The sequence below is a fragment of the uncultured Gulosibacter sp. genome (genome assembly GCF_963509965.1).
Taxonomy (GTDB): domain Bacteria; phylum Actinomycetota; class Actinomycetes; order Actinomycetales; family Microbacteriaceae; genus Gulosibacter.
Window position 1 is genome coordinate 57,672 of the sequence record NZ_CAUPDE010000001.1, and the last position, 57,671, is coordinate 115,342.

The 57,671-nt window shown below is 61.1% G+C and carries 49 protein-coding genes and 1 tRNA gene (2 of these 50 cut by a window edge); 39 read left to right on the top strand and 11 right to left on the bottom strand.

Annotation, left to right across the window (positions count from 1 at the left end):
• The 19 genes from RQ865_RS00285 to RQ865_RS00375 all read left to right on the top strand — a co-directional run.
• Positions 1–1,400 carry the 3' portion of a primosomal protein N' gene (locus RQ865_RS00285; protein WP_311476478.1) on the top strand. The gene continues 607 nt to the left of window position 1, outside the view, so only the last 1,400 of its 2,007 coding nucleotides appear in the window; its start codon lies beyond the left edge, outside the window; it ends in the stop codon at positions 1,398–1,400.
• 117 nt (positions 1,401–1,517) lie between these two features.
• Positions 1,518–2,435, top strand: coding sequence for a methionyl-tRNA formyltransferase (fmt, locus tag RQ865_RS00290; protein ID WP_311476479.1), 918 nt, complete (start codon positions 1,518–1,520; stop codon positions 2,433–2,435).
• Positions 2,432–3,955 carry a transcription antitermination factor NusB gene (locus RQ865_RS00295; protein ID WP_311476480.1) on the top strand — a complete coding sequence of 508 codons (1,524 nt, stop codon included), beginning with the start codon at positions 2,432–2,434 and terminating at the stop codon, positions 3,953–3,955. Before fmt ends, RQ865_RS00295 begins: the two co-directional genes overlap by 4 nt.
• Before the next feature lie 36 nt (positions 3,956–3,991).
• Positions 3,992–4,675 (top strand): ribulose-phosphate 3-epimerase, encoded by a 684-nt coding sequence (gene rpe / locus RQ865_RS00300; RefSeq protein WP_311476482.1) that lies wholly within the window; start codon positions 3,992–3,994, stop codon positions 4,673–4,675.
• Between the two features lie 57 nt (positions 4,676–4,732).
• Positions 4,733–4,996: a phosphoribosyl-ATP diphosphatase gene (locus RQ865_RS00305; RefSeq protein ID WP_311476484.1), complete on the top strand. Its 264-nt coding sequence runs from the start codon at positions 4,733–4,735 to the stop codon at positions 4,994–4,996.
• A 77-nt stretch (positions 4,997–5,073) separates the two neighbouring features.
• Complete coding sequence (gene hisG / locus RQ865_RS00310; RefSeq protein WP_311476490.1) at positions 5,074–5,910, top strand: ATP phosphoribosyltransferase; 837 nt, start codon at positions 5,074–5,076, stop codon at positions 5,908–5,910.
• A gap of 5 nt (positions 5,911–5,915) precedes the next feature.
• Positions 5,916–6,779, top strand: coding sequence for an imidazole glycerol phosphate synthase subunit HisF (gene hisF / locus RQ865_RS00315; protein ID WP_311476492.1), 864 nt, complete (start codon positions 5,916–5,918; stop codon positions 6,777–6,779).
• The gene (gene hisI, locus RQ865_RS00320) at positions 6,766–7,155 is read left to right on the top strand and encodes a phosphoribosyl-AMP cyclohydrolase (RefSeq protein WP_311476493.1); all 390 of its coding nucleotides are present in this window, start codon (positions 6,766–6,768) and stop codon (positions 7,153–7,155) included. Before hisF ends, hisI begins: the two co-directional genes overlap by 14 nt.
• 59 nt (positions 7,156–7,214) lie before the next feature.
• Complete coding sequence (locus RQ865_RS00325; protein ID WP_311476495.1) at positions 7,215–7,808, top strand: Trp biosynthesis-associated membrane protein; 594 nt, start codon at positions 7,215–7,217, stop codon at positions 7,806–7,808.
• 37 nt (positions 7,809–7,845) lie between these two features.
• Positions 7,846–8,067, top strand: coding sequence for an HGxxPAAW family protein (locus RQ865_RS00330; RefSeq protein WP_311476497.1), 222 nt, complete (start codon positions 7,846–7,848; stop codon positions 8,065–8,067).
• 2 nt (positions 8,068–8,069) lie between these two features.
• Entirely contained in the window at positions 8,070–8,843 is a 774-nt protein-coding gene (trpC, locus tag RQ865_RS00335; protein WP_311477026.1) for an indole-3-glycerol phosphate synthase TrpC, read from the top strand.
• A complete protein-coding gene (gene trpB / locus RQ865_RS00340) occupies positions 8,840–10,072 on the top strand; it encodes a tryptophan synthase subunit beta (protein WP_311476498.1) in 1,233 nt (410 codons plus the stop codon). The genes trpC and trpB overlap by 4 nt, the downstream gene beginning before the upstream one ends.
• A complete protein-coding gene (trpA, locus tag RQ865_RS00345) occupies positions 10,069–10,851 on the top strand; it encodes a tryptophan synthase subunit alpha (protein WP_311476499.1) in 783 nt (260 codons plus the stop codon). Before trpB ends, trpA begins: the two co-directional genes overlap by 4 nt.
• Positions 10,851–11,888 (top strand): prolipoprotein diacylglyceryl transferase, encoded by a 1,038-nt coding sequence (gene lgt / locus RQ865_RS00350; RefSeq protein WP_311476501.1) that lies wholly within the window; start codon positions 10,851–10,853, stop codon positions 11,886–11,888. The genes trpA and lgt overlap by 1 nt, the downstream gene beginning before the upstream one ends.
• A gap of 38 nt (positions 11,889–11,926) precedes the next feature.
• Positions 11,927–13,390, top strand: coding sequence for a pyruvate kinase (gene pyk / locus RQ865_RS00355; protein ID WP_311476503.1), 1,464 nt, complete (start codon positions 11,927–11,929; stop codon positions 13,388–13,390).
• 176 nt (positions 13,391–13,566) lie between these two features.
• Positions 13,567–14,529, top strand: coding sequence for an ABC transporter substrate-binding protein (locus RQ865_RS00360; protein WP_311476505.1), 963 nt, complete (start codon positions 13,567–13,569; stop codon positions 14,527–14,529).
• Positions 14,522–15,505: an iron chelate uptake ABC transporter family permease subunit gene (locus tag RQ865_RS00365; protein WP_311476508.1), complete on the top strand. Its 984-nt coding sequence runs from the start codon at positions 14,522–14,524 to the stop codon at positions 15,503–15,505. The genes RQ865_RS00360 and RQ865_RS00365 overlap by 8 nt, the downstream gene beginning before the upstream one ends.
• Positions 15,506–15,530: 25 nt before the next feature.
• A complete protein-coding gene (locus tag RQ865_RS00370; RefSeq protein ID WP_311476509.1) occupies positions 15,531–16,523 on the top strand; it encodes an iron chelate uptake ABC transporter family permease subunit in 993 nt (330 codons plus the stop codon).
• Positions 16,520–17,326, top strand: coding sequence for an ABC transporter ATP-binding protein (locus RQ865_RS00375; RefSeq protein ID WP_311476511.1), 807 nt, complete (start codon positions 16,520–16,522; stop codon positions 17,324–17,326). Before RQ865_RS00370 ends, RQ865_RS00375 begins: the two co-directional genes overlap by 4 nt.
• Before the next feature lie 12 nt (positions 17,327–17,338).
• On the opposite strand, the gene RQ865_RS00380 is transcribed toward RQ865_RS00375, so the two are convergent.
• Positions 17,339–17,421, bottom strand: a tRNA-Leu gene (locus tag RQ865_RS00380).
• Between the two features lie 67 nt (positions 17,422–17,488).
• On the opposite strand from RQ865_RS00380, the gene RQ865_RS00385 reads away from it, so the two are divergent.
• Positions 17,489–18,097 carry a response regulator gene (locus RQ865_RS00385; protein ID WP_311476513.1) on the top strand — a complete coding sequence of 203 codons (609 nt, stop codon included), beginning with the start codon at positions 17,489–17,491 and terminating at the stop codon, positions 18,095–18,097.
• Positions 18,098–18,189: 92 nt separating this feature from the next.
• On the opposite strand, the gene RQ865_RS00390 is transcribed toward RQ865_RS00385, so the two are convergent.
• Positions 18,190–18,672 carry a hotdog fold thioesterase gene (locus RQ865_RS00390; protein ID WP_311476515.1) on the bottom strand — a complete coding sequence of 161 codons (483 nt, stop codon included), beginning with the start codon at positions 18,670–18,672 and terminating at the stop codon, positions 18,190–18,192.
• A gap of 132 nt (positions 18,673–18,804) precedes the next feature.
• Here RQ865_RS00390 and polA point away from each other — a divergent pair, with 132 nt between their 5' ends.
• From polA to coaE, 4 genes are all read left to right on the top strand, one after another.
• On the top strand, positions 18,805–21,459 hold the full coding sequence (polA, locus tag RQ865_RS00395) for a DNA polymerase I (RefSeq protein WP_311477027.1): 2,655 nt from the start codon (positions 18,805–18,807) through the stop codon (positions 21,457–21,459).
• Entirely contained in the window at positions 21,459–23,168 is a 1,710-nt protein-coding gene (locus tag RQ865_RS00400; protein ID WP_311476517.1) for a DUF885 domain-containing protein, read from the top strand. The genes polA and RQ865_RS00400 overlap by 1 nt, the downstream gene beginning before the upstream one ends.
• Before the next feature lie 159 nt (positions 23,169–23,327).
• A complete protein-coding gene (gene rpsA / locus RQ865_RS00405) occupies positions 23,328–24,776 on the top strand; it encodes a 30S ribosomal protein S1 (protein WP_201516949.1) in 1,449 nt (482 codons plus the stop codon).
• A 186-nt stretch (positions 24,777–24,962) separates the two neighbouring features.
• Positions 24,963–25,640 (top strand): dephospho-CoA kinase, encoded by a 678-nt coding sequence (coaE, locus tag RQ865_RS00410; protein ID WP_311476519.1) that lies wholly within the window; start codon positions 24,963–24,965, stop codon positions 25,638–25,640.
• Here the strand turns inward: coaE and RQ865_RS00415 are convergent.
• Complete coding sequence (locus RQ865_RS00415) at positions 25,637–26,347, bottom strand: YigZ family protein (RefSeq protein ID WP_311476521.1); 711 nt, start codon at positions 26,345–26,347, stop codon at positions 25,637–25,639. The genes coaE and RQ865_RS00415 overlap by 4 nt on opposite strands.
• A 76-nt stretch (positions 26,348–26,423) precedes the next feature.
• Here RQ865_RS00415 and uvrB point away from each other — a divergent pair, with 76 nt between their 5' ends.
• The 10 genes from uvrB (at position 26,424) to secG (ending at position 40,364) form a co-directional block, all read left to right on the top strand.
• Entirely contained in the window at positions 26,424–28,490 is a 2,067-nt protein-coding gene (gene uvrB, locus RQ865_RS00420) for an excinuclease ABC subunit UvrB (protein ID WP_311476523.1), read from the top strand.
• 49 nt (positions 28,491–28,539) lie between these two features.
• The gene (gene rlmN / locus RQ865_RS00425) at positions 28,540–29,775 is read left to right on the top strand and encodes a 23S rRNA (adenine(2503)-C(2))-methyltransferase RlmN (protein ID WP_311476525.1); all 1,236 of its coding nucleotides are present in this window, start codon (positions 28,540–28,542) and stop codon (positions 29,773–29,775) included.
• Positions 29,776–29,918: 143 nt separating this feature from the next.
• A complete protein-coding gene (gene uvrA, locus RQ865_RS00430; RefSeq protein ID WP_311476528.1) occupies positions 29,919–32,816 on the top strand; it encodes an excinuclease ABC subunit UvrA in 2,898 nt (965 codons plus the stop codon).
• A 13-nt stretch (positions 32,817–32,829) separates the two neighbouring features.
• On the top strand, positions 32,830–34,728 hold the full coding sequence (gene uvrC, locus RQ865_RS00435; protein ID WP_311476530.1) for an excinuclease ABC subunit UvrC: 1,899 nt from the start codon (positions 32,830–32,832) through the stop codon (positions 34,726–34,728).
• A gap of 93 nt (positions 34,729–34,821) precedes the next feature.
• Entirely contained in the window at positions 34,822–35,715 is an 894-nt protein-coding gene (gene rapZ, locus RQ865_RS00440) for an RNase adapter RapZ (protein WP_311476532.1), read from the top strand.
• 123 nt (positions 35,716–35,838) lie between these two features.
• Positions 35,839–36,807 carry a DNA-binding protein WhiA gene (gene whiA, locus RQ865_RS00445; protein ID WP_311477028.1) on the top strand — a complete coding sequence of 323 codons (969 nt, stop codon included), beginning with the start codon at positions 35,839–35,841 and terminating at the stop codon, positions 36,805–36,807.
• Between the two features lie 162 nt (positions 36,808–36,969).
• On the top strand, positions 36,970–37,977 hold the full coding sequence (gene gap / locus RQ865_RS00450) for a type I glyceraldehyde-3-phosphate dehydrogenase (RefSeq protein WP_311476534.1): 1,008 nt from the start codon (positions 36,970–36,972) through the stop codon (positions 37,975–37,977).
• A 33-nt stretch (positions 37,978–38,010) separates the two neighbouring features.
• Positions 38,011–39,222 (top strand): phosphoglycerate kinase, encoded by a 1,212-nt coding sequence (locus RQ865_RS00455; RefSeq protein WP_311476536.1) that lies wholly within the window; start codon positions 38,011–38,013, stop codon positions 39,220–39,222.
• The gene (gene tpiA / locus RQ865_RS00460; RefSeq protein WP_311476538.1) at positions 39,216–40,007 is read left to right on the top strand and encodes a triose-phosphate isomerase; all 792 of its coding nucleotides are present in this window, start codon (positions 39,216–39,218) and stop codon (positions 40,005–40,007) included. The genes RQ865_RS00455 and tpiA overlap by 7 nt, the downstream gene beginning before the upstream one ends.
• 99 nt (positions 40,008–40,106) lie before the next feature.
• Positions 40,107–40,364: a preprotein translocase subunit SecG gene (secG, locus tag RQ865_RS00465; RefSeq protein ID WP_311476540.1), complete on the top strand. Its 258-nt coding sequence runs from the start codon at positions 40,107–40,109 to the stop codon at positions 40,362–40,364.
• Positions 40,365–40,514: 150 nt separating this feature from the next.
• Here the strand turns inward: secG and pgl are convergent, their stop codons facing one another.
• The 6 genes from pgl to tkt form a co-directional block, all read right to left on the bottom strand.
• Positions 40,515–41,255, bottom strand: a complete 741-nt coding sequence (pgl, locus tag RQ865_RS00470; protein WP_311476542.1) for a 6-phosphogluconolactonase — start codon at positions 41,253–41,255, stop codon at positions 40,515–40,517.
• A gap of 55 nt (positions 41,256–41,310) precedes the next feature.
• A complete protein-coding gene (locus tag RQ865_RS00475) occupies positions 41,311–42,291 on the bottom strand; it encodes a glucose-6-phosphate dehydrogenase assembly protein OpcA (protein WP_311476544.1) in 981 nt (326 codons plus the stop codon).
• A complete protein-coding gene (gene zwf, locus RQ865_RS00480) occupies positions 42,288–43,829 on the bottom strand; it encodes a glucose-6-phosphate dehydrogenase (RefSeq protein WP_311476545.1) in 1,542 nt (513 codons plus the stop codon). Before zwf ends, RQ865_RS00475 begins: the two co-directional genes overlap by 4 nt.
• 13 nt (positions 43,830–43,842) lie before the next feature.
• Entirely contained in the window at positions 43,843–45,444 is a 1,602-nt protein-coding gene (locus RQ865_RS00485; protein WP_311476547.1) for a glucose-6-phosphate isomerase, read from the bottom strand.
• Positions 45,445–45,518: 74 nt separating this feature from the next.
• The gene (gene tal, locus RQ865_RS00490) at positions 45,519–46,613 is read right to left on the bottom strand and encodes a transaldolase (protein ID WP_311476549.1); all 1,095 of its coding nucleotides are present in this window, start codon (positions 46,611–46,613) and stop codon (positions 45,519–45,521) included.
• 59 nt (positions 46,614–46,672) lie between these two features.
• Entirely contained in the window at positions 46,673–48,772 is a 2,100-nt protein-coding gene (gene tkt / locus RQ865_RS00495; RefSeq protein ID WP_311476551.1) for a transketolase, read from the bottom strand.
• Positions 48,773–48,979: 207 nt separating this feature from the next.
• Between tkt and RQ865_RS00500 the strand changes: the two genes are divergently transcribed.
• Both RQ865_RS00500 and RQ865_RS00505 read left to right on the top strand, forming a co-directional pair.
• Positions 48,980–49,969 carry a heme o synthase gene (locus RQ865_RS00500; protein WP_399521784.1) on the top strand — a complete coding sequence of 330 codons (990 nt, stop codon included), beginning with the start codon at positions 48,980–48,982 and terminating at the stop codon, positions 49,967–49,969.
• A 5-nt stretch (positions 49,970–49,974) separates the two neighbouring features.
• Complete coding sequence (locus RQ865_RS00505) at positions 49,975–51,801, top strand: glycoside hydrolase family 20 protein (protein WP_311476555.1); 1,827 nt, start codon at positions 49,975–49,977, stop codon at positions 51,799–51,801.
• Here the strand turns inward: RQ865_RS00505 and RQ865_RS00510 are convergent.
• Positions 51,798–53,606, bottom strand: a complete 1,809-nt coding sequence (locus RQ865_RS00510; RefSeq protein WP_311476557.1) for a pyruvate kinase — start codon at positions 53,604–53,606, stop codon at positions 51,798–51,800. The genes RQ865_RS00505 and RQ865_RS00510 overlap by 4 nt on opposite strands.
• Positions 53,607–53,740: 134 nt before the next feature.
• Positions 53,741–54,688, bottom strand: coding sequence for a COX15/CtaA family protein (locus tag RQ865_RS00515; RefSeq protein WP_311476558.1), 948 nt, complete (start codon positions 54,686–54,688; stop codon positions 53,741–53,743).
• 239 nt (positions 54,689–54,927) lie between these two features.
• On the opposite strand from RQ865_RS00515, the gene sufB reads away from it, so the two are divergent.
• The 3 genes in view from sufB to RQ865_RS00530 are tightly spaced (at most 5 nt apart) and all read left to right on the top strand, a layout consistent with a single transcriptional unit that may run on beyond the window.
• Positions 54,928–56,346, top strand: coding sequence for a Fe-S cluster assembly protein SufB (gene sufB, locus RQ865_RS00520; RefSeq protein ID WP_311476559.1), 1,419 nt, complete (start codon positions 54,928–54,930; stop codon positions 56,344–56,346).
• A gap of 5 nt (positions 56,347–56,351) precedes the next feature.
• Positions 56,352–57,563, top strand: coding sequence for a Fe-S cluster assembly protein SufD (gene sufD / locus RQ865_RS00525; protein WP_311476561.1), 1,212 nt, complete (start codon positions 56,352–56,354; stop codon positions 57,561–57,563).
• Positions 57,563–57,671 carry the 5' portion of a non-heme iron oxygenase ferredoxin subunit gene (locus RQ865_RS00530; protein WP_311476563.1) on the top strand. Its footprint extends 224 nt past the window's final position, so the window shows 109 of its 333 coding nt (coding positions 1–109); its start codon is at positions 57,563–57,565; its stop codon lies beyond the right edge, outside the window. The genes sufD and RQ865_RS00530 overlap by 1 nt, the downstream gene beginning before the upstream one ends.

Here is a 57,671-nt window from a genome sequence, read left to right on the forward strand (position 1 = left end):
AGTCGGCGATTGTGCTCGTACCTGATTTTCGTGATGTTGAACTGATATTCGCAGCACTCGAACGGCGCGTCCCTGCCGAACTGCTGCGGCGGTTCGATTCGCAACTGAAACCGATGCCGCGCTACGAACAGTTTTTGCGTGCGCTCGAGCCGATCCCGCAGGTGATTGTGGGCACTCGCGCGGCAGTATGGGCACCGGCCCACTCGCTGGGACTGATTGCAATGTGGGACGACGGTGATGAAAGCTACCGCGAACCGCATGCACCCTATCCACACACTCGCGAAGTGGCCCTGATGCGCGCGACGATGCAGGGCTGTGCCGTGGTGCTTGCGGCGCACACGCCTTCACTCGAAGCCCGGCGGCTGGTTGCATCGGGTTGGCTCACCGAATTGACCGCACCGGGGCCGGCCCAGCCGCGGGTTATCCCGGCCGCCGCAACGATAGGAGATGATGCCGCAGCGCGCGCGGCCCGCATCCCCGAATTCGCGTGGCAGACTGCCAGTCGTGCCCTGCGCGATGGACCCGTTCTGGTGCAGGTGGGGCGCGCGGGCTATCGTCCCAGGCTGCGCTGCGCGGACTGTCGCGAGATTGCCCGCTGCAAAAGTTGCGCGGGCGAACTCATCCAGAGCTCTGACTCGGCGCCCGTTTCGTGCCGTGTGTGTGGTGCGATTCAGCCGGATTGGCACTGTGGCGAGTGCGGCGGCAACGAATTACGTGCCGGATTGGTGGGGCATGAGCGCACCGCCGAAGAACTTGGCCGTGCCTTTCCCGGCGTGCCCGTGGTGGTTGCGGATGCGCAACAGCGGCAGGTGACGATCGGTGCCACACCGGCGCTGGTGGTGGCAACGCACGGCGCTGAACCGATTGCCGAAGACGGCTACCGGGCGGTGCTGTTACTGGATGCCGAGTTCGCCCTGGCACGCGAGGCGCTCGACACCGTGGTTGATGCACTGCGCGTGTGGTCGAACGCGGCAGCGCTATCAGCGGATGGTGCGATTGTCGCGATCACAGGTGCGGTTTCGCCGCCGGTAGAGGCATTGCAGCACTGGCAGCAGGCGCCCATAGTGGATGCTGAACTCGAACAGCGGCGCGAGCTCGAGTTCCCACCGTCCGTGCGTGTGGCAACCGTTCGCGGTACTCAACGAGAAGTGGATGCGGCGCTGCGACGCATCCGAGATCTGCAGCTTCGCGAGGTATCGATACTCGGCCCCCTCCCAGATGAAGAAGATCCCAAACTGCATCGGGCGACGCTGCGTTTTGGGTACCGTGTCGGCTCGGCTGTGGCGGCCGCAATAAAGACCGAGCTGGTGGTGCAGGCGACCGCCCGACGCGGGGTCGGCGGCCGCGGCGCCGCATCGACGTTGCGGGTGCACTTCGACGATTACGAAGTTTTCGCGTAGCCAGCGGGCAGCTCCCGATCAATATGTTCGCCGCATCTGGGGCTCACCCCACGAACGTCTCGCCCGATCACGACCCGTAGCCAGGTCGGCGCGAACAGCGGAGTACCCTAGAACACTATGCGACTTGTTGTAGCCGGCACACCCGAAGCCGCGGTGCCCACTCTCGAAACCCTCGCCGCATCCGAACACGAAATTGTCGCGGTGATCAGCCGCGAAGACGCCCCGCGCGGACGCAAACGCGTGCGCACGCCCTCACCGGTTTCGGCGCTCGCGCTCGATCTTGAGCTACCGCTGATTCGCACGAACCGACTCGACGATCAGGTCACGGCGCAGCTGACCGAACTACAACCCGACCTGGGGGTGATCGTCGCCTACGGCGGTATTGTGCGCGAACCGCTGCTCTCGACGCCGCGGCTGGGGTGGATCAACCTGCATTTTTCGCAGCTACCAAAATGGCGCGGCGCAGCCCCCGTACAGCGGGCAGTGCTGGCGGGAGAGCGGGAAAGCGGCATTGCCGTGTTCCAGCTTGGGGCAGGGCTAGACACGGGCCCGACTTTCGTGAACCGTCCCGAACCCATCGGCGCTGACGAAACCGCCGGCGAATTACTTACCCGGCTGGCGCAGCTTGGCGCTCAAGACGTGCTCGCAACTGTCGACGCGCTTTCCCGTGGTGAAGCGGTGGCAACCCCCCAGCAGGGGTCACCGACACATGCGGCCAAGCTGAGCGTTGCCGATGGCGAAATCGATTGGCGGCTCGATGCCGAGCGGGTGTATGCGACCATTCGCGGTGCCACCCCAGAACCCGGGGCGAGCACCGAGCTCGACGGAGCGCGATTCAAAATACACGAGGCGCGGCGTGCCCAAACGCAAGCGACACTGCAACCGGCACAGGTGTGCCTAGACGCAGACCGAGTACTCGTCGGCACCGGTAACGGGGCACTTGAACTCGTGCGCGTGCAGCCTGCCGGTAAAACCGCCATGAATGCCGCAGACTGGTTCCGCGGCCGCCGCACCGAGTCGGTGATGCTTGGATGAGCGGGTTGCAGTGGTCGCCACGAGGGCCCCACAGCGGGCGCAATCACGGTACTTCGCCCGCTCATCCCACGGGCAACAAGCGCAACCGCGACCAGCGCCGCGGTGGGCAGCGTCGCCGTGCGCAGGTTGCCGAATCAAACCCGCGACTGGTGGCGCTCGATGTGCTGGTCGCTGTTGAACGCGACGACGCCTATGCGAACCTGCTGTTGCGTCCGCGGCTTGACGCCGCCGGCGTCACGGGCGTCGACGCGGCGCTGGCGACCGAGCTCACCTACGGCACACTGCGGCTGATCGGCTACTACGATGCCGTCATCGCGCTCGCCGCGCATCGCGCCGTCACCGAAATCGACACGCTCGCGAAGAACGCGCTGCGTCTTGGTGCACATCAGCTATTGGGAATGCGCACCAAGACCCATGCCGCAGTGAATGAGACCGTGACCGTAGCGTCAGCGCGCGGTTCGCGAGGTGCGGTCGGCTTTATCAACGCCATCCTGCGGCGCATCGCTGAACGCACCCCCGAACAGTGGCATACCGAGGTGCTGGCCGCGCACCCCGACCCGGTTGATCGAATGGCTGTCGAGCATTCCCATCCCGAGTGGATTGTGCGAGCGTTTCGCGACGCGCTCGATATTGAAGGCCGAACGACTGAGCTCGCAGCCCTCTTGGCCGCCGACAATGACAACCCGGCCGTGCAACTTGTAGCCCTTCCGGGCCTTGCCGAGCGTGACAATCTGCTGGCCGCGCATCCCGAGACGCTGACTGCTGAGGTCGCAAGCCCCACGGCACTGCGACTCAGCCACGGAGACCCGCTTGATTTCCCGCCGGTGCGAGAAGGCACGGTGCGGGTACAGGATGCTGGCTCGCAACTGGTGGCGCTCGCCCTGGCACACATCACACCGATTGCGGCGGGGGAGCGGATTCTTGATCTGTGCGCCGGCCCTGGCGGCAAAACAGCCCTGCTCGCAGCCGAAGCGCTGTGCCACGGTGCTGATTTTCAAGCCAACGAGATAACGCCCGCTCGAGCCAAACTCGTGCGCGACGCGTTGCGCCCGCTCTATCCCGAGACCGAGCTGCCGCCGGTTACCGAACGTGACGGCCGCGAGTATGCCCAGCAACCCGATAGCTTCGACCGAGTGCTGGTGGATGTGCCATGCTTCGGCCTTGGCGCGCTGCGTCGTCGTCCCGAGGCGCGCTGGCGCAAACGCCCCGAAGACATCGCCGAACTCACGCAGCTGCAAGAGGAGCTGCTGGCCGCCGCGATCACCGCAACAAAACCGGGCGGGGTGATTGCCTACGTCACCTGCTCGCCGCACCTTGCTGAAACCGCGGCCGTGGTGCGGCGCGTGCTGCGTACCCATCCGGCAACTGTGTTGGATGCGGTTGAAACCTGCCTTGCCCTCGCTCCAGAACTCGATCTTGTGCCGCGGCAAATGGGTGAGGGCACGGCGGTGCAGCTGTGGCCGCACCGGCACGGCACCGATGCGATGTTCCTGGCCTTGCTGCGCAAACCGGGCGCATAGCCGCGGATGGTGAGCCGGCCGAGTAGGCTCAACCCCATGACCGATGTGCGTATTCAGCCCTCTATTCTTGCCGCCGACTTCGCGAACTTTGCACACGAGTTTGATCGCATCGCCACCGCCGATGCCGCGCATGTGGACGTGATGGACAACCATTTCGTACCGAACCTCACAATGGGTCAACCGATGGTGGAGCGACTGCAATCACTGAACAAGCTGCCGCTTGATTTGCATCTGATGATCGCCGACCCCGACCGCTGGGCACCGCAGTTTGCCGAGATGGGCGTGTTTTCGGTCACCTTTCACCTGGAAGCAGCTACGGCTCCGGCGACCATCGCCCGCAATATTCGCGCCCAGGGTGCTCGGGCGGGAGTGGCGCTTCGTCCCGGCACCCCCTTTGCTCAGATTGAAGAGCTGCTCGAACATTTCGACCAGCTGCTCATTATGACCGTAGAGCCAGGTTTTGGCGGACAGAAGTTTATGCCCGAGACCATGCCCAAGCTTCGTCAGGCACGCGAGTGGGCACGGCGCCACGGCAGTGAAATTTGGCTGCAGGTCGACGGGGGCATCTCGGACGACACAATTGCGATCGCAGCCGAAGCTGGGGCCGACACCTTCGTGGCCGGTTCGGCGGTTTTTCGCGGCGAGCCCGAGGTAGAGATTGCCCGCCTGCGGCAGTTGGCGACCGCACACCGTCACTCCGATCACCGGGTGAACTCCTAAGCTGGCGGTGCACGTGCGTAGCCGCCAGCACCGCCGCCCCGACTAGACTGGGTAACCGTGAAAACCTTTGAATCTCTTTTTGCCGAGCTGCAAGAAAAAGCCGCAACCCGTCCGGAAAGTTCGGGAACGGTCGCCGAACTTGACCGCGGCGTGCATTTCATCGGTAAGAAGCTGGTCGAAGAAGCGGCCGAAACCTGGATGGCCGCCGAGTATGAAAGCGATGCTGAGTGCCAAGAAGAGATGGCGCAGCTGCTTTATCACCTGCAGGTGATGATGATCGCCAAAGGCTACGAGCTGAGCGACGTCTATCGCTATCTCTGACCCGGCTAACTGAGCTGCTGAAATCTATCTTCGCTATCTGACGGCTGCGCTGACAGCCAACTCGAAAGGAATCAACGATGCTGCGCATCGCAGTGCCCAATAAAGGCATGCTGGCTGAAACCGCCAACGAGATGCTCGTAGAAGCGGGATATCGGGGACGCCGAAGCCGGGAGCTTACCGCTATTGACCCGGCAAACGACGTCGAGTTTTTCTACATCCGGCCCCGTGATATTGCCACCTACGTGGGTGAGGGGGTGCTGGATATTGGTATCACCGGTCGCGACCTGCTGCTCGACAGTGAATCAAGCGCACAGGAGGTGCGCGAATTGCACTTCGGTGATTCGACATTCCGCTTCGCTTCGCGTCCGGGCGAGTTCAGTGATGTGAGCGAACTGGCGGGTAAGCGGGTCGCCACGAGCTATGTGGGGCTATTGAGCCGCTACTTCGCCGAGCGCGGCATCGACGCCGAGCTTGTGAAACTTGACGGGGCGGTTGAATCATCGATTCAGCTCGGGGTTGCGGATGCGATTGCCGATGTGGTTTCGACGGGCAACACGCTGCGCGGTGCTGGTCTCGAGATTTTCGGCCCGGTGATTTTGAAGTCGACCGCCGTGCTCATCTCTACCCCCGACAAGGTGGAATCGGCTTCGACGCTGATTAAGCGGCTTGAGGGCGTGATGGTGGCGCGCGAATACAGCATGATGGACTACGACATTCCGGCCGATCGGTTGCAGGCCGCACTCGAGGTGACCCCCGGTTTCCAATCACCGACCGTGTCTGACCTAGTTGACCCGAACTGGAAGGCGGTGCGTTCGCTGGTGCCGCTGGGTGAACTGAACCAGGTGATGGACCGGCTCAGCGAGATCGGTGCGCGGGCGATCCTTGTGACCGCACTGCAGGCAGCGAGGATGTGATCGCGATGACCACTGCAGAAACTGCTGTCGCGAGCCCCATGAACCCCCTGGCAGTGCGCGTTATTCCCTGCCTCGATGTGGCTGCTGGGCGCGTGGTGAAGGGGGTCAATTTTCTGAATCTGCGGGATGCGGGTGACCCGGTTGAGTTGGCGGCTAAGTATGCCGCTGAGGGGGCCGACGAGATCACATTCTTAGATGTAACCGCCACCAGCGACGCTCGCGACACCACCTACGACTTGGTCACGCGCACCGCCGAGCAGGTGTTTGTGCCACTGACGGTCGGCGGCGGCGTGCGCACTGTCGCGGATGTGACACGACTGCTCGCCTCGGGTGCCGACAAAGTCGGGGTGAACTCGGCAGCGATCGCGCGTCCCGAGCTGATCGACGAGATTGCGACGCGTTTCGGCGCCCAGGTGTTGGTGCTGTCCCTCGACATTCGCCGCAGCGACGAAACCGAATCTGGTTTTGAAGTCACCACTCATGGTGGTCGCAAAGGGACGGGAATCGATGCGATTGCCTGGGCCCGTGAAGCGGCCGATCGGGGCGCCGGTGAGTTGCTCGTGAACTCGATGGATGCCGACGGCACCAAAGCGGGCTTCGATCTTGAATTGACGCGGCTTGTGCGCGAGGTGGCGAGTGTGCCGGTCATCGCATCCGGTGGCGCCGGCGCGCTCGAACATTTCGCTCCGGCGATTGGCGCGGGTGCCGATGCGGTACTGGCTGCGAGCGTGTTCCACTACGGTGAACTCACGATTTGCGAGGTGAAACGAGCCATCGCCGAGGCCGGCTACCAGGTGCGGCAACCGGTAACCGGCTGCGTCGAGCGAAATGCTGGTGCTACCGAGGCGGTCGCTGATGCGGAGCATTGAGCGGCTCAGCGAAACCGAGATCCTAGCGATCATCGATTCGGTGCGCTTTAACTCGGACGGGCTCGTGCCCGCCATCGCGCAACAGTACGACACCGGTGAGGTGCTCATGATGGCGTGGATGAACGTCGAATCGCTCGCCGAAACGCTGCGGCACCGGCGGGTGGTGTATTGGTCACGTTCACGTCGCGAACTCTGGCGAAAAGGTGACACCTCCGGTCACAGCCAACAGCTCGTGACGCTAGCGCTCGACTGTGACCGCGACACGGTATTGCTCGGCGTTAACCAGGTGGGTGCCGCGTGCCACCGCAATACGCGCAGCTGCTGGGACACCGACGAGCTGGCGGTAAAGTTCACGCAGCCGATTGGAGAGCTGTGACCACGGGCGAAACAACCTGGCTGAACACGACTCGGGGAAGTGCTTATCAGCGGACGTCAGTGTTGTTCGTGTTTGCCGGGGCGCTTGTCGGGCTGGTGACCACGCTGTTGCCGTGGGTGACCGCTGAGACTCGCAGCGGCCAGCAGCTGAGCGTCACCGCAGATGCTGCCAATCCCGCAACCCTGGCGCTTTCGCTGACGAGCTTGGCGGGTGCGGCGGCACTGTGGCTTGTGGGCCGTTGGCCACGTGTAGTGCTTGGGGCACTGCTGGTGTTGATCGGGGGTGTCGCGGTGGTGACCGTGGCACTGATGGCTGATGGCGAGGTGGTGCGTCGCGCGTTCGAACAGCAGTTGCAGCTCGACCCGTCTGGGGCACTGCTCAGCGGTGATGAACTCGTTCCCGCGCGCACGTTGGCTCCGTGGCTGGCGATGCTGGGCGGGGTGCTCGTCGCCATTGGCGGCGCACTGGCGGCTGCAACGGCCCAGCTGTGGCCGGCTGCTGGGCGACGCTTCGCGGTATCCGGTGGTGCAGCTGTCGCTTCCGCTGCGCACTCGAGCGCTGATGTGCGGGTAAACCAGTGGGATGCCCTCAGCGCCGGTGAAGATCCGACGCTCGGCGATGAGGATGCTTCGGGCGGCGAGAATTCACAGTAGACTAGCCAGAGTTTCAGACCTCTTGAAGGAGTTTTGCATGTCGAACCAGCAGGCAGCTATCGATCACTACGAAGACGAGGGTCACTCGGTCGCCGGATGGATCGGTGTAACGGTAATTATGCTCGGTTTCGTGCTGGGCGCTATCGGTCTGTTCATCGAGTCTGAGGTGCTGTTCTGGGTGGGTGTGGCCTGTGTGCCCGCCGGTGCAATCCTCTGGCCGGTTCTGAAGGCTCTGGGGCTCGGGCCGAAGGAAGCGTAGTGATTCTCGACGACCTGTTTGCCGGGTCGCTCGAAGACGCTGCCCGCCGTCGGGAACAGCTACCGACGGCCGAACTCGAACGTATTGCGCTCGCGCAGGCACCCGCTCTCGACGCTGCTGCGGCCCTGCACCGCAATGATCGGGTGCACATCATTGCCGAGGTGAAGCGCGCATCGCCCTCACGCGGACGGTTGGCTGGCATCCCCGATCCGGCCGAGCTTGCCCGGCAATACGAGCAGGGTGGTGCTTCGGCGATCAGTGTTTTGACCGAGGAACGCAAGTTCTTGGGTTCGCTTGACGATCTGCGTGCCGTTCGTGCAGCCGTCGAAGTGCCGGTGCTGCGCAAAGAGTTCATCGGCGAGGAATACCAGATTCTTGAAGCTCGTGCCGCGGGCGCCGACCTGGTGCTGCTCATCGTGGCGAGTCTTACCCAGCCACAGCTGGAACGTCTCAAACACTTCACCGAGCAGCTCGGTATGACCGCCCTCATTGAGGCCCACACGCGTGACGAGTTCGCGCGCGCACTCGATGTGGACGCTCGCGTGCTCGGTGTGAACGCGCGCGACCTCAAAACGTTTGAACTGCATCCAGAACTTTTTGCCGAACTCGCTCCGGAATATCCCGCGGGTGTGGTGCGGGTTGCTGAATCTGCGGTGCTTCGTCCCAGAGATGTGCGCGCCTATCGCGATGCTGGCGCCGATGCGGTCTTAATCGGTGAGGCGCTCGTGACCGGTTCTGATCCGGCCGCCACAATTAAGGAGTTCAGAAACGTATGAGCGAACAGCAGCTTCGCCACACCGAGGGGCCGTACTTTGGCGAGTTTGGGGGCAGATTTGTTCCCGAAAGCCTGATTGCGGCGCTCGAGGAGCTCACTCACGAGTGGGACTCGGCAAAACACGATCCCGAGTTTTTAGCGCAGCTGCGTCAGCTTGGACGCGAATATAGCGGCCGCCCGTCGCTACTCACCGAGGCACCGCGGTTTGCACAGCACTGCGGGGGAGGGCGGGTGTTTCTCAAACGTGAAGACCTCAACCACACCGGCTCGCACAAGATCAACAATGTGCTCGGCCAAGCGTTACTGACCAAACGCATCGGTAAAACACGCATTATTGCCGAAACGGGTGCCGGTCAGCACGGCGTGGCGACGGCAACCGCGGCAGCACTGTTTGGTCTTGACTGCACTATCTACATGGGTGCGGTCGATATCGCGCGACAGAGCCTGAACGTGGCGCGGATGCGGCTGCTTGGCGCCGAGGTGATTTCGGTAGCATCGGGCTCACAGACGCTGAAAGACGCGATCAACGAGGCGTTTCGCGACTGGGTGGCGAATGTCGAAACCACCAACTATCTCTTTGGTACGGCAGCCGGTCCGCATCCATTCCCGGCGCTTGTGCGTGACCTGCAGCAGGTCATCAGCGAAGAAGCCCGCGAACAGATTCTTGAGCGTACCGGCAAGCTTCCCGACGCTGTGTTCGCCTGTGTTGGTGGGGGTTCTAACGCTATCGGCATGTTTGAGGCTTTCCTCGATGATCCAGAAGTGCGGTTGTATGGCGTGGAGGCCGCGGGCGAGGGCTTGAACTCGGGTCGCACTGCCGCCACTATTGAAGTTGGCCGCGCCGGGGTGCTGCACGGGGCTCGAACCATGCTCATGCAGGACGCTGACGGTCAAACTATCGAATCGCATTCGATCTCGGCGGGTCTCGATTACCCGGGCGTCGGCCCCGAGCACTCGTGGCTGCACGCGATTGGTCGAGCCGAATATATCGGCGCCACCGACTCAGAGGCGATGACCGCGATGCGGCTGCTCTCGCAGAGCGAGGGGATTATCCCGGCAATTGAGTCGGCTCACGCGTTGGCGGGCGCGATGCGCGTTGGGAAGCAACTCGGTAACGACGCGATTATCGTGGTGTCGCTGTCGGGCCGCGGCGATAAAGATATGGAGACCGCGATGAACTGGTTTGAGCTTGGAGAAGCGAACCGTGTCATCGGGGAGGGGCAGCTGTGAGCGAACTCGTCTCGGTGATTGATCGGGCCCGCGCACATCGTCGCGGACCGTTGATCGGTTATCTACCCGCCGGCTTTCCCGATTTTCACACTTCTGTTGATGCCGCGGTTGCGCTTGCGGAAGCCGGTGTGGATGCGCTCGAGTTTGGGGTGCCGTACTCCGATCCGGTTATGGACGGGCCGGTGATTCAAGCGGCCTGCCAGCGAGCACTGCAGGCAGGATTTCACGTCGACCAGCTCTTCCGGGCCATTGAACAGGTGTGTTCACGGGTTGATATGCCAATCGTGGTGATGGGGTATTACAACCTGATGCATGCTCGCGGTGTCGATAACTTCGCGCGCGACCTGAAAAATGCCGGTGGTGCGGGTATGGTGACCCCCGACCTCATTCCCGAGGAGGCCGGTGAATGGCTGAGCGCAGCCGATAAGTACGATCTTGACCGCATCTTTCTGGCAGCCCCAACTTCGAGTGATGACCGGCTGCGGATGATCATCAAAGCCTCGCGCGGTTTTGTTTACACGGTCTCGACCATGGGAATTACTGGTGCCCGAGCCGATGTTGACCGTGCGGCTCGCGTCCTAGCCGACCGCCTGCACGAGCTTGGCTGTGAACGCGCCTGCGTGGGTATTGGAATTTCCACCGCCGACCAGGTGCGCGATGTGCTCGGGTACGCCGAGGGCGCGATCGTTGGTTCGGCGCTGGTACGTTCACTTGCTGAGGGCGGCGTTGCCGCGCTGTCTGCCACTGCCACCGAACTTGTTCGAGGAACGGAACGTTAATGCCACCGGTACTCACTGCCATCCCGTCACCACCACCCGAGTGGCGCGCATTCGCACTGGGCCCGCTAACCATCCACACCTACGCCCTGATTATCGTGGCCGGAATTATCGTGGCGGTGCTGTGGACGAATCGGCGGATGACCAAGCGCGGCGGTGAGCCGTGGGTGATCATTGATATCGCGATGCCAGCGGTGCTGTTGGGGCTCGTTGGTGCGCGACTGTGGCACGTGTTCACGCATCCGGCCGACTACTTCTATCCGGGCGCGAACATCTGGAATATTTTCGCGATTTGGGAGGGCGGTAACGCCATTATCGGTGCCCTCATCGGTGGGGCGTTCGGTGCCTGGCTGGTTTGCCGGGTGCGCGGTATTCGGTTTCTTTCGTTTGCGGATGCGGCCGCGCCAACGGTGCTGCTCGCGCAGGCAATCGGTCGGCTCGGTAACTGGTTCAACCACGAACTGTTCGGTTGGCCCACCGACCTGCCCTGGGGGCTGGAGATTCTGCCCACCAACCCGGCCTATCCTTCCGGTTTGCCTGCGGGGACGCTCTTCCACCCGACGTTTCTTTACGAAATGCTGTGGAGCCTCGCCGGTGTTGGGGTGTTGCTGCTGATTGAACGGATGCTGCGCTGGCGCGGCGGGCGGATGCTTGCCGGCTATCTCATCTGGTACGGACTGGGACGAATGGTTATCGAGTCGATTCGCGTCGACTACTCAGAAGTGATCCTGGGCATGCGCTCCAATGTTTTCGGGGCCCTGCTGATGGTGCTCACCGGTGTTACGGTGTACGTCTGGAGCGTACGCCGCGACCGTGCCACCGACGCACCACTTGAGCGCACCATTTACCTGTCGAACAAGCCCTTTGTGATCGAAGACGCGCAGGCCAAGAACAAGGATTCGGCAGGCACGATCAACGCGGAAGCCGAAGAAGACGCCGCGACGGCTGCCGAGGATGCTCCTACTGCCAACGGGGTGTCGCAGGACACACCCGATGCAGCAAGCGGCGACCCCGATAGTCACACCACATCGGTCAGGTAAAGTGCTGCCCGGATTCGTCACGTATTAATCGGAGGATCATGAACCGTCGCGCAAAGATCGTTGCCACACTGGGGCCGGCTGTCAACACACCAGAAGGGATCCGGGCACTGCTCAGCGCAGGTGTGAACGTCACCCGCTTCAACCTCAGTCACGGTGACCACACTGTGCACAGTCGCAACTACGAACTGGTTCGTGAGGCAGCTACCGAACTGGGTCACCAGGTGGCGATTCTTGTCGACCTGCAGGGGCCGAAGATCCGGCTCGGCAAGTTCGATGAGGGCGCCCCGTACGACCTGGCCGAAGGCGCGCTATTTAAGATCACCACCGACGATGTAGTCGGTAACCAGGAGATCGTGGGCACCACCTTTAAAGGTCTGCCGCAGGATGTGCGGGTGGGCGACCCGCTCCTGATCGACGACGGAAAGGTCATGCTGCGTGCGGTCGAAGTATCAGACACCACGGTCACCGCGCGCGTAGAAGTACCCGGCCCGGTGTCAAACAACAAGGGCATCAACCTCCCCGGTGTCGCGGTGAACGTTCCCGCACTGAGCGAAAAAGATGAGGGCGATCTGCGCTGGGCACTGCGAATCGGCGCCGATATGATCGCACTCTCGTTCGTACGCGGCCCCGAAGATATCCACCGCGTGCACCAGATCATGGAAGAAGAGGGTGTCACGCTGCCGGTGATCGCCAAGATCGAAAAACCGCAGGCAGTAGAGCGCCTGGCCGAGATCGTGGACGCCTTTGACGGCATCATGGTTGCCCGCGGTGATCTCGGTGTGGAATTACCGCTCGAATCGGTGCCGATCGTGCAGAAGAAGGCGATCGAGTTGGCGCGTCGGCGAGCAAAGCCGGTGATTGTTGCCACCCAGATGCTCGAATCGATGATGAGCAATCCCCGTCCCACCCGCGCCGAGGCGTCCGACTGTGCCAACGCCGTGCTCGACGGTGCGGATGCGCTGATGCTTTCGGGAGAGACGAGTGTGGGCCAGTACCCGATTGTGGCGGTCGAGACGATGGCGCGCATTATTGCGTCCACTGAGGAACACGGTCTTGACCGCATCCCCCCGCTCGGCACAAAACCGTTCACCCAGGGCGGCGCAATCACACTGGCCGCGGTGGATCTGGGCGAGTTTCTTGGTGCGAAATATCACTGCGTGTTCACCGAATCGGGTGACTCGGTGCGCCGACTTGCGCGGCTGCGTCCGCGAATCCCGATTCTCGGCTTCACGCCTCGCGAGTCGATCTGTCGTCGGATGAACCTGTACTGGGGCGTGGAAGCGACCATGGTGGAGCGGGTGACGCACACCGATGAGATGTTTCAGCAGGTGGAGCGCTATCTGCTTGACAACAATCTCGCTAAGCGCGGTGACAAGGTCATTATCGTTTCGGGTATGCCTCCGGGGGTAACCGGGTCAACCAACGATGTGCGCGTCCACCGCGTGGGTGAGGCAGAGGATCAGAGCATCCCCGCCTACCGCGGGCGGCACACTCGCGAGTAACTCCCGGGAGTAGGCCGCGGTAAGTCACTGGGCTGGCGCGCCGCAACGCTGTGCACCGTGGTGTTTTTCACGCCTGTGCGACGAAGCTCACTTGCATCATCCTGTTAGGTAAGGCTAACCTTACCCATAGGTCGTGGAGTGATCACGGCTTTCGTTTGAGACCAGGAGTTATTCGTATGCGCATTCGTCGCATTTTTGCCGTAGCGGTTGCCACTGCCGCTGCTTTCGCACTCACCGCCTGCTCGGCGGCAGCCCCGAGCGAGACCGCAAGCCCGAGTTCGAGCGCAGACGCCGTAGACCTTACGCTCACCACAGTCGACGGTGAACGCACCCTCGATGCGGTACCCGAGCGGGTGGTGGTGCTCGACTATGCAAGCCTCGACACGCTCAACGCGGTGGGTAAGTCGGATGTTGTGGTTGGTACTGCCACTAAGTCGCTGCCCGAATCGCTGAAGTCGTATGCCAACGTCGCCAATGTCGGCACGCTCAAAGAACCTGATTTCGAGGCGATTGCCGGGCTAGACCCCGACCTGATCATCATCTCGGCTCGCCTGGCCGAACAAGAACCGCAGCTCGAAGAGATCGCTCCCACCGTGAACCTGTCGATCGACAGGAAAGACTGGCTCGCCAGCGCCAACGAACGCGCGATCGATCTGGCGGCACTGTTTGGTGAAGAGGCCGCTGCCCAGAAGCGTGTTGACGAAATCACGGCGGCCGCTGACGAACTTCGTGGCAAGGCGGGTGAAGCCGGTAAAACCATGCTCGTCATGAGCTCGGGCGGCAAGCTCTCCACCTACGGCCCCGGTGGTCGATACGGCTTCGTATTCGACGATCTCGGCTTCGTCTCCGCCGATGAAGCGGCCACCCCCGGCGAGGCTCGCCACGGCAAGGAAATCTCGTTCGAATACATCGGTGACAAGAACCCGGCACAGTTGCTGGTCATCGACCGCGATGTGGCAATCGGAGCTGAAGGCGAGGCAGCGCAGCAGGTGCTTGACAACGCGATTGTCAACGCCACCGATGCCGCCAAGAATGACCGCATCACCTACCTCGACGCCCCCAATTGGTACCTCGTTGGTGGAGGACTTGACACCACCAAGAGCATGATCGACGAACTGTCTGCTGCAATCGGTGGATAGATTCCAACGCAGCTTTGCACACTGGGGGCTGTGGGTGCTGATCGCCCTCACCCTGGCCGCAAGCGTCGTCAGCCTCGGAATCGGAGCTGGCGGCGCTAGCGGCGCTTCCAGCGCCACGAATGACATCAACCTGCTGTGGACCAGTCGCGTGCCACGCACCCTTGCGCTGTTGCTTGCCGGCAGCGCCATGGCGCTCAGCGGCATGATCATGCAGATGCTGGCGCGCAACCGCTTTGCCGAACCCTCCACCGCCGGAACAGTTGACTCGGCCATGCTCGGCATCGTGCTGGTGATGGTGCTTGCCCCGGGTATCCCAGTAATGGGCAAACTCGCAGTTGGTGCGCTCGCTGGCCTTGGCGGAACCCTGCTGTTCATGCTCATCCTCAAACGCATCCCGATGCGTGATCCGCTCATGGTGCCGCTTTTGGGCATCATGCTGGGCAATGTCATTGGCGCGGTGGCGTCATTCATTGCCTATCGCACCGACCTGCTGCAATCACTCGGCAGCATGCAATCGGCAAGCTTCAGCGCGATCATTGAAGGTCGTTACGAGCTCATGTGGATCGCCGCCGCCCTCACCCTCGTGGCTTTCCTTGCTGCCGATCGGTTTACAGTGGCGGGGCTGGGCGACAACCTCACCACTAATCTCGGCCTGAACTACTCACGTATCGTGTTGCTCGGCCTGGTCATTGTGGCGCTCAATACGGCGATTGTCGTGGTGCATGTGGGAGCCATCCCGTTTATTGGACTGGTTGTTCCCAACCTGGTGGCAATGTTGCTCGGTGACAATGTGCGCCGCACCGCGCCCTGGGTGCTAGTGCTTGGGATGCTGTTGGTGCTGGTGAGCGATATTGTCGGACGCGTCATTAACTGGCCCTATGAAGTGCCCCTGGGGCTCGTGATGTCGATAGTGGGTGCCACTGTGTTCTTGACTCTGTTGCTGCGTCCCCATCGGAAGCGGGCCGCTCATGGCTAGTGTGTATTCCCGCATTCAGCCAGCAGTGAGATCGTCGAGCACCGGCGGCGGCGCTGCACAGCGAGCAAACCAGCGCCGCGATCTCATCACCATGACGGTGTTGTCGGTGATAGCGTTCGCGCTCATCGCCGCGTATTTGCTGTTCGATCTCAGTGGCAATATCGAGTATGTGCTCGGTCGCCGGCTCCGCGCGATCTGGGCGTTTGCACTGGTCGCGGTTGCGATCGGATTCTCGACGGCAACGTTCCAAACAATCACCGCCAATCGGTTGCTGACTCCCTCCATCATGGGTTTCGACTCGCTCTACATCCTGTTACAAACGGTCATAGCGTTTGTTATCGGTGGCACTGCCGCCAGCACCTTCGGTACGGTGGGGAGCTTCTGGGTCGAAGTGGGATGCATGGTGCTGTTTGCGGTGCTGCTGTATAGCTGGCTGCTGCACACCCAGGTGCGGGTGCACACGTTGCTGCTTATTGGCGTGGTGCTCGGGATGCTCTTCCGCAGCATCTCCACCTTCCTGCAGCGAATGATCGACCCCGACACGTTCATGACCCTGCAGAACACCTTTTTTGCATCCTTCACGAACGTGCCCAAAGAACTCCTGCTGCCGGCATCGGTGTTGCTTGTGGTGAGCATGGCGGTGAATTGGTACGACCGTCGCCGCCTCGATGTGATGGGGCTCGGTGTGCCGATCGCCACGAACCTTGGGATTTCGCCGCGGGCTATGCGGGTGCGCACACTCACTTCGGTGGCACTGGCCGTATCCGTGGCGACCGCGCTCGTGGGGCCGGTGACGTTTTTCGGGTTGATCGTGGTGCACCTGGCATATCGAGCGCTGCGAGTTTCGCACCATTCGACGATGCTGCCAACTGTGGCGCTTATCGGCATGATTGCGCTCACCGGTGGGCAGTTGCTGGTGGAACGGGTGTTTCAGCTCGACATCGCACTCGCTATGATCGTGGAATTTGTGGGCGGGCTGCTATTTATCGTGTTAATTCTGAGGAGGAAGCCGCTGTGATCACCATTGATTCGGTTGTGAAGCGCTTTGGTGACACTGTCGTGGTCGATGACGTTTCGCTGAACATCCCACCGGGTGGTGTGACCTCGATAATTGGCCCGAACGGGGCGGGTAAATCGACCCTGCTGTCGCTTATGAGCCGTCTAGAGCCAATGAGTGCCGGGGTGATTACAGTTGATGGCCTCGACGTCACCAAGACCAAATCATCGGTACTCGCCAAACGGCTCGCTATTTTGCGGCAGGAGAATCACGTCACTATCCGTCTGACGGTGCGTGATCTCGTCGCCTTCGGCAGGTTTCCGCACACTCAGGGTCGACTCACCGACCACGATAATGGGTTGATCGATCAGGCACTGGCGTTTTTGGGGCTCACTGAGTTGCAAGACCGCTTCGTCGACGAACTGTCGGGAGGGCAGCGACAGCGGGCGTTCGTGGCAATGGTGATCTGTCAGGACACCGACTATGTGCTGCTCGATGAGCCGCTCAATAATCTCGATATGCGCCATTCGGTGATCATGATGCAGCACCTGCGCCGAATCGCGACCGAGCTGGGGAAGACCATTGTGATTGTCGTGCACGACATCAATTTCGCCTCGGTGTACAGCGACACCATTATCGCCATGCGAGACGGCCATGTGGTGGTGCAGGGCACACCTGATGAGGTGATGCTCGAGCGCAAACTCGCCGAGATTTACGACATGTACATCCCGATTCACGAGATCGAGGGTCGGCACATCGGGATGTACTACTGGGCGCCAGAAATGCCGAAGCGGCGGCTGCAGCAGCGCGCCACGAGTGAATAGTGAACGAGTCGGTGCCGATGGTGGGAGTCGAACCCACACGTCCTTGCGGACAGCGCATTTTGAGTGCGCCGCGTCTGCCATTCCGCCACATCGGCATGTGTCACTCAGCAGGAGTGGTTTCAATATGAAGTGTTTTCAATATGAGTAGAGTAGCCTGATTTTGTGACTGATACTGATGCATCCCAAGTTCCGCGGCGCGTCGTCGTCGCTGAAGACGAGTCGCTGATCCGCATTGACATTGTTGAGACGCTTCGCGACAACGGGTTCGACGTGGTCGGCGAGGCCGGTGACGGTGAAACCGCTGTTGCACTGGCGCGCGATTTGCGCCCCGACCTGGTCGTCATGGACATCAAGATGCCCAAGCTCGACGGCATTGCCGCCGCCAAGCAGCTCACCGACGACAACATCGCCCCGGTTGTGTTGCTCACCGCGTTCAGCCAGCGCGACCTCGTTGAGCGCGCCACCGAAGCCGGGGCGCTCGCCTATGTGGTGAAGCCCTTCACTCAGAACGACCTGCTGCCAGCGATCGAGATTGCACTCGCACGTCACCAGCAGATCGTGGCGCTCGAAAACGAGGTGGCTGACCTTGCCGAACGCTTCGAAACACGCAAGCTGGTCGACCGTGCCAAAGGCCTGCTCACCGACAAGATGGGCCTGAGTGAGCCGGAAGCTTTCCGTTGGATTCAGAAGGCCTCGATGGACCGCCGCCTCACGATGCATGAGGTTGCGCAGGCAGTTGTTGAACAGCTCGCACCAAAAAAAGACAAATAGTGACGCTTACGCATTAAGCGGCCGCGCCACCAGGGTTCAGAGCTGAATCAGCAGCGTCGCACACGGCTGATGGGATGCGTTCACGCTGACCGTCAGCCGCTGTGTTTCCGAATCAAATTGGTAATACGCACCGTTGAACATCGGCGGCCGGCCGCATCCCGAATGACAATTTCATGCACCGTCACCGACCGGCCCAGGCTGATCGCGGTGCACTCACCGGTGACCCAACCCGAAGTGGCAGATGCGGTGTGGGTCGCATTGATGTCGATACCCACCGCGTAATGGTCGGGCGAGAGCGCGGCGGCGTGAGCATAGGCCGACATCGATCCGAGTGATTCGCCAAGCACACAGTTCGCTCCGCCGTGCAGGAGCCCGAGCGGTTGTGTGTTACCCGCCACCGGCATGACCGCGATCGTGTGTTCGGGTGAAAACTCGACCAGATAGATCTGCATCGCGGTTGCCAGCGCGCCTGTGCCGCGTCCGCGGGTGATGTGCAGCTGATCGGGAACCAGCAGCCCATTAATCGTTTCGCCGATGTGCGCGGTGGGTACGCTCGGTGGCGGGGGAGTGTGCATTACTCGAGCCTCCAATGTGGGTGGGGACCTGCGTGGGTGAGGATCTCCTGAGTGAACGCCAGCGTCGTGGATGATCGGGCCAGTAGGCTGACCACTGTGACAGCGAAACAGCAGCAATCCAAGCCCACACTCATGGTCATCGATGGCCACTCACTTGCGTTTCGGGCATTCTACGCCCTGCCAGTGGACAGCTTTGTGAACAATGAGGGGCAACACACCAACGCCATCCACGGCTTCGTTTCGATGCTGCTTTCGCTGCTGCGTGACGAGAATCCATCGCATCTGGCGGTCGCCTTCGACGCGGGTTCAAAGTCGTTTCGAAATCGCGAGTATCCCGAGTACAAGGCGGGCCGGCAAGAGACACCACCTGAGTTTCGCGGTCAGATTGCGCTGCTGCAGCAGGTGCTCGACACGATGGGAATTACCTGGCTACAAAAAGACGATTTTGAGGCCGACGATATTCTCGCCACGCTCGCCCACGAGGGAGAGCGGGACGGCTACCAGGTGCTGGTTGTGTCGGGTGACCGGGACGCGATTCAGCTGGTGAATGACAAGACAACACTGCTCTACCCGGCAGTGCAGGGTGTGTCAAAACTGACCCGTTACACGCCCGAAAAGGTAGCTGAAAAATATGGCGTTGGCCCCGAACGCTACTCAGACTTGGCAGCGATGGTTGGTGAAAAAGCCGACAACCTTCCCGGAGTTCCGAAAGTGGGCCCGAAAACCGCCGCGAAATGGCTCAACCAGTACGGTTCGCTCGACGCGATTCTCGAACATGATGCCGAACTGACCGGCAAAGTGGGCGAGTCGTTTCGTGAGCACCGCGAGAATGCAATTCGCAACCGCAAACTCAATCAGCTACTCACCGATGTTGAGCTCAGTGTGGCACCAGATGGGCTTGAGATCGAACCGGTGGATGTGGATGGCGTGCGTGAGCTGTTCACACGCCTGCAGTTCCGCACCCTGCAAGATCGAGTGTTGAAACTGGCCGCCGAACGCGACGGTACCGCTACGAGCCGGGCCACGCATCCCGCTGCCGAACTGCCGGTGCATCGAGAACTCAGTGCCGAACAGTTGCGTGCCTGGTTTGCCGAGCAAGAAGATACCTGCCCGCTGGGGATCGGTGTTGAGCTGGTGTTCGGTGCTGATACGGCGGGCAACACAACACTGCTGCAGGCTGGTCTCGGCGGCGGGGATTCGGCAGTTGTAGTTGCCGAACCTGAAACGCTGGCTGTGGTGAGCCAGTGGCTTGCTGCTGACTCGCCGAAGACGTTCTTCACCGCGAAACCGCAGCTGCGGCAGGCAATTAAGGCTGGCATCAGCATTGGCGGTGCTCTGAACGACGGCAGGATTGCCGCGTTTCTCGGCAACCCCGTGGGAGTGCCGAAACGGCTTGCCGAACTGGTGCTGCGCGAACTTGGCGAAACACTGCCCGAGTCTGCGCCTGAGACGCTATTGGACGCTGACGAAGTGGGTGCAGATGCCGGATCGATTGGTGCGGATGCGTGGTTCATTCGCCGCGCCACCGAAGCCGCAGTAGCGTCACTGCCCGAACCCACCAGGCCGGTGTTTAGCGAAATCGAAGTGCCGCTAATACCGGTGCTGGCGCAGATGGAAGATGCCGGCATCGCCATCGATACCGAGCTACTTACCGAGCTTTCAAGCGAGCAAGCAGAGCGAGCCGCGGAGTTTGAGCAGCAGGCGTTTGACGCGATCGATGGTGAACGAATCAACCTCGCCTCGCCCAAGCAATTGCAGACGGTGCTGTTCGACAAGCTCGGTATGCCGAAAACCCGGCGCACAAAGACCGGCTACTCAACGGATGCCGAGTCGCTTGAATCACTAGAGCTGAAATCGCCCCATCCTTTCCTCGGAGCGCTTCGCGGCTATCGCGACTGGACCAAGCTCAGGCAGATGACCGAGTCGCTGCGCAAGTCGGTGGCGGCGGATGGTCGCATCCACACGACCTATCTGCAAACCGGGGCAGCAACCGGGCGACTGGCTTCAGCCGATCCCAACCTGCAAAACATCCCGATTCGCAGCTCAGAGGGGCAGCGCATCCGGTCGGCATTTATTGCGGGTGAGGGGTATAGCCAGTTGCTCACCGCCGACTACTCGCAGATTGAAATGCGCATCATGGCGCATCTATCTCAAGACCGTGATCTGATTGACGCGTTCGTGCGTGGTGAAGACACGCACCGATTCGTGGGATCGCGGGTATTTGGTGTCGCACCCGAGGATGTTGACCCCGAGATGCGCACCAAGGTGAAGGCCATGTCGTATGGGCTCGTGTATGGCCTCAGCCCCTTCGGGCTTTCTAAGCAGCTGGGTATCCCGGTTGCGGAGGCAAAGGCGCTGGTGGCCGGGTATTTTGAACGATTCGGTCGCGTGCGTGACTATCTGCGGGGCTCGGTTGAGCAGGCGGCGAAGGATGGCTACACGCAGACACTGTTCGGGCGGCGGCGCCCATTTGGTGATCTGAACTCGACCAACCGGGTTGCCCGTGAGAACGCGCAGCGGGCGGCGCTTAACGCGCCGATTCAGGGCACCGCGGCCGACATCATCAAGATTGCAATGATCCACATCAGTGAACGCATGGCCCGCGAACAGTTGCAATCAAAGCTGCTGTTGCAGGTGCACGACGAATTGATTTTCGAGGTTGCTCCGGGCGAATCGGAGCGGCTTGAACAGTTGGTGCGCGACGAAATGGGTTCGGCGGCAGATCTCGATGTGCCGCTGAGCGTTTCGGTTGGGCACGGCAAAAACTGGCAGGAGGCAGGACACTAATGACACAGCCACAGGTAGGCGACACGTCGGCGCAGCGGCAAGCAACGCCGCTGGATGCGTTTTGTGAGCGCTGGGTCGACCAGCTCGTTGAGTTGAATCCCGAGCTACGGATCAATCTTGCACGGCCCGGCGATCTTGCCGCCTACGCCGACTATTCACCGGCAGGTATCGCTGGCGAACGTCAGCTGGTGGCTCGAGCGCTGCGGGAGCTTGACGAGGTGCCGGTGCAAGATGAGGTTGATCGGGTAACCGAACTCGAGTTGCGTCGCAACCTTGAACTGCGTCTGGCACTCATCGATGCCGGGATGCCGTATCGCGAGGTGAACAATATTGCGACGCCGGCTCACAGCATCCGGGCAATTTTTGATCTCATGCCGCAGCGAAGCGCCGATGACTTCACGGTTATCGCTGAGCGGTTGCGTCGGGTGCCCGAGGCGGTTTCGGGGTATCTCGAGACGCTGCGAGAGGGCGTGCGCCGTGGACAAGTGGCAGCCAAACGCCAGGTGCGTGAACTTGCCGACCAGACCGCAGCCTATGCCAAACTGAACGGCCCGTTCGGTGAGCTCGCTCAGGCTGGGGCGTTGATCTCCCCTGAGCTTGCCGATGAGCTCGCGGCTGCAGCGCGAGACGCTGCCGAAGCGTATGGACGGCTTTCGCTGACTCTGCAGCGCGAGATTGAACCGGCCGCGAGCGAGACGGATGCGTTTGGTCGAGACCTCTACGCGCTCAACTCGAAGATGTTTGTGGGTGCCGAGATCGACCTCGACGAAACCTACGAGTGGGGCATCGCCGAACTACAGCGGATGATCGCCGAGCAGCGTGAAATTGCCGACCAGTTCGAACCTGGAATTGCGATTGCCGACCTCGCTGAGCGACTCGATAACGACCCGAAATACCGCATCGACTCGGCGGCAGAGTTCCGCGACTGGATGCAGGGGCGCGCCGATCAGGCGGTGACCGAGCTTGCCGGTACGCATTTTGAAATTACCGACCAGATGCGTGCTATCCGCTGCATGATCGCCCCAACGAATGAGGGTGGCATTTACTACACCGGGCCGAGCGAAGATTTTTCGCGCCCGGGTCAGATGTGGTGGTCGGTGCCGGAAGGAGTGACGAGCTTTGCAACCTGGCGTGAACTGACCACGGTCTATCACGAGGGTGTTCCCGGCCACCACCTGCAGATCGCCACGGCCACCGCTGAGAAATCACAACTGAACACCTGGCGACGCATGAACTGGTGTTCGGGGCACGGCGAAGGCTGGGCGCTATATGCCGAACGGCTGATGGATGAGCTCGGCTACCTTGACGACCCGGCCTACCGTTTCGGGATGCTCGACGCGCAGCGGATGCGCGCGGCCCGAGTGGTGCTTGATATCGGGGTGCACCTGGGTAAGGAAGTTCCGGTGGAGTTTGCCAGTGCAGATGAGCGCGGCAGAGCGTGGGATTACGATTTTGCGCTGTCATTCATGACCGAGAACATGATGTCGGATCCGGCCTCGATTCGTTTCGAGGTGAACCGGTATTTTGGCTGGGCTGGACAGGCACCCGCCTACAAGGTGGGGCAGCGCATCTGGGAGCAGCTGCGCAACACAGCCGCCCAGCAAGCGGGCGCGAATTTCTCGCTGCGCAACTGGCACACCCGAGCCCTAAAGCTTGGCACAGTGAGCCTTGACACACTTCGTGAAGTGCTCGCAATCGCAGGCAACTAGACGCACGGTGCGAGCTGCCCGGGTGGATATTTAGCGAGAAAATAGGGTAGACTCGAACAGCATTTTTGTGCGCTTTATCCGTTTCTGGATGTTGCGAATGGCAAATCCGCCATTGCTGCAGTCCAGCCGACCCTATCCATCCTCTGGAGCACGACCTACATGACGAATCCCACGACCGATCAGGCGAACAAGCAGATCGCAGTTAACGACATTGGGACTGCGGACGATTTCCTCGCCGCGGTCGAACAAACTATGAAGTACTTCAACGACGGCGACCTGATCTCGGGCACCGTCGTTCGCATCGACCGCGACGAGGTTCTCCTCGACGTCGGCTACAAGACTGAGGGTGTTATCCCGCAGCGCGAACTCTCGATCAAGCACGATGTCGACCCCGACGACGTAGTCGAGCTCGGTGACGAGATCGAGGCCCTGGTCATCCAGAAAGAAGACAAAGAGGGTCGTCTGCTCCTTTCGAAGAAGCGCGCGCAGTACGAGCGCGCCTGGGGCGACGTCGAGAAGATCAAAGAAGAGGACGGTGTCGTTACCGGTACCGTCATTGAGGTTGTTAAGGGCGGTCTCATCGTTGACATCGGCCTGCGTGGCTTCCTCCCCGCTTCGCTGATCGAACTGCGCCGCGTTCGCGACCTCACTCCCTACCTCAACCAGGAGATCGAGGCGAAGATTCTCGAGCTCGACAAGAACCGCAACAACGTGGTGCTCTCGCGCCGCGCACTGCTCGAGCAGACCCAGTCGGAGACCCGCGCGAACTTCCTCAACCAGCTCCAGAAGGGCCAGGTGCGCAAGGGCGTTGTGTCGTCGATCGTCAACTTCGGTGCGTTCGTCGACCTCGGCGGCGTTGACGGTCTCGTCCACGTTTCGGAGCTCAGCTGGAAGCACATCGACCACGCCTCGGAGGTTGTCGAGGTTGGCCAGGAGGTCACCGTTGAGGTGCTCGAAGTCGACATGGATCGCGAGCGTGTTTCGCTCTCGCTGAAAGCAACCCAAGAAGACCCGTGGCAGGTGCTCGCTCGCACCCACGCCATCGGCCAGATCGTGCTCGGCAAGGTCACCAAGATTGTTCCGTTCGGTGCGTTCGTGCGCGTCGCCGACGGTATCGAGGGCCTCGTCCACATCTCGGAGCTGTCGAACCAGCACATCGAGACCGCCGACCAGGTCGTTTCGGTGGGCGAAGAACTCTTCGTCAAGATCATCGACATCGACCTCGAGCGTCGCCGCATCTCGCTTTCGCTCAAGCAGGCAAACGAGGGCGTTGACCCGGACGGCGTCGACTTCGACCCCGCCACCTACGGTATGCTCGCCGAGTTCGACGAGCAGGGTAACTACAAGTACCCCGAAGGCTTCAACCCCGAAACCAACGAGTGGATGGAAGGTTTCGAGGCCGAGCGCGAGGCTTGGGAGCAGGAGTACGCTCAGGCTCAGGGCCGCTGGGAAGCTCACAAGGAACAGGTCCGCAAAGCCCTCGCTGCCGAGCCGGTCGCTACCGAGGCTCCGCAGGGTTCGTTCTCGAGCGAGTCGGACGACAGCTTCGGTACGCTTGCCGACGACGAGTCGCTTGCCGCGCTGCGCGAGAAGCTTGCCGGTCACTAGGCACTAGCCAGGCGGTCAGACCGCTAACACTGCGGGGTGTGGTTCGTCAGAACCACACCCCGCAGTGGTTTCCAAGACGCCCTGTGTGGATGAGTGTCTCCAGCATCTTCAGTGCCGGCCAGAGTAGGCTGGCTGCATAAGGATTCGCTTCGCATCGGTGCGTGGCCCGGCCCTAAGGAGGTTCCAGTGACGACAATCGCACTCACCGGAGGGATCGCCTCTGGGAAGACCACCATTTCGAACCGGCTTCGTGAGCTTGGAGCATTCATCATTGACGCTGATGAAGTAGCCCGGGAGATCGTGCAACCCGGCAGTCCGACGCTGCGCGCCATCGTTGAGCGGTTCGGCGAAGGGGTGCTCGCAGCAGATGGCACCCTCAACCGGCAGGCACTCGCCGAGATTGTTTTCAACGATGATGATGCACTCGCCGCGCTCAACGACATTACGCATCCCGAGATTCGACGGGTGACGAATGACCGCATCGACCGCATTCGTGCCGAAGAACCTGACACGATTTTTGTGCACGATATTCCGCTGCTTGCCGAAAACCGCTCCAATTTTGATTATGACGAGATCTGGGTGGCGGATGCACCGGCACAGGTACGTCTCGAACGGCTCATGGAAACCCGTGCAATGAGTCGCGAGGAGGCGCAGGCCCGTATTGACGCGCAGGTGAGCGATGAGCAGCGCCGAGTGATCGCGGATGTGGTGATCGACACCACCCGGCCACTAGCCGAAACGCTCGACCAAGTGGATGAACTCTACGCGCGGCTGCGCGCCGGTGAGCTCGCAGCAATCGACGAAGTGAGTTACGACACGGCATCAAGTACGGTTCCGAAAGAAGAACGCAGCGACGACAACTAGCTGGGTGTGACCTCGCAAGGAATGTCAACCCAGCCGGTGTCGAGTAGCTCGAGCGTGGCGTGGCCGTGTGAAAGCGTGGCAATATCGGCCTCGAGCGCTGTCACCTGAGCTTGCGCATCCGGCACCCCGAGCGTGAACCGCACTCCGGCAGCGGTGTAGTCGGCGTTGAACACCGAAATCTTCGCGCCGCGCAGTTGGTTCTCCCAACGCCCGGCGGCCTCTAGCGGAGCTGTCACCGCATACTTTCGCATTTGTTGGCGGGTGGTAAAGCGTGCCCCACCCAGTGCCTCGGTAACCGAGTCGGTATAGGCGCGCACCAGACCGCCCGTGCCCAACAGCACGCCGCCGAAATAGCGCACCACTACGGCAATCGTGTCGGAGATATCGGGGGAGTGCTGGCCCGGTCGAATAAACCCGGCGAGGGTTTCGAGCATTGGCGCGCCGGCGGTACCCGAGGGTTCACCGTCGTCGTTCGAGCGCTGTAGCTGTCGTCTACTGCCGAGCACAAAAGCTGAGCAGTGGTGGCGGGCGGTGCGGTGCTCATGGCGGGTCAGCTCGATAAACTCGCGAGCCTCATCCTCGCGCTCAATCCGGCCCAGATAGGTAATGAACCGCGAGCGTTTCATCTCGAGTTCATGCTCGACATCGTCGACCAGCACGCCATAACTCGGGGCCGTAGTCGAACTCGAATCGGGCGCGACAACCATGCCTCGAGTGTACTGGTCACGATGGGCACCAGGGAGGTCGAATGTGTCCCGCAGCGGGCGGGCCTAGGCTAAAAGCATGGAACCAACCCGACTTGTGCGCCCGTTCGAAGTGGTAAGCGACTATCAGCCCTCCGGTGATCAGCCGCAGGCGATTGCCGAGCTCGCGCAGCGAATCAACGCCGGTGAGACCGATGTGGTGCTTTTGGGGGCAACCGGTACGGGTAAATCGGCGACGACGGCATGGCTGATTGAGCAGGTGCAGCGGCCCACGCTGATCATGGCGCATAACAAGACGCTCGCCGCGCAGCTGGCCAATGAGTTTCGGCAGCTGATGCCGAATAACGCGGTTGAGTATTTCGTGTCGTACTACGACTACTACCAGCCCGAAGCCTATGTGCCACAAACCGACACCTTCATCGAAAAAGACTCGTCGATCAACGATGAGGTTGAGCGGCTGCGGTACTCAACCACCAACTCGCTGCTCTCACGCCGCGATGTGGTGGTAGTTTCGACCGTTTCATGCATCTACGGTCTGGGTAAGCCCGAGGAGTACTACGACTCGATGCTGGCGCTGCACGTGGGCGATATCGTCGACCGCGACGAGATCATCCGCAAATTCGTGGCGATGCAGTACAGCCGCAACGATGTGGCGTTTGAACGGGGTACTTTTCGGGTGCGGGGCGACACCATCGAAATTATTCCGGTGTACGAAGAGCTTGCCATTCGCATCGAACTTTTTGGTGACGAGGTGGATGCGATCAGTATGCTCAATCCGCTCACGGGTGATGTTGTACGCGATGCCGACTCGGTGAGCGTGTTTCCAGCATCGCACTATGTGGCGAGCCAGGATGTGATGCATCGGGCGATGGACGGTATCCGCACCGAACTTGCCGAGCGGCTGCAGGAGTTTGAATCGCAGGGTAAGCTGCTCGAAGCGCAGCGGCTGCGGATGCGCACCGAATTTGATCTCGAAATGATGGAGCAGATCGGTTTTTGTTCGGGCATTGAAAACTATTCGATGCATATTGATGGCCGGCACCGGGGCGAGCCGCCGCACTGTCTGCTCGACTATTTCCCGGATGATTTTTTGCTGGTGATCGACGAATCGCACGTGACCGTGCCGCAGATTGGTGCGATGTATGAGGGGGATGCGTCACGCAAACGCACCCTGGTGGAGTACGGCTTTCGCTTGCCGTCAGCCCTCGACAACCGGCCGCTGCGCTGGGACGAGTTTAAAGAGCGCATCGGTCAGACCGTGTATCTGTCGGCAACCCCCGGCAAGTATGAACTGTCACAGGCCGACGGCGTGGTCGAGCAGATCATTCGCCCGACGGGGCTGCTCGACCCGAAGATCGTCGTGAAACCAACGAAGGGGCAGATTGATGATCTGCTCGAAGAAATTCGCGTGCGGGTCGAAAAAGATGAGCGGGTGCTGGTCACCACGCTGACCAAACGGATGGCCGAAGACCTCACCGAGTTTTTTGCCGAAAACGGTGTGCAGGTGCGCTATCTGCACTCGGATGTCGACACGCTCAAGCGGGTAGAGCTGCTCAGCGAATTGCGTGCGGGGCAGTTCGACGTGCTGGTGGGCATTAACCTGCTGCGTGAGGGGCTCGACCTGCCGGAGGTGTCGCTGGTGGCAATTCTCGACGCCGATAAAGAAGGCTTTTTGCGCTCATCCACCTCACTCATCCAGACCATCGGGCGTGCGGCGCGAAACGTGTCGGGCGAGGTACACATGTATGCCGATAACGAGACCGAGGCGATGCGGGTTGCGATTGAAGAGACCGAGCGTCGTCGTGCCAAACAGATGGCGTACAACAAAGAACACGGCATTGATCCGAAACCGCTGCGCAAAAAAATCAACGACATCACCGAGGTGCTCATTCGAGAGGGACGCGACACCGAAGAATTGCTTTCGGGTCGTGCCCGTGACGATCGCCGCAGCACCACCCCGAATCTGCGCCGGGAAGGTATCGGTGCCGAGGGCGCGGAAACGCTCGAAGCGATCATCCACGACCTCAATGAGCAGATGCTGCAGGCCGCAAGCGAACTCAAGTTTGAGCTGGCGGCGCGGTTGCGCGATGAACTTGCCGAGATGAAAAAAGAGCTGCGGCAGATCGAAAAAGCGGGCCACGCCTAACCGGGCCAAAACCCGGCAAGATTGCAGCGCATCCGTGATACTGGAGAGGATGCGAAACGAAACCAGCCGCCCGACCCGCTCTCAGTCGCTCCGCAGCGACCGACCTCAGGTGCGTCCCACCGCCGAGGGGTGGGTGCAGCCGATGGGCCCGGATGGGCGTCCGCAGCTGCAATTCGCGGCTACGCGGCGCGTCAAGCCGTCGCCCCGCCATCTGGCTGATCTCACCATGGCTGAGCGGCAGGAGTGGCTGAAAGAACTTGGGTTCCCGGCGTTTCGGGCCAAGCAGCTTTCGACACACTACTTCCAGCACTACACCGACCGGGCAGAAAATATGACCGATCTGCCCGCGAAAGATCGCGATGAGCTGGTGGCGCAGACCCTTCCGACACTGCTCACCGAGGTGCGCCGACTGCGTACCGATGATGGCAACACCATCAAATTTTTGTGGCGCTGTTTCGACGGCGTGCTCGTCGAGTCGGTGCTCATGCGCTATCCGGGGCGGATCACGCTGTGTGTTTCTTCGCAGGCGGGATGTGGGATGAACTGTCCGTTCTGTGCCACCGGACAAAACGGTCTGACACGGAATCTTTCGACCGCTGAAATTGTCGACCAGATCGTGCAGGCAAACCGGGCGATCGCCGGCGGTGAACTCGGGGGAGTGCGTGCGGATGGTGTGCCCGAGCGCGTAAACAACATCGTGTTCATGGGGATGGGTGAACCGCTCGCCAACTATAAACGCATCATGAATGCGATCCACCGGATGGTTGACCCGGTTCCCGAGGGGCTCGGCATGTCGGCGCGCGGGATTACAGTGTCGACGGTCGGACTCGTGCCCGCGATCCGCAAACTCGCGAATGAGGGACTGCCGCTCACCTTTGCACTCTCGCTACACGCGCCCGACGACGAGCTGCGTGATGACCTCATCCCGGTCAATAGTCGCTGGCAGGTGGATGAAGCGCTGGATGCGGCCCGTGAATATTTCGACAAGACCGGCCGCCGGGTGTCGATTGAGTACGCGCTCATTAAAGACATGAACGACCATGCCTGGCGCGCCGATCTGCTGGCCGACAAACTCAATGCGCGGGGTCGTGGCTGGGTGCATGTGAACCCGATCCCGCTGAACCCCACTCCGGGTTCGATCTGGACTCGGTCAACTCCCGAAGCGACCGAAGAGTTCGTGGAACGGCTGCGGGCAAAGGGCGTACCGACCACGCTGCGTGACACCCGAGGTAAAGAAATCGACGGCGCCTGTGGCCAGCTGGCGGCTGCCGACGAGCAGCGTTAGACCAGCGAGAGTAGCCCAGCCACTGGGGCGCGACCGAGCTCGCCACGTTTGGATCGTGGCGGATCTGGCTCGGTGACGCGCGGTGAGACCAACCAATTCTGATCGGGGCGACGTACCCTGGAGAGGTGCCAGAATCCGCGTTTATGTCTCCGAACCAAGCCAAGACCCCGGTGTTGCACGTGCAGCATGCACGGGTACACAATCTCAAAAATGTGTCGGTCACGGTGCCCCGTGACAAGATGATTGTGTTCACCGGGCTCTCGGGGTCGGGGAAGTCGTCGCTGGCTTTTGACACGATTTTCGCTGAGGGGCAGCGCCGTTATGTCGAGTCGCTTTCTTCATATGCGCGGATGTTTTTGGGGCAGGTTGACCGGCCCGATGTTGATCTCATCGAGGGGTTGAGTCCGGCGGTTTCAATTGACCAGAAATCAACCAACCGCAACCCACGCTCAACCGTCGGCACCATCACTGAAATCTACGACTACATGCGCCTACTGTGGGCGCGGGTCGGCACCCCGCACTGTCCCGTATGCGGTGAGCGAATTGCGGCGGCCACCGTGCAGCAGATTGCCGACCGGTTGATGGAGCTTGCCGCAGGCACGCGCTACCAGATCCTCGCCCCGGTAGTGCAGCAGAAAAAGGGCGAATTCGTCGACCTATTCTCGTCACTTTCGCAGCAGGGATTTGCGCGCGCGATTGTCGACGGTGAACGCGTGCAGTTGACGAACCCGCCGGCGCTCAAGAAGTCGTATAAGCACGATATTTCGGTGATCGTTGATCGGCTCGCCGCCAAGGATGATTTGCTCGGACGCCTCACCGACTCGCTCGAAACCGCGCTGCGACTGGCTGATGGGCGGGTCACGATCGATTTCGTCGATCGCGACAGCGACGATCCCGAGCGCACCATCACGTTTTCCGAGCAGCTGTCATGCCCCAACAATCACGATCTTGCGCTCGCCGAGATTGAGCCGCGCACCTTCTCGTTCAACGCCCCCTTTGGCGCCTGCCCAACCTGCGATGGTCTCGGTACCCGAATGTCGGTGGATGAGGATCTCATTATTGGAGACCCGGATGCATCCCTCGCCGAGGGCGCGATTTTGCCGTGGTCGTCGCAGGGAAAATCGCTCTACAAATACTTCGATCGTCTGTTGCGCGGATTTGCCGACGAACTCGGCTTCTCTCTCACCACTCCCTGGCGGAAGCTGCCGAAGCATGTGCAGCGGGCCCTGCTGCACGGCAAAGACCACAAGGTGCGGGTGCGATACCGCAATAGGTATGGCCGCAACGTCACCTACTCATCGGGATTTGAGGGCGTCGTGCCCTACCTCGAACGGCAATTTGCCGAGGCCGAATCAGACACCGCCCGCGACCGCTGGCGACAGTATCTACGTGAAGTGCCGTGCGCAGCCTGTCAGGGTGCACGACTGCGCCCCGAGGTGCTGGCGGTCACCGTACAGGGCAAATCAATCGCTGATGTCACCTGGATGTCGCTCGACGAGGCGCTCGCCTTCTTTGACAACCTCGAACTCACGCCACGCGAGCAGCAGGTGGCGGCACAGGTGCTGCGTGAATTGCGTTCGCGGCTGAGCTTCCTCACCGAGGTGGGATTGAGCTATCTCGACCTGGCACGCTCTGCTGGCACGCTCTCGGGTGGTGAGGCTCAGCGAATTCGGTTAGCGACACAGATCGGCGCCGGACTCACGGGTGTGCTCTACGTGCTTGATGAGCCCTCGATCGGTTTGCACCAGCGCGATAACCGTCGCTTGATCGACACGCTCATAAAGCTTCGTGATCTCGGTAACACCCTGATCGTGGTCGAACACGACGAAGACACAATCCGGGCGGCCGACTGGCTCGTTGATATCGGCCCGGGGGCAGGGGAGTACGGCGGTGAGGTCGTGCACTCCGGCAGTTACGACGAGCTGCTCAATAACGAAGCATCCATCACCGGCGACTATCTTGCCGGCCGGCGGAGCATTCCGGTGCCCGCCAAACGGCGCAAAACCGACCCGAAACGAAAACTCACCGTCGTGGGTGCCCGCGAGAACAACCTGAAGAATGTCACAGTCGATTTCCCACTGGGCGTATTCACCGCGGTAACCGGCATTTCAGGTTCCGGCAAGTCATCGCTCGTGAACGATGTGCTTGAAAAAGTGCTCGCAAACCGGCTCAACGGGGCGCGGCAGGTGCCGGGTAAACACACGCGAGTAACCGGCATCGAGCATCTCGACAAGGTCGTGCATGTAGACCAGGCGCCGATCGGCCGCACCCCGCGCTCGAATCCAGCCACCTACACGGGCGTGTTTGACCGCATCCGGAACCTGTTTGCTGAGACACCAGAAGCAAAGGCGCGCGGCTACCAGGCGGGACGATTCTCGTTCAACGTTAAGGGTGGTCGGTGCGAAGAGTGTCGCGGTGACGGCACGATCAAGATCGAGATGAACTTCTTACCCGACGTTTACGTCAAGTGTGAGGCGTGCGGTGGCAAGCGCTACAACCGCGAAACCCTGCAGGTGCACTACAAGGGTAAGACCATCGCGGATGTGCTCGACATGCCGATCTCGGAAGCAGCCGACTTCTTTGAACCCATCACCGCGATTCACCGCTATTTGCAGACGCTGGTGGATGTGGGGCTCGGCTATGTGCGGCTCGGGCAATCAGCCACGACACTATCGGGCGGGGAGGCGCAACGAGTGAAGCTTGCTACTGAGCTGCAGCGGCGCTCGAACGGTCGCACAGTGTACGTGCTCGACGAACCCACCACCGGATTGCATTTTGAAGACGTGCGCAAACTGCTCGTTGTGCTGTCTGGGCTGGTCGATAAGGGGAATACCGTCATCGTCATCGAACACAACCTCGACGTCATTAAGAGCGCCGATTGGGTGATCGATCTCGGCCCGGAAGGTGGTGCCGGCGGCGGCGAGGTTGTCGCCGAGGGAACACCCGAACAGGTTGCCGCGGTCGACGCGAGTGCGACCGGGCAATTTCTTGCCGAGCTGGTCACACCCACGCCGCGCCGGCCGCGACGCAAGAAGTCGTAGCGAATGATTCGCGATGACTGAAGGTTTTGACTGGCGGCCGCGCACGGGGAACATTCCCGATAAACCCGGTGTGTATCGCTTTATTGATGCCTCGGGTCGGGTGCTGTACGTAGGGAAGGCGAAGCGGCTGCGGCAACGCCTGCAAAACTATTTTGCGCCACCGGCGACACTACCGGAACGCACTCGGCGGATGGTTACTTCGGCGCGCGATGTGCAGTGGACCGTGGTACGCAACGAAGTCGAGGCGCTGCAGCTCGAGTACGCACTCATTCAGGAACTGTCACCGCCGTTCAACGTGCGCCTCAAAGACGATAAGTCGTACCCGTTTATGGCGGTGACCCTCGGCGATGAAGCGCCGCGGGTGATGGTAACCCGCAACCGCAAGATTCGTGGCGCACGCTATTTCGGTCCGTATCCGAAAGTGTGGGCGGTCAACGAGGCGATCGATTTGATGCTTCGGGTGTTCCCCATCCGCACTTGCAATGACAGCAACTATCGTCGCGCAATGCAGACCGGCAAACCCTGTTTTGCCGGGCAGATTGGTAAATGCGGCGGCCCTTGCTCGCAAAAGGTAACCGTCGAAGCACACCGCAAAATTGTCGACGAGTTCGTGCACTTTATGGAGACCTATGACCGGTCGATCGTGGATGATCTCGAACGCCAGATGCGGCAGGCGGCTACCGAGCTGCGTTTTGAGGACGCGGCGAAACTGCGCGACCGGGTGGCTGCGCTCAACACGGTGCTCGAAAAATCGACCGTAGTGGTGGCCGACTCAACCGATGCCGATGTGTTCGGGCTGGCTGAAGACGAATTGGCTGCCGCGGTGCAGCTGTTTACGGTGCGCAAGGGGCGAGTGCGGGGAGTTCGCGGTTGGGTGCTCGATAAAGAACTGGATGTGGAGCGTCCCGTGCTCATTCAGCAGCTGCTGCAGGAGGTGTACGGCACACTTGAGCAGCTTCCGCCACGCATCGTGGTGGTGCCGGAGCTTCCTGACGATGCCGACGCACTTGCCGATGTGTTGAGCCAAATACGCGGTGCAAAAGTTGAGCTTCGTCAGGCTCAGCGCGGCGCGCTGGCTGATCTGTCACGCAGCGCCAACGTCAACGCGGCCGAATCACTGAAACAGTACAAACTCAAACGCACCGCCGACTATGTTGCACGCACCGAAGCCCTCAATGATTTGCAAGGAGCGTTAGGCCTCAGCGAAGCGCCGCTGCGCATCGAGGCCTATGACATCTCACATCTGCAGGGAACCGGCATCGTCGGCTCGATGGTGGTGTTCGAAGACGGGCTTCCCAAACGCAGCGACTATCGTCGCTTCAATATCGCCTCAGCCCGCGACGATACCGACGCGATGCACCAGGTGCTCTCGCGCCGCCTGGCCCATCTCACCGAACTCGAAACTGCATCCGAGTCGGGTGCCGAATCAGGTGCCGAATCGGGTGCTGAAACGGCAAAGAAAAAATCTAAGTTTGCCTATCCACCGCAGCTGCTGCTCATCGACGGCGGCCAACCGCAAGTGGCTGCTGCACAGCGTGCCGTCGACGAGTCTGGGGTGACCGGGCTCGCCGTGGTCGGCATTGCGAAACGGCTCGAAGAGCTGTGGCTACCGAATGATGATTTTCCGGTTATCTTGCCGCGTTCATCCGAGGCGCTTTTCCTTGTGCAACGGCTGCGTGACGAGGCGCACCGGTTTGCGATCACCGCACAGCGCCAATCGCGCCGACGAGATATTCGTTCCCAGCTCGAAACCGTTCCCGGACTCGGCCCCACCCGTATCGCAGCGCTGCTGCGCAAATTTGGCTCGGTGACGAAACTGCGCCAGGCGAGCGTAGCGCAGCTGTGTGAGGTGCCGGGGATCGGGCAGGTGACGGCCCAAACCATTTACGACACCATCGCCGGAACACAGTGACAAGCACACTGGCTTAACCTGGGGTTAAACTCGCAGCGTAAGTGCCGTTCAGATCGGTACGCTTTAGCTATTGGGTGCAGCTGAGGGGGCAGTATGAATGAGGCATCGACAAGCTCGATGGGTGATGAACGGCAGCGGTTGGTCATTGTCACCGGCATGTCAGGCGCTGGCCGCTCGACCACCTGCAAGGCATTTGAAGACCTCGGCTGGTTCGTAGTCGACAACCTGCCACCCCAGATGATTCGGCCGCTAAGCGAAATTGCCACACATGCGAGCGGGTCAATTCCCAGGCTTGTGGTTGCCGTAGACATTCGCGGCGGGCGACTGCTCGAGGGCTTCGCCGACTTCATGAAAACGCTGCGGGAAAACCACGATGTGGATGTGGTTTTCCTCGACGCCACTGATGAGCGACTCGTGCGTCGTTACGAACACTCGCGACGTCCTCATCCGCTGCAAGAGGGCGGCACCATTCTCGAGGGTATTCAGCGTGAGCGTGAACGGCTCAGCGAGATTCGCAGCATTGCCGACATGGTGATCGACACGACCGAGCTGAACGTGCATCAGCTTGCGCGACGCATTTTCGAGCGCTTTGGCGATCCTGACGAAAACCGAATCCAGGTGTCGGTCACGAGCTTTGGCTTCAAATACGGCATTCCAACCGATGCCGATCTGGTGTTTGATATGCGATTCTTGCCGAATCCGTTTTGGGTTGAACAGTTGCGGCCCTTCAACGGACGTGACAAGCAGGTGAGCGACTACGTGCTCGAGCAGGAAGGCGCCGAAGAGTTTCTCGCCGGTTTTCGTCAGCTCATCGGGCCGGTGCTTGTCGGTTACGAGCGTGAAAACAAGCGGCACGCGCTCATCGGCATCGGTTGTACGGGTGGAAAACACCGTTCGGTAGCCATGACTGAAAGAATTGCGAGTATTCTTCGTGAACGCGATGATGTCGCCGTGCAGGTGCGGCACCGCGATCTTGGCCGCGAATAATCCTGGCCGTGTGCCGGCAGCACCGGTTGTGTGCGCGATACCATCGGTCAACAGCACGAGAAATTGAAGCGGTAACCGCTCAGTAGGCGGAACTATCGAGTGATGAGAAAGCAGGAAACACAATTGTTGTTGACCGCGCAGGTGAAGCGTGAGATCTCTTCGGTAAACCCGGGCAGCACACAGGCCCGGGCTGCTCAAGTGTCGAGCCTGTTGCGATTCGCCGGCGGCCTGCAAATGATCTCGCATCGATACATCATCGAAGCCGAACTCGGTGACGAAAAGGCTGCCCTGCGCCTGGCGAGCGAACTGAGCACCCTGTTTGGCGCCCGCCCGCGGTTGAGTAAGCAGGTGGGTGGCGAAGGGAAGTCCTACGTGGTTCGCGTGCTCGAGCAGGGCCAGACCCTCGCCCGACAAACCGGGCTCATGGACAATCGCGGTCAGATCGTGCGTGGCCTGCCGAATCGGCTCGCCATCGGCCAGGCCGATACGCTCGCCGCCGTGTGGCGAGGCGCGTTCCTGGCCGCCGGTACACTCACCGAACCCGGACGCTCCGCATCGCTCGAGATCGCCTGCCCAAATCAAGAAACCGCCATGGCACTCGTAGGCGCCGCCGCGCGGCTCGGCATCTCGGCAAAAGGACGTGAGGTGCGTGGCGCACACCGGGTAATGATCCGTGAGCCCGAAGCGATCAGCGCCATGCTGTCGACGCTCGGAGCCAAAGAAGTGCTGGCCGATTGGGAGAAGAATCGGCAGCGCCGCGAGACTCGGGCCACTGCGAACCGACTCGTCAACTTCGACGACGCGAATCTGCGGCGCTCGGCACAGGCCGCAGTGACCGCGTGCGCGCGCGTGGAACGGGCGTTTGAGATTCTCGGTGATGAGGTGCCCGAGCATCTGCGCTATGCGGGCGAGCTGCGACTGCAGTATCGCGATGCATCACTCGACGAACTGGGCCGGCAAGCCGAGCCACAGATGACCAAGGATGCGGTTGCGGGGCGCATTCGCCGCCTGCTGGCGCTCGCCGATCGAAAGGCCGCTGAACAGGGCATCCCAGACACTGAGACAGCGCTCGAGCCTGACGACCTGGTCTAGTGCCAGGGCGCGCCCATTCAAACTCACAACCGCGGGTGTCCGGGCGCAAAAGCTGGGAACGCTGTTTGCGTTTCCCCGCTAGCCTGGCCGCGGAGTCAATCCGGGGTCAACACCGCGTTACCTCTCCCACAAACGCACACTCCCAACACCTAGGAGCATCCTGTGACCAAGATCGCGATCAATGGATTCGGCCGTATCGGACGTAGCTACGCCCGTGCCCTACTTGACGGCAGCCATCCCAACCTTGAACTGGTTGCCATCAACGATCTCACCGACAACCACACTCTTGCTCACCTGCTGAAGTATGACTCGACCTCAGGCGTTCTGCCGAACGACATCCGCCACGATGACGAGAACATCTATGTGGATGACCGTCAGGTGCACGCGTTGGCCGAGGCTGACCCCGCCAAGCTGCCGTGGCGTGAACTTGGCGTTGAGCTCGTGCTCGAGTGCACGGGCCGGTTCAACGACCCGGCCAAATCGCAGGCGCACATCGATGCCGGTGCCAAGAAGGTGCTGCTCTCAGCCCCCGCCAAGGGTGCTGGTGCTCCCACCTTCGTGTGGGGTGTCAACCACACCGACTACAACCCCGACACTGACCACATCATCTCGAACGCCTCGTGCACCACCAACTGCCTTGCGCCCATCGTCAAAGTGTTCAACGATAGCTTCGGCATTGTCTCCGGTCTGATGACCACCGTGCACGCGTACACCTCCGACCAGAACCTGCAAGACTCACCGCACCGCGATCTGCGTCGTGCCCGCGCCGCTGCGCTGAGCATCATCCCTACCACCACCGGCGCAGCCAAGGCCATCGGCCTGGTGCTGCCAGAACTGGCGGGTAAACTCGACGGCTTCGCACTGCGCGTGCCGGTAGAGACCGGCTCGATCACCGACCTCACCCTCGTTACCGAGCGTGAACTCACCGTCGAAGAGGTCAACGAGGCATTCCGAGTGGCCGCCGAGGGCGAGTTCAAGGGCATCCTCAAATACAACGAAGACCCGATTGTTTCGCGCGACATCATCGGCGAGCACCACTCGTCGATCTTTGACGCACCGCTAACCCGCGTCATCGGAAACCAGGTCAAGATCTCATCTTGGTACGACAACGAGTGGGGTTACACCGAGCGTCTGATGGATTTCTCGGCCTACATCGCCGAGCGTCTCTAACAGCCCTTCGAATCTCTAAGGAAGGAATTAGTAATGGCTCTGCGTACGCTCGAAACCCTCGGCGACCTTGCCGGGAAGCGTGTAATCGTGCGCTGCGACCTCAACGTGCCGCTTGACGGCACCGAGATCACCGACGACGGCCGTGTGCGCGCCTCGCTGCCCACACTGCGGGCGCTGCTCGAACAGGGCGCCAAGGTCATCGTCATTTCACACCTCGGCCGACCGAAGGGAACTCCGACGCCCGAGTTTTCGCTTGCCCCCGCGGCAGCTCGCCTGGGCGAGTTGCTCGGTAAAGACGTGGTGCTCGCGGCCGACACAGTGGGCGAGAGTGCCCGCGAAGCGGTTGCTAACTTGACCGACGGCGATGTTGTGGTGCTTGAGAACCTGCGCTTTAACCCGGGCGAAACCAGCAAAGATGATGCCGAACGCGAAGCGTTTGCCGCCGAACTTGCCAAGTTTGGCGACGCCTATGTGTCGGACGGTTTCGGAGTTGTACATCGCAAGCAGGCCTCGGTGTACGACCTCGCCAAGGCACTGCCTTCGGCTGCCGGTTACCTCGTTGCCAACGAGGTGGAAAAGCTCGGTCGCGTGGTGAATAACCCCGAGACCCCGTTCACAGTTGTGCTCGGTGGCTCGAAGGTGTCAGACAAGCTCGGTGTTATCGAGAACCTGCTCCCGCGCGTGAACCGCCTGGTCATCGGCGGTGGAATGCTGTTTACCTTCTTGGCAGCCCAGGGCCACGCCGTGGCGAAGTCGCTGCTAGAAGCTGAGCAGCTCGAGACGGTAAAGCGTTATATTGCCGAGGCCGCTGAGCGTGGCGTTGAACTACTGCTGCCGAGCGATATTGTCGTTGCCGAGAAGTTCGCGGCGGATGCCGACCACGCGGTGGTTCCAGCCGACGCGATCGAATCTTCCAAGTTTGGCACCGAGGGTATCGGCCTCGACATCGGTCCCGAAACTGCGCGGGCCTATGCCGATGCGATCCGTACCTCGAAGACCGTGTTCTGGAACGGTCCAATGGGCGTGTTCGAGTTCGCCGCATTCGCCGGCGGCACGCAAGCCGTTGCGCAGGCACTCACCGAGGTTGACGGACTCTCAGTGGTGGGCGGTGGCGATTCGGCCGCTGCGGTGCGCACGCTCGGCTTCGCCGACGACGAGTTCGGTCATGTTTCAACCGGTGGCGGTGCGAGCCTCGAACTCATCGAAGGCAAACGACTGCCAGGCCTTGAGGTGCTCGGATGGTAACGCAGCGCACCCCGCTCATGGCGGGCAACTGGAAGATGAACCTCGATCACCTGCAGGCGATCGCGCTCGTTCAGAAGCTCGCGTGGACCCTCAAGGACGCCGAGCACAACTACGAGGACATCGAGGTCGCGGTCTTCCCTCCGTTCACCGATATTCGCTCAGTGCAAACCGTTGTGGATGCCGACAAACTCGGTGTGCGCTACGGCGGGCAAGATCTCTCACCGCACGACTCGGGTGCGTACACCGGCGATATCTCCGGTGAGTTCCTCAAACGTCTGGCATGTAGCTATGTGCTTGTGGGGCACTCCGAACGCCGCACGCTTCACGGCGAGACCGACGAGGTGTGTGCCGCGAAAGTGCAGGCGGCGCTGCGCCACGATCTGGTGCCGGTGCTCTGCGTTGGCGAAACACTTGAGCAACGCGAAGCCACCGATAACCCGGCTGAGGTCGCGGTAGCCCAGCTGCGGGCAGCGCTGGCTGAGGTTGCGAATGATGCTGAAGTGGTGATCGCCTATGAACCCGTGTGGGCGATCGGCACCGGGAAGGTAGCCACCGCCGAACAGGCGCAGGAAGTGTGCCAGGCGCTACGTGCGGCACTTGTCGAGCGCTTCGGCGCCGAACGTGCGGCGCAGCTGCGAATTCTGTATGGCGGTTCGGTCAAACCCGACAACATTGCCGCACTCATGCGCGAACCCGACATCGACGGTGCGCTCGTGGGCGGTGCCAGCCTGAGCGTCGAAGATTTCGCTTCGATTGTTCGATTCCGGCACCACGTGGGCGCATAGTCGTTTTTCGTGACCGATCACCGTTAGACTGTTACGAGGCCCGGACCTGTCCGGGCCTCGTAACAGCACTCGGTGCCACCCGTAATACAAGAGGTTTCTGTGGACATCTTCCTCATCATCCTGCAAGTCTTGCTCGCCATCACCAGCGTGCTGCTCGTGTTGCTCGTGCTATTGCACCGCGGCAAGGGTGGCGGTATGAGCGACATGTTCGGTGGCGGAATCACCTCGGGTGCGCAGTCTTCGGGCGTGGCAGAAAAGAACCTCAACCGCATCACCACGTGGGTGCTGGTGTTTTGGGCGCTCATTATCGTGCTGATGGGAATTATCACCAAGTACCAAACGCCCGGCATCGTTTAGCTGCGTTCTGGTAGCGGGCGCGCGCTGACGACTCCGTCGAGCAGACAGTCAGTTGTGGCGCACCGACTAAACGGCGGTTACCGTCTCGTTCGAGATCGTAACCGCCGTTTCGTATTGGGCCGGTTGGTGATGTGGGCCGCTGAACATGTTTCAGCCAAGCGCCGCATCATCGGCGTAAAGACGCACCGCCTCGCTGGCAGTAACCCGAGCGATTGGATAGTTCTCGCGATTGTCGCCCAGCGCATCCGCGAGCGCGTCGCGCTTACTTGCCCCCGTCGCGTACACCACAACAAACCGTGATGCGCCGATCACCGGCAGCGTCAGCGTTACCCGCTGCGCCGGTGGCTTGGGGGAGTCATGCACCGCGACGGCAATTCGGTCGGTCACTCCAACCTGGGCTAGTCCGGAAAACAGTGAAGCGGTGTGACCATCCGGGCCCATTCCGAGCAGCATGACATCAAATTGCGGCGTGCCGGATGCAGCAACTGGCAGGGTGCGAGCGATCTCGTCGCTATAGCGTGCAGCTGCGGCGTCAACGTTCATCTCTGCCGCCGCTGACGCTACCGCGTGCACCTGCTTTTCTGGCAGCCCACCAACCCCGTCGAGGGCGGCCGCAAGCAGCGTGGCGTTTCGTTCCGGATCGCCCGCTGGTAAGAATCGTTCATCGGCGAACCAGAAATGCACTCGCTGCCAGTCGAATCTGCAGCTGTTGCCGGTCTGGAACAGCAGTGGCAACACCACTTCGCCGAGTGAGCCGCCCGAAACCGCGATATGAATCTCACCGGGTTCTTCGCTACGGCGAATCAACCAGGTGAGCACTTCGTCCACGAGTGTTTTCGCAGCAGCCTCGGCGGTGGGGGCGTGGACGAGAGCAGCGTCGCGCAGCGACATCGGATCCTCCATCGGTGTTGTGGTGAGCGTGCTGTTCGTGTCACGGTGGCACGAACTATGACTCGCCGTGATGATCTTCGAGCTGTAGGCGTGGAACACCACGAAGTAACACGTCGGCATACACCTCGTCGGGTGCCAGCGAACGGAGCTCTTCGGTGAGCACCTCGGTAATCGTGCGCACCGGTAGCGGAACGAGCTGCTCGGGTTGCCCGTCTTGGCGGAAACGCAGCGTGTCGGTGTCGATTCGCTCGAACACAAACGAGCCCGAGTTGCGTTTCAGCGCTACCGAGTAGAGGTTCACACGGCCATCTTCACTGAGGTGGGTGGCAGCATCGTCTAGAGCCGGCACAACCTCAACCGGAATCTCGAGAAAATGCTGTAGCCATGCCGCCATGAGCAGCGGCACCGTGCTGTCGGCCCGGCCAACCACGCGCGCGCCGAGGACGGTCTCAAACGGTGGTTGATCGAGCACTGCCGCCAGCTGGGCACGCCATCCGGTGATGCGCGTCCAGTCGAGGTGGGCGTCGCCGGGATGAAAATCGGCTGCGAGCCGTTTGAGTCGTTCGAGTGTCGACGCGCAGTGGGGCAGCTGCTCGGCGGCCTCATCGACAATCCGCACCGTCGCCAATCGGCCCAGAGGAGTGCTCGAGGGAGAACCACCTTGCCAGCGCGGCCACCACACCACCACGGGGGCATCCGGCAACAGCAGCCCCTGCACGAGAGTCTCGGCGTCGGCAGCGGCTTCACCACTGGCGTGGAGCACCACAACCTCACCGGCACCGGCGTCGCGACCGACACGGATTTCGGCGTCGAGTTGGGTTTCTGCATCGGAGTTTGTGTGAATCACGATGACACGCATCGGGTGTTCGCTGCTTGCCTCGTTCGCGGCACGAATCGCGTGCTCATCCACCGTGTTTTCGTTGACGACAACGAGGGTGAGTACGCGGCTCAGCGCCAGCGCGCCGCCCTCCTCACGCACCTCAACGAGTCGGCGTGCGATCTGTGAGGTGGTGGTGTTGGTCAGTTCGATAATCACGGGCGCCTCCACATTCGGCCGTCACGACGCATCAGCGCATCAGCTGAGGTAGGGCCCCAAGAACCGGGGCGATAGATTTCGGGTGCACCGGCGGTTGCCCAGTACTCCTCGATCGGGTCGAGGATGCGCCACGAAAGCTCCACCTCTTCGTGTCGCGGAAATAGTGGTGGGTCGCCGAGCAACACATCAAGGATGAGCCGTTCATAGGCTTCGGGGCTCGACTCGGTGAAAGCGTGCCCGTAGCCCATATCCATGGTCACATCACGCACACGCATGCGCGCACCGGGTACCTTCGAACCGAAGCGCATGGTCACGCCTTCGTCTGGCTGCACGCGAATTACCAGCGCGTTGGGGCCGAGTGAGGCCCGCTCGGCGGGCGCAAACAGGTGCACGGGTGCCGGTTTGAACGTGATCGCGATTTCAGTGACGCGGCGGCCGAGCCGTTTACCGGTGCGCAGATAAAACGGTACGCCCTGCCAGCGGCGCGATTCAACCTGCAGACGCATCGCCGCATAGGTTTCGGTGAGCGACTCCGGGTTCATACCGTCTTCGTCACGGAAGGCGCGCACACGCTCACCGCCCTGCCAGCCACTACCGTATTGACCACGAGCAGTGGTGAGCCCGAGATCATCCCCGAGCCGCACCGCCGCGAGCACCTTCTCTTTTTCGGCCCGCAGATCTTTGGCGGTAAACGAGAGCGGTTCTTCCATCGCGGTGAGCGCGAGCAATTGCAAGAGGTGATTCTGAATCACATCGCGGGCAGCACCGACGCCGTCGTAATAGCCGGCACGTCCTGAAACACCGATGTCTTCGGCCATGGTGATCTGCACATGGTCAACCCAGTTTGCGTTCCACAGCGGCTCGAACATGGTGTTCGCGAAGCGGAGCGCCAGCAGATTCTGCACCGTTTCTTTACCGAGGTAGTGGTCGATGCGGAAGATCGAATCGCTCGGGAAACACGACTCGATGATGTTGTTGAGTTCACGGGCACTGGCCAGATCATGGCCGAACGGTTTTTCAATGATCACGCGTCGCCACTGATCGCCGGTCGACTCGGCAAGTCCAGAGCGACGCAGCTGTTCGGTTACCGCGGCGAACGAACGCGGCGGAATCGACAGATAAAAGGCGTGGTTGCTGCGGGTGCCCCGATCGCGATCGAGTTCGCCGAGCACCTGTGTGAGCCGATCAAACCCCTCGTTGCTGTTGAACTCACCATTCACAAAGCGAATGCCCGCCGCCAGCTGCCGCCAGACTTCTTCGCTCCACTCGGTGCGTGCGTGTGCACGAACATTCTCGAGCACAAAGCTTCGGAACTCATCGTCGCTCCATGACCGGCGGCCAAAACCAACCAGCGCAAACGAGGGTGAGAGCAAACCGCGATTGGCGAGGTCGTAGATCGCGGGCAAGAGCTTTTTACGACTGAGATCTCCGGTGACTCCAAACAGTACGAGACTGGAGGGACCGGCGATCCGATCCAGACGCCGCTCAACCGGCGGGCGTAGGGGATTACAGCTGGCAGAAACGGGAACGGGACTCAATGCTGCCACCCATCTAGAGGTGGCGCAGCGCGTCGAGCAGCTGTTGCGCGCCGGCTTCTGGGTCGGTCAACTCCAACCGCAGCACCGGCATCCCGGCAGCCGCGAGCACGGATGCATCCCCAGTTGCCTGGGCCGCGATCAGCCGACCGAAAGTGAACGGACGACCGGGAATCTCAACATCAACGTCTTCATCGGTGGTGATCTGCAGGAAAACTCCCACTCGTGGGCCACCCTTGTGGAACTGTCCGGTTGAGTGTAGGAAGCGCGGCGCCCAGCCAAACGTGACGGGGCGACGCGAACGGTGTGCGATGAGTTCGCGGCTCTCGGTCAGCTGCTGCGCGGCAAGACGATTCGCGTATGCCTGGACGCTGACATACCCGCCCGCGGGCAGCAGCGACAGCAGTGCGGCCACGGCATCCTTGACGGTCGCATCGCCACGCAGCACCTCCTCGGTGCCGCGCACGGCGATCGCGCCCTCTACAAACGCGGCCGGCTCAGGTTCGGGAGTGGTATCAAGCAGCTCACGTGCCGCGGCCTTTGCTGACTCAACATCGGGCTGGTCGTAGGGGTTGATGCCGATAATGCGACCGGCCACGGCCACCGCAACCTCCCACAGCAGCAGCTGTTCGGCGAGTGTGCCCGACACCGCAATCTCATCACCCTGTGCGGGGGTGTCGGCGGCATCGGCGACCAACCGTACGACCTGCAGGTCGGGGATGGGCAGCCCAATTTCGGGGGCGTTCGAACCAAGCACCACCGGGAGCAAACCCTTGCCTTCTTTACCGGTCGATTCGGCGATGAGCTGCTCAGCCCAGTCACCAAAACCCACGATCGGGGTGCTGTCTTCAACGATGCCGACATAGGTCTTGAGCGGTACGCCGCCGGCGAGCGCTGCACCGAGCACCAGCCCGGGGTTTTCGGGGGAGTCGGCCGCAAGTTCGGGAGCAACCGATGCGGCATCGGCAAGCACTGCGGCGATATCGAGGCCGGCTAGTCCCGTGGGTACCAATCCGAAGGCAGTCAGGGCCGAAAATCGGCCACCGACGGTGGGGTCGGCAAGGAAGTGGCGATAGCCAGCCTCCTGAGCCCACTGCGCCAGCGGCGAGCCCGGGTCGGTGACGATGATGATGCGTTCGGCCGGGTCGATGTCCAGCTGCTCGAATGCCTCGATGAATGCACGGCGCTGCGAGTCGGTTTCGACGGTCGAACCTGATTTCGACGACACCACCACAGCGGTGTGCGCCAGGTCGGACTCGAGCACATCGGCTACGTGCTCGGGATTGGTTGAGTCAAGCACATCAAGTTCGATCTCGGCAGTTCGTGCCATCACTTCGGGAGCAAGCGATGAGCCACCCATACCGCACAGCACGATGCGTGTGACTCCATGAGTGCGCAATTCGTCGCGCACCGTGGCAATCTGTGCGACAAGCGGCTGCGAAACTTCGTGGGCGGCAGTCCACCCGAGACGCTTTGCCGACTCGTCGACAGCAGCCTCGCCCCAGAGCGTGGCATCCTGTGCAAAAAGTCGCGAGGCGAACTGGTCGGCGACAAGCTGATCGAGATGGCGTAGGGCTGCCTCGGTGGCAGCATTTGCGGTGGAAACCTTGATGGCCATGAGCGGTACGGTACTTTCTCAGTAGGACGTGGGCTGCGGTGGAATAGGGAGAAATCGGTGCGTTTCGAACGAGACTACTTGGCTGCGGCGAGCTGATCTGCGACGGTCTGCTGCAGCTGTCGCCACGAGACGATGAACTTTTCGACACCCTCACGTTCGAGCAGTTCAACCACTTCGGTATAGGAGATTCCGGCGGCATCAATCGCGTCGAGCAACCTGTTGGCGTCGTGGTAAGTGTCGTGAATCGAGTCGCCGTGCAATTCGCCGTGCTCGGCGAACGCCTCGAGGGTCTTTTCTGGCATGGTGTTAACGGTGTTTTCAGCAACCAGCTCGGTGACGTAGAGCGTGTCGGGAAGCTGCGGATCTTTCACCCCGGTGGATGCCCATAGCGGGCGCTGCAGCTGCGCACCGGCATCGAGCAGCACCCGGGCTCGCTCTGAGCTGAACACCTCTTCAAACAGCTGGTATGCAAGCCGGGCGTTGGCGAGCGCTGAGCGTCCGCGCAGCTCATTCCCATCACCCAGTTGCCGGTCGATCTCAACATCCACGCGTGAAACAAAGAACGAGGCCACCGAGTGGATGGCGCGAAGGTCGTGTCCGCGTTCGCGTGCCTGTTCAAGCCCGGTGAGATACGCGTTGATGACCTCGCGATAGCGGGGCAGCGAGAAAATAAGCGTGACATTCACTGAAATGCCGGATGCAATCGCCTCGGTGATCGCCGGCAACCCCTCGGAAGTTGCCGGGATCTTGATCATGGCATTGGGACGGTCAACTTTTTCCCACAGTGCCTTCGCCTCGCTAATGGTGCCCTTGGTGTCGTGGGCAAGCAGTGGCGAAACTTCAATTGAGACTCGGCCGTCGCGACCGCCGGTGGCATCGTAGACGGGACGCATCACATCGCAGGCACGGCGCACATCCTCGGTGGTGATTGCAATAATGGCGCTATCGACATCGGTGCCGACGGCCGCGAGTTGCTTCACCTGCTCGGCGTAGCTTTCGCCATCGCGCAGCGCAGCGGCAAAAATCGAGGGGTTTGTGGTAACCCCCACCACATTGCGGTCGGTAATGAGTTGCTGCAGCGATCCTGAGGTGAGACGTTCGCGTGACAGGTCGTCGAGCCAAATGCTGACGCCAAGATCAGAAAGTGCCTGGGTGTTGGGGTTCGACATGATGAGCTGGCTCCTCGAAGTTAATGTGGATGCGAGAGTGCTGACTAAGTGGTTGTTGGCTATTGACCCGCGGCAATCGATTCACGTGCGGCCGCGATGACGGCCTCTGTGGTGATGCCGTAGCGGCGCAGCAGATCGTTGCCGTCGGCCGATGCACCGAAGTCTTCCACCGAAACCGAGCGTCCCCGGCTGCCAACAAACGGAGCCCAGGTGAGTGCCAAACCGGCCTCGACGCTGACGCGAGCGGTTACGGCGGCGGGCAGCACCGATTCGCGGTAGTCATCGCTTTGCTGTGCGAACCACTCCTGGCTCGGCATTGACACCACTCGGGTTGCGGTGCCCTCAGCCTCGAGCTGTTCGCGAGCGGCGAGTGCGAGCTGCACCTCTGAACCGGTGGCAATCAGGATTACTTCAGGCGAACCATTGCGTGCCTCGGCGAGGATATAGCCGCCGCGGCTGGTTGCTGTGGCCGACGCGAGCTCGTCACCCCGCGCATCCCCGGTGCCGCGCTGCAACACAGGCAAATCTTGGCGGCTGAGAATGAGACCAACCGGCGCCGTGTGCCGACGCAGTGCCTCAAGCCACGCCTGCGCGGTTTCGGCGGCGTCGGCAGGGCGCACAATCTCGACATTTGGAATAGCGCGCAGCGAAGTGAGCGTTTCGACCGGCTGGTGGGTGGGGCCGTCGCCACCGAGCGCGATCGAATCGTGGGTCCACACGTAGATGGGTGCGATGCGCATGAGTGCGGCCAGACGTACGGCAGGGCGCATGTAGTCGCTAAAGATCAGGAAGGTGCCACCGAACGGTCGAGTGGGGCCGTGCAGCACGATACCGTTGAGGATGGCACCCATAGCGTGCTCGCGCACACCGAAGTGCAGCACGCGCCCGGTGATATCCCCAGACCAGGTCGAGGTGGAATGCTCAGCCGGAACAAACGACTTGGCGCCCTTAATAACGGTGTTATTCGATCCGGCAAGGTCGGCCGAGCCACCCCACAGCTCGGGGAGCTCCGCCGCGAGCGCGTTAATCACCTGACCCGAAGCCTTGCGGGTTGAGAGTTTTTCAACACCCTCGAAGGTTGGCAATGCCTCGGCAATATTGGCGGGCAGTTCGTGGGCCATGAGCCGATCGAAGAGCGCCTTGCGTTCAGGGTTGTTGGCGGCCCACTGGTCGAAACGTGACTGCCACTTTTCACGCACTGGCTGCATTCGTTCAGCGAGCCCCCGCGTGTAGTGCAAGACCCGGTCTTCGACGATGAAGTCTTCATCGGGGTTAAAACCGAGGAGTTCTTTGGTGGCGCGAATCTCATCCGCACCCAATGCGGCACCGTGCGAGACACCGGTGTTCTGCAAGTTAGGTGCCGGGTAAGCAATGAAGTTCTTGAGGATGATCAGCGAGGGCTTGTCGGTGACCTGCTTGGCAGCTTCGATCGCTTCGGCGAGCGCGGGCACATCTTCGGTGACTCGCGTGTGGTTGTTGGTCCAGTCGACCACTCGCACATCCCAACCGTAAGCTTCGTAGCGCTTGGCCACATCCTCGGTGAACGCAATATTGGTGTCGTCTTCGATTGAGATGCGGTTGGAGTCGTAAATAGCGATGAGTCGACCCAGTTGCTGGTGCCCGGCCATCGAACCTGCCTCGGATGCGACGCCTTCCTGTAGGCAGCCGTCGCCGGCGATGACATAGGTGTAGTGATCGAAAGCGCTTTCACCCTCGGGGGTATCGGGGTCGAACAGGCACCGCTCGTAGCGCTGCGCCATGGCGAACCCGACCGCGGTAGATATGCCCTGACCGAGCGGGCCGGTGGTCATTTCCACATGCTTGACATGACCATATTCGGGGTGGCCGGCGGTGGGCGAACCCCAGGTGCGAAGGTTTTTGAGGTCGTCGAGTTCGAGACCGAAACCACCCAGATAGAGCTGGATGTACTGCAGCAGTGAAGCGTGCCCGTTCGACAGGATGAAACGGTCGCGTCCCAGCCACTGATCATCGCCCGGGTCATGCTGCATGACATGCTGATAGAGCAGGTGAGCGACGGGGGCGAGGCTCATCGCGGTGCCGGGGTGGCCACCTTTTGCGAGTTCGACCGCGTCTGCGGCGAGCAGGCGGGCGGTGTCGGTTGCGCGCTGGTCGAGTTCGGTCCAGTTCACAGTGCTCAAGGTGGCTCCTCAACGAGTCGACGGTGTTGCGCCGTTTGGCTTTGCTTCGAGCCTAGCGCGCAGGCGCGGCTATTCGCTGACGAAACCGTTTCGAAGACCACCGGTTTCGGCGGTCGGCGTCGGGCGGAGGTGATGCCTTGATTGTGACGTTACGTGACTCTGCACTCGGCTGCCGGTAGAATGGAACAACACGCTTGTAAGGGATTGGTGTCTGTGTCAATCAAGAATGTTGCTGGCTCGGCTCACCAGGTCGAACCCGGAAACTCCGAAACTCACGTCGAAGTCGTCACACCGAAGCCGGCCTGGCGTCGAAAGCTGGCGGCTTACATCTCCCTCATCAAACCCCGCATCATTGAGCTGCTGCTGATCACCACGCTGCCAACGATGATTCTCGCTGAGCGCGGTATGCCCGATGTGTGGCTGATGCTCGGTGTGCTGGTGGGTGGGGCTATGTCAGCCGGTAGCGCCAACACCTTCAACTGCTATATCGACCGCGATATCGATCGCTTGATGAAGCGCACTTCGAAGCGGCCCCTGGTTACCGGTGAGGTCAGCGACCGCGAGGCGCTCATTTTCGCTTGGACACTCGGCGTGCTGTCGACCGTGGTGCTGTGGACGGTGTCGAACCTGCTGGCCGCGGCGCTGTCGGTGGTGGCAATTCTGCTCTATGTCGTGTTGTATTCGCTGATCTTGAAGCGCCGCACCGACCAGAACATCATCTGGGGCGGGATAGCCGGATGTATGCCGGTGCTGATCGGCTGGGCGGCTGTGACCAATTCGCTCAGTTGGGAACCCCTTATCCTGTTCCTGATCGTTTTCCTCTGGACACCAGCCCACTACTGGCCGCTTTCGGTGAAGTACGCCGACGATTACGACCGCGCTTCGGTGCCGATGCTTTCGGTTACCGAGGGGGTCGGCTCGGTGGCACTGCAGTCGGTGATCTACGCCTGGGCCACCGTTATCGCCAGCTTGATGCTCGTTCCGGTGGCACCGATGGGCTGGGTATACACCGCGGTTGCCGTGCTGGGTGGCGTGTGGTTTATCTGGGAGGCACACAAACTCTACTTTTTCGTGGTGCAGGACGACTCTCGCGCCCGCCCAATGCGAGTGTTCCACCTGTCGATCACCTATCTGACACTGGTATTCCTAGCCGTGGGGATTGACCCGTTCGTGTACCTGGCGCTCCCGGGCCTCTAAACCGCATGGCTGTGCGACAAGCGTGGCTGATTGCAGCGGCAACGGCGGCTACGCTCGCGCTGCTGCTGCAAATTGGCGCCGCTCCGAGCGCGCTGGCGTCACCGATGCAAAACGCAGCCGAAACTGGGCCAGCGAGTGAAACGTCAGCGGCTCAAAGCCGATTGCCATTCACATCGATCCCGCCCGTTTCATCACCGCAGTTATCGTCCGGAAGCTGGCAGCCGGGGCGACTGCAACGCATCCTGGTGCTCGACGACGTGCTGCAGCCCGAGTCGATGGCCGACGACATTACCCCCGGCGCACTTCGCGAAGCAGACCGGCTCGCTCACGAGCTTGCTGACGCCAAACTGGTGACAGAACCTCCGGTCATCGCCTACACCTCGCCCGAGTATGCCGAAAATCACCCCGATGCGACACAGCTGACGCTCAAGCTCGACGACAAGCAACTCGACAGTGACATGGTCATCATCACGGTCAACGATCACGGCGTCACGGTGAGCGCAGCTAACGCATCCGGGCTCTTTCGCGGAAGTCGGTCGCTGCTGCAGACACTCAACGCCAACGGTGCCGTACAATACGGCAGCTACAAGCTGCAGCAGCCGAGCCCAACCCGCAGCGTGCATCTGGATGTCGCCCGCAAGCATTACACCCTCGGCACTCTCGAGCAGCTGCTTTTACGCATGTCGTGGACCGGTCTAAACGAGCTCGAGCTGCACTTCTCAGAAAACGAGGGCTGGGCAATTGCCAGCGATAAGTACCCCGAAATCGCGAGCGACGACGCCTACACCAAAGACGAAATTCGCCAGCTGGTAGCCTATGCCGCTGATCTGCATATTCGCATCACCCCGTCACTCGATATGCCGGGACATCTCGATCACGTTCTTGAAACGCATCCCGAGTGGCAGCTGCAGGCAGCCGATGGCACGCCGGTATTTGGCGCGCTCGATATTACGAATCCGCAGGCGCGCGAGTTCGCGTTCGAACTCATCGACGAGTACACCGAGCTGTTCGAACCGGGCGAGTGGAACCTCGGCGCCGATGAGTTTGTCGATTTCGCCGATCACAGCGAGGTCGCGGCACTCAGCGAGTATGCGCGCTCGAGTATTGGATCCGATGCGAACGCTTCGGATGCGCTCACCGAGTTTGTGAACGAAGCGGCTGCCCGGCTCGAGCGCCATGGCTATTCGGCCCGAGTGTGGAGCGACGGGATGTTGAAGGGTAACGTGGTTTCTCTCAACCCGGATATCACGGTGGCCTATTGGACAACCAGACCCGCGGACGTCGCGAGTATTGATGACTTTTCTGGCAACGGAAATCCACTTCTCAACGTCAACGATGAGTATCTGTATTTCGTGCTCGGTGAACGGGTTGGCTATGTCTATCCCACCGGCGAAGCGATCCTCAGCGATTGGAATGCCGATGTTTTTGCGGGCGGTCAACTGGCCAGTGGCCAAGCCGAGGTCACCGGCGGCATGTTCGCCGTGTGGAGTGATATTCCTGAGGCACTCAACGACACCGAACTGCTCGCACGGCTGCGGTTACCGGTTGCTGCGATGTCGTGGAAGCTCAGTGGTGCTGATGACGTGCCCGGCTGGGATGCATTTCAACAGCTTGTCGACGACATTGGCGATCCGGTTGCGGTGCCGCTCACAGCGGATGGCAGCCGGGCACAGGGGCAGTGGCCACCCGCCTCGAATGCCTCACCCGCGGCGGGCAAACCCGGCGAGCAGGTTGACAAAGCATGGCTGCTGCCGTCGCTACTTGCTGCGGGGGCGCTATTGGTTGCGACGACTGCATTTGCCGTGCTTCAGCGTCGGCGAGCGAACCCTTAGCCGAGCTCGAACGACGCGAGCGGCCGCATCAGTGAACGCTTCTTATCGACGTGTCCGCCCATCCGCGAGAGGATCGAATCGAGCGCCGAAATTGCTTCAACAATGAACGGGCCCTTGTTCAGCATCACCGCTTCGGCACGACGCGACATTGCCGCATCCGTCACTTCGGCGCGTGAGGGGAGGCCCGTGCGGGCGAGCGAGTCGAGCACCTGTGTTGCCCAGATCACCGGCACATGGGCGGCCTCGCAGACCCACAGAATTTCTTCTTGCACTTCGGCAAGCCGGTCAAATCCGAGCTCGACCGCCAGATCGCCACGGGCGATCATCACCCCAACCTCACCCCAACGCATTGCCTCGAGGAGCATTTGGGGCAACGCCATAAACCCAGGCTCGGTCTCGATTTTGAGGGTGATCGCGAGTCGATCGGCCCCGAGCTGTTCGAGTTCGTGAATGAGATCGGCGACGTCTTCGCGCGAACGCACGAACGACAGGTTGACCATGTCTGCATGCTGCGCCACAAACGGTAGATGCGACCGGTCGTCTGAGGTGAGGGCGGGAATTCGCAGGATTGTGTCGGGAAGATTGATGCCTTTTTCGGCACGCAGTTTGACACCAGCGGCACCAGCGCGCACCACGTCCACGATGATCTCGTCGGGTGTCACTTCGCGCACCAGACCCTCAATTTTGCCGTCATCAAAGAGGGCGCGGTGGCCGGGCTGAACATCACTGAACGCCGCCTCGAGCGAACAGCCAATGCGATGCACCCGCTTGGTGTGTGCAGGCTGGGGCATCATATCGCGCTGTAACCGGATCTCATCGCCGGCAATGACGAATAGGTGTTGACGCGCCTCGGGAAGCTCGCCCACGATAAATGGTTTGAGCGCGCCCGGCTGGATTTGCTCGCCGGTTTCGAAGTACACGGTGCGGTCAAAAGTCACCACAACCCCGGCCTGTTCCACGCTGGCAACCTGGAGCTTCCGGCGACGGCCGCGTGCATCCCGCATCGTGAGCTGATCGCCCACATGCAACCCAGCCAGCTCACCGCGCACCGGGATCACGGTTTCGGTTTCGGTCGCGCCAACCACGAACCGTTCACCCTCGGAAACAAAACGCACGCGCGCGGGCTCGGTGACCACGCCTCGGTCGTTGCGTGTGGGTTTGACCTTAATGACCTTCGGGCCGGCCTCGAGGGGGCCAGTGCGCAGTTTGGGGCCACCGAGGTCCATCGCCACAAGCACATCACCAGGCAGTGCCCGTACTGAACTCACCATCCGGCTCCAAGAAGTTTCTTCATCATGGGCGCAGTTGATGCGGGCAATGTCCATTCCCGCGGCACCCATGCGGCGCACAAGCACTTCGTTATCGGCTGCTTCGGAAGGCATCGTCACCATGATGCGAGTGTCGCGATCAGCCTTGCTGTGCACATCACCGAGCGTCGCCATGGTGTTGCGTACAAGCATCAGGTCGCCACTGTCGAGCGCGCCCCAGATATCGTGTCGGTGCCGACCGTCGAGCATAGCCGCCACCGTTTCGATGACGGTCAGCAGCCACGAGAGCACTTCAGATTCGGTACGTCCAAGGCTCGAGAGGCCGTAAGCCGAAAGCGACACCTGCAGTGGACGCAGATCGTGTTGACGAATTGCTACGTAGTGGACGAGATTGCGGGCGCTGGAACGATGCTGGGGTTGCACCGCGGCGATCTGGTCGGCAGCTGCTGCCTCGGCGGCATGCAAACGGTCGCGGATCGCGCACAGCTGCGCGTGTAGTTCTGGAAGTGGCAGGACACGGGCACGCTGAAGTTCCATAGCGTTTATTGCAACGCATAAAAATGAACACCGGAGCACGGTTACCGGGGTTCGCCTCGAAACAGGTGTGAGAAAGAAGACCGACAATCCCAAAGGGCTGAGTTGACAGCGGGCGTTATCGAGTGCCGGGCCCACTATTCATTTACGTCATGAGGCTGGCTGAGTTCACGACGCAGATTGACCAGCAGAACCGAAAGCGATGCCAGCACTGTCACTGCGAGCACCATGTGGATCGCCACCGACCAGATCGGCAGGCCTGTGCGCGCCTGATACACACCGAAGCCAATCTGCACGAGCACCAGGGCCGTGAGCGCGACAGTGAGATTACGGCTGCGCAGCAGCTGCTTCGAATGCACCAAGACCAACAGCAGCACGATAGCCGCCAACAGCGCGTAACCGGGCCAAGCGTGCACGTGGTGCATGACCACCGGGTCGAGACCGTTGCGTGCGGCAAGCTCGTCACCGGCGTGAGGGCCAGATCCAGTGGTGAGCACGCCAACTATCTCGGTGAACCAGCAGAGCAGCGTCACCAACAGTGCCACAAACCACACACCGTGCTCCCGCGTGATCGCAAGATTCGCGGGACGCTCATGCGCCCACTGCACTCGGGCGAGCTGCAGCCCGGCCAAAGCGGCGAGCAGCGCCGAGAAGAGGAAGTGCACCCCGACGATACGCGGATCGAGTTCGAGCCACACGGTAACCCCGCCCACCACGGCCTGCACGATGATGAGAATTCCGATCACCAGCGGAATCCGGCGCAGCCCGAGCTGTTTCGGAGTGCGCACCACCGCGAGAAACGCGAGGAGCGCAACTACTACGAGCACGAACGTGAGGGTGCGGTTACCGAACTCGATCATCCCGTGGATGCCCAGCTCGGCAGTGGGGAAGATCGACTCGGGCGTGCAGTAAGGCCACTCCGAGCAGCCAAGCCCCGACCCGGTGAGCCGCACCAGCCCGCCGGTGCCGACAATGCCGATATTGGTGATGACGTTGAGCCAGGTGACCACCCGGGTGTAGCCGGTGACCTCGGTGGGCATAAACCGGTCACGGAACGAAGACTGCTGAGTTTCTGCGGAACGCATCGCCATAGTTTCCTGTCGGGAGTTTGCCGCCGCCGCTCGATCACACCCGGGCGCGGGCTGGGTAATTGCTGCGAACAGTGTTCGACGGTGGCTTAGACTCGAATTGCTGTCGGTGGAGCGAGGCTGCGGAAGCGGCACTACGCGGGCGCGGAATGTTTTACCGCGTCAGGTTGTTTCATTCTATGTTCGAAACTCCGAACCGCGCCGACGACCGACCATAGAGAGAGGAAGAGCTATCGATGTCTGACGTGCTCATCGACCGCCCTGAACTGAACGACCTAGGAAACTATGAGTTCGGTTGGCACGACAAAGACGCTGCCGGTGCCGCGGCGCAGCGTGGACTGAGCGAAGCGGTTGTGCGGAATATTTCCGAGATTAAGGACGAGCCCGAATGGATGCTCGAACGCCGCCTATCGGGTCTGAAGCTGTTCGACCGCAAACCGATGCCACGCTGGGGCGCCGACCTCAGTGAGATTGACTTTGACAACATCAAATACTTCGTGCGCGCTTCGGAACGCCAGGCGACCACCTGGGAAGATCTACCCGAAGACATTCGCAACACCTATGAGCGGCTCGGTATCCCCGAGGCCGAGCGTCAGCGCCTGGTCGCAGGTGTTGCGGCGCAGTATGAGTCTGAGGTGGTCTATCACCAGATCAACGAGGAGCTCGAACGTCAGGGAGTCATCTTCTTAGACACCGACACCGCGCTGCGCGAGCACCCGGAATTCTTTGAAGAATACTTCGGCACTGTGATCCCTGCCGGTGATAACAAGTTCGCCGCGCTAAACACCGCGGTGTGGTCGGGTGGCTCGTTCGTGTACGTACCCAAGGGAGTGCACGTTGAGATCCCGCTGCAGGCCTACTTCCGCATTAACACCGAGAACATGGGCCAGTTTGAGCGCACGCTGATCATCGCTGACGAGGGTAGCTACGTGCACTACATCGAAGGCTGCACCGCGCCGATCTATAAAACCGACTCGCTGCACTCGGCGGTGGTTGAGATCATCGCTAAGAAGGATGCTCGCGTGCGCTACACGACTATTCAAAACTGGTCGAATAACGTCTACAACCTCGTAACCAAGCGCGCGATCGCCGAAGAGGGCGCCACTATGGAGTGGGTTGACGGAAATATTGGCTCCAAAGTGACAATGAAATACCCGTCGATCTACCTCACCGGTGAGCACGCCCGCGGCGAAACGCTCTCGGTGGCGTTCGCCGGCCCCGGCCAGCACCAGGATGCGGGTGCGAAGATGATTCACCTCGCCCCGCGCACCCAGTCGTCGATCGTTTCGAAATCGATTGCACGTGGGGGTGGGCGCTCGGGTTACCGCGGTGAGGTGCGCATCGGTGACGGTGCCTACCACTCCGCCAACTCGGTGATCTGTGATGCGCTACTGGTCGACACCATCTCGCGATCCGACACCTACCCGGCAATCGACATCCGGGTGGATGACGTGCAGCTCGGCCACGAGGCAACTGTCACCAAAGTCTCGGAAGAGCAGCTGTTTTATCTCATGAGCCGTGGCCTGGAAGAAACCGAGGCGATGTCGATGATCGTGCGCGGCTTCATCGAACCGATTGCGCGTGAGCTGCCGATGGAATACGCACTCGAACTCAACAAGCTGATCGACATGTCAATGGAAGGATCGGTGGGTTAAGCCACATGACGACCGAAAAATCACCAGTGGCGCACAACGCTGAAAAGTTTGTTCCGGTACAGACTCGCTCAGAACGCCCCAAGTCGTTCACGCCGGCCGACTTCAGCGCGCCCACCAACCGTGACGCCGAGTGGAAGTACTCACCGGTAGACAAGTTTGCGCCGCTGTTCATTGATGAGTCGGCCCAGGCCCAGCTCAGCTACGACATTAATGCTCCCGAGGGTGTTGAGGTGGGCACGCTCGTGGCTGGCGAAGCACCGCGCGGACAGGCGTTCATCCCCGAAAATATTGCCTCGGCAATCGCACATGCTCGCACCGAACAGGCGCTGCTGGTGCGCATCCCGGCAGAACAAGAAGTGACCGAACCGGTGCGCGTGCGCATCTCGGGTGACGACGCTACCAAGCGCTCACTCGGGCATATCGTGCTGCATGCCGAACGGCACTCGCGCGGCACCATCATCCTCGAGTACACGGGTTCGGCGCTTTATAGCGAGAACGTTGAGATTGTGCTCGATGATGAATCTTCACTCAAGGTGATTGCCCTGCACGAGTGGAATGACGACTCGGTGCACCTCGGTGTGCATCACGCCAGCGTGGGGCGGGCCGCAGCCATCGATCACTCGGTAATTACCTTCGGCGGCGCCGCAGTGCGGGTGAACCCCGAGGTGCACCTGGATGGTAACGGCGCCGAATCGGATGTTCGCGGCCTGTACTACGCCGACGCCGGGCAGCACTTTGAGCACCAGGTGTATATCGACCACGCTGCCGAGCGCACCCGCACCGACGTCAACTACAAGGGGGCGCTGCAGGGTAACGGCGCACGCACGGTTTGGATCGGTGATGTGCTCATCCGTGAGGGTGCAATCGGCACCGACAGTTACGAGCAGAACCGCAACCTCGTGCTCTCTGACGGTGCCCGCGCCGATTCGGTGCCGAACCTCGAGATCGAGTGCGGTGATATCGAGGGCGCCGGTCACGCCTCAGCCACCGGTCGCTTCGATGAAGAGCATCTCTTCTACCTGATGGCTCGCGGTATCGACGAACTCAGCGCCCGGCGTCTGGTGGTGCACGGCTTCCTTAACGAGATTGTGCAGCAGCTTGACGATGCGGCACTCGCTGAGCGCGTGCAGAACCGTCTCGAAGAAGAACTCAAAGTGGCAGACGCCGCCATCGCAGCGATTTACGAGCGTGAACAGGCCGAGAAGGAGCGCAAGTAATGGCGTTCGAACGAGTCTGCGCCGCCTCTGAGGTGCAGGTTGACACACCCAAGCGAGTGGTGGTGGGCGAGTGGCCGATCGCGGTCGTGCGCGATTCGGCCGGCAACC

Excerpts from the sequence above, each read along its gene's own strand:
- fmt (WP_311476479.1), top strand. The coding sequence starts at position 1,518 with ATGCGACTTGTTGTAGCCGGCACACCCGAAGCCGCGGTGCCCACTCTC.
- RQ865_RS00295 (WP_311476480.1), top strand. The coding sequence starts at position 2,432 with ATGAGCGGGTTGCAGTGGTCGCCACGAGGGCCCCACAGCGGGCGCAAT.
- rpe (WP_311476482.1), top strand. The coding sequence starts at position 3,992 with ATGACCGATGTGCGTATTCAGCCCTCTATTCTTGCCGCCGACTTCGCG.
- hisG (WP_311476490.1), top strand. The coding sequence starts at position 5,074 with ATGCTGCGCATCGCAGTGCCCAATAAAGGCATGCTGGCTGAAACCGCC.
- hisF (WP_311476492.1), top strand. The coding sequence starts at position 5,916 with ATGACCACTGCAGAAACTGCTGTCGCGAGCCCCATGAACCCCCTGGCA.
- hisI (WP_311476493.1), top strand. The coding sequence starts at position 6,766 with ATGCGGAGCATTGAGCGGCTCAGCGAAACCGAGATCCTAGCGATCATC.
- RQ865_RS00330 (WP_311476497.1), top strand. The coding sequence starts at position 7,846 with ATGTCGAACCAGCAGGCAGCTATCGATCACTACGAAGACGAGGGTCAC.
- trpB (WP_311476498.1), top strand. The coding sequence starts at position 8,840 with ATGAGCGAACAGCAGCTTCGCCACACCGAGGGGCCGTACTTTGGCGAG.
- lgt (WP_311476501.1), top strand. The coding sequence starts at position 10,851 with ATGCCACCGGTACTCACTGCCATCCCGTCACCACCACCCGAGTGGCGC.
- pyk (WP_311476503.1), top strand. The coding sequence starts at position 11,927 with ATGAACCGTCGCGCAAAGATCGTTGCCACACTGGGGCCGGCTGTCAAC.
- RQ865_RS00360 (WP_311476505.1), top strand. The coding sequence starts at position 13,567 with ATGCGCATTCGTCGCATTTTTGCCGTAGCGGTTGCCACTGCCGCTGCT.
- RQ865_RS00390 (WP_311476515.1), bottom strand. The coding sequence starts at position 18,672 with ATGCACACTCCCCCGCCACCGAGCGTACCCACCGCGCACATCGGCGAA.
- polA (WP_311477027.1), top strand. The coding sequence starts at position 18,805 with ATGGTCATCGATGGCCACTCACTTGCGTTTCGGGCATTCTACGCCCTG.
- RQ865_RS00400 (WP_311476517.1), top strand. The coding sequence starts at position 21,459 with ATGACACAGCCACAGGTAGGCGACACGTCGGCGCAGCGGCAAGCAACG.
- rpsA (WP_201516949.1), top strand. The coding sequence starts at position 23,328 with ATGACGAATCCCACGACCGATCAGGCGAACAAGCAGATCGCAGTTAAC.
- RQ865_RS00415 (WP_311476521.1), bottom strand. The coding sequence starts at position 26,347 with ATGGTTGTCGCGCCCGATTCGAGTTCGACTACGGCCCCGAGTTATGGC.
- uvrB (WP_311476523.1), top strand. The coding sequence starts at position 26,424 with ATGGAACCAACCCGACTTGTGCGCCCGTTCGAAGTGGTAAGCGACTAT.
- rlmN (WP_311476525.1), top strand. The coding sequence starts at position 28,540 with ATGCGAAACGAAACCAGCCGCCCGACCCGCTCTCAGTCGCTCCGCAGC.
- uvrA (WP_311476528.1), top strand. The coding sequence starts at position 29,919 with ATGTCTCCGAACCAAGCCAAGACCCCGGTGTTGCACGTGCAGCATGCA.
- uvrC (WP_311476530.1), top strand. The coding sequence starts at position 32,830 with ATGACTGAAGGTTTTGACTGGCGGCCGCGCACGGGGAACATTCCCGAT.
- rapZ (WP_311476532.1), top strand. The coding sequence starts at position 34,822 with ATGAATGAGGCATCGACAAGCTCGATGGGTGATGAACGGCAGCGGTTG.
- RQ865_RS00455 (WP_311476536.1), top strand. The coding sequence starts at position 38,011 with ATGGCTCTGCGTACGCTCGAAACCCTCGGCGACCTTGCCGGGAAGCGT.
- tpiA (WP_311476538.1), top strand. The coding sequence starts at position 39,216 with ATGGTAACGCAGCGCACCCCGCTCATGGCGGGCAACTGGAAGATGAAC.
- pgl (WP_311476542.1), bottom strand. The coding sequence starts at position 41,255 with ATGTCGCTGCGCGACGCTGCTCTCGTCCACGCCCCCACCGCCGAGGCT.
- RQ865_RS00485 (WP_311476547.1), bottom strand. The coding sequence starts at position 45,444 with ATGGCCATCAAGGTTTCCACCGCAAATGCTGCCACCGAGGCAGCCCTA.
- tal (WP_311476549.1), bottom strand. The coding sequence starts at position 46,613 with ATGTCGAACCCCAACACCCAGGCACTTTCTGATCTTGGCGTCAGCATT.
- RQ865_RS00505 (WP_311476555.1), top strand. The coding sequence starts at position 49,975 with ATGGCTGTGCGACAAGCGTGGCTGATTGCAGCGGCAACGGCGGCTACG.
- RQ865_RS00510 (WP_311476557.1), bottom strand. The coding sequence starts at position 53,606 with ATGGAACTTCAGCGTGCCCGTGTCCTGCCACTTCCAGAACTACACGCG.
- RQ865_RS00515 (WP_311476558.1), bottom strand. The coding sequence starts at position 54,688 with ATGCGTTCCGCAGAAACTCAGCAGTCTTCGTTCCGTGACCGGTTTATG.
- sufB (WP_311476559.1), top strand. The coding sequence starts at position 54,928 with ATGTCTGACGTGCTCATCGACCGCCCTGAACTGAACGACCTAGGAAAC.
- sufD (WP_311476561.1), top strand. The coding sequence starts at position 56,352 with ATGACGACCGAAAAATCACCAGTGGCGCACAACGCTGAAAAGTTTGTT.